Raw genomic sequence first — 51,621 nt, 5'->3', positions numbered from 1 at the left:
CGGTTACTCCGGTTACACCAGTTGAGCCCGTGACCCCAGTCGGGCCAGTAACTCCTGTTGATCCGGTTTCTCCTGTTGACCCGCTTTCTCCAGTTGGACCAGTTACACCACTCGCCCCAGTTGGGCCAGTCACACCAGTTGGGCCTGTTGCTCCTGTTACTCCCGTTGGCCCGGTTGCTCCGGTTATTCCTGTGGCCCCAATCACTCCCGTTGATCCGGTTATTCCTGTCGACCCGGTTACTCCTGTTGGGCCAGTTACTCCTGCTGGGCCGGTTTCTCCCGTTGCCCCAGTTACTCCAGTTGCACCTGTTTCTCCGGTTGAGCCTGTTACTCCTGTTGAGCCCGTGACTCCGGTTGGGCCAGTTGCTCCGGTTGAACCAGTTACACCAGTTGAGCCTGTTACTCCAGTCGCCCCTGTTGCACCGGTTGAGCCGGTTTCTCCAGTTGTTCCTGTTGAACCGGTTTCTCCTGTCGACCCCGTTGCTCCGGTTATTCCTGTTACACCGGTCTCTCCTATTGCGCCGGTTGGGCCGGTTACACCAGTTGCGCCTGTTTCTCCGGTTGCTCCAGTTACCCCCGTTGATCCTGTTGAGCCCGTTGCACCAGTCATTCCGGTTACTCCGGTTCCACCTGTTGCGCCTGTTGAGCCGGTTATTCCAGTTATACCAGTTGATCCCGTTGGACCTGTTTCCCCAGTTACACCTGTTGGGCCGGTTGTGCCGGTTTCTCCAGTTATACCTGTTGCGCCTGTTATTCCTGTCGCCCCAGTTTCCCCTGTTATTCCGGTTGTGCCTGTCACTCCCGTTGGTCCAGTCTCCCCCGTTGGACCGGTCGAGCCTGTTATTCCGGTCGCTCCTGTTGTTCCCGTTCTCCCGGTTACACCCGTGACCCCAGTCGATCCTGTCGATCCCGTTACTCCTGCTGGGCCAGTTACTCCAGTTGGGCCAGTTACTCCAGTTGGACCGGTATCCCCGGTTGAGCCAGTTACTCCGGTTGAGCCAGTTACTCCGGTTGAGCCAGTTGGGCCGGTTTCTCCTGTTGCTCCTGTTGATCCAGTTAGGCCAGTCGAGCCTGTCGCTCCTGTTGTGCCGATCGGGCCAGTCACACCAGTTGCGCCGGTGAACCCCGTTACTCCGATTGGACCTGCTACCCCAGTTGCTCCGGTTATGCCAGTGGCACCCGTTGCGCCGGTTGATCCAGTTGCACCGGTCGCTCCTGTTACTCCCGTTGGGCCTGTTACTCCGGTGAACCCCGTTGGCCCAGTCAGCCCCGTTGCTCCTGTTTCACCTATTGCTCCAGTCACTCCGGTTGAACCTGTTACCCCGGTTGTCCCCGTTACACCAGTCGCTCCTGTATCCCCGGTCGGGCCTGTTATTCCGATCGCTCCTGTTATTCCGGTTGCCCCGATTGGTCCCGTTATACCAGTTGATCCCGTTGCTCCGGTAATTCCTGTTGGGCCTGTCGATCCAGTTGGGCCTGTCGATCCAGTTGGGCCAGTTTCTCCCGTTGCCCCTGTTACTCCCGTTGCACCAGTTGCTCCTGTCGAGCCTGTTACTCCCGTTGCACCAGTTTCTCCGGTTTCTCCTGTTGGACCAGTCTCCCCAGTTGACCCCGTTGCACCAGTTGTTCCAGTTATTCCAGTTATTCCAGTGGCGCCCGTTGATCCGGTTGGTCCCGTTCTCCCGGTTACACCCGTGACCCCAGTCGAACCTGTCGATCCTGTTGGACCGGTTTCTCCCGTTGGGCCTGTTACTCCAGTTGATCCTGTTACTCCAGTTGATCCTGTTGCTCCGGTTATACCTGTTGAGCCAGTTGCGCCTGTCGAGCCGGTTGAACCGGTTTTTCCGGTGGCGCCTGTTGGGCCGGTTGATCCTGTCGCTCCGGTTGAGCCGGTTACACCAGTTGCGCCTGTTGCTCCGGTTGCTCCAGTTACCCCCGTTGCACCAGTTGGACCGGTTGGGCCTGTTGATCCTGTCGCTCCAGTTGAACCGGTTTCTCCTGTTGAGCCAGTAACCCCTGTTGGTCCAGTCACACCGGTTGGGCCCGTCGCGCCTGTTATTCCAGTTAGCCCGGTTACACCAGTTGCGCCTGTTGCTCCGGTTGATCCCGTTATTCCGGTCGCTCCTGTTGCACCGGTTGAGCCAGTTACACCGGTCGCTCCGGTTTCTCCTGTTGAACCAGTTACACCAGTTGGGCCTGTTACTCCCGTTGCACCAGTTGGGCCTGTTACTCCCGTTGCACCGGTTGGGCCTGTTGATCCTGTTGGGCCTGTTGATCCCGTTGCGCCGGTTGCACCTGTTACACCAGTCACTCCAGTTGAACCGGTTGAACCAGTTGGTCCTGTCGATCCGGTTGGGCCTGTTGCACCAGTTGAGCCGGTCGTTCCTGTTGAGCCTGTTATTCCGGTTCGGCCGGTTACACCAGTTGAGCCAGTCACTCCCGTTGGACCTGTTTCTCCGGTTGCACCTGTTACACCAGTCACTCCAGTTGAACCGGTTTCTCCTGTTACACCAGTCACTCCAGTTGAACCGGTTTCTCCTGTTACACCCGTTGGACCTGTTCCCCCGGTTGCGCCTGTTTCTCCAGTTAATCCCGTCGCACCAGTTAAGCCGGTTGCGCCTGTCGGTCCGGTTGTTCCCGTTCCCCCGGTTACACCCGTTACCCCAGTCGCTCCTGTCGATCCAGTTGCACCGGTTTCTCCTGTCGCCCCTGTTTCTCCAGTTGGACCCGTTACTCCGGTGGGGCCGGTTGGGCCTGTTGATCCTGTTATCCCCGTTGCCCCAGTCACTCCAGTTGGACCAGTTACACCCGTTAGGCCTGTTGTACCTGTCGCTCCAGTTGAGCCGGTTGCCCCTGTTATTCCGGTTGAGCCTGTCGCGCCAGTTTCTCCGGTTGCTCCTGTTGAACCAGTTGGGCCTGTTGCACCAGTCAAGCCAGTTGTTCCTGTTACTCCAGTCACTCCGGTTGAGCCAGTAGTTCCGGTTGCTCCCGTTGCACCAGTTACTCCGGTCGCTCCTCTTGCTCCAGTCACTCCGGTTGAGCCAGTAGTTCCGGTTGCTCCTCTTGCTCCTGTTACACCAGTCGAGCCGGTAGCTCCAGTTACTCCCGTCGCCCCTGTTACTCCTGTCGGACCAGTCACTCCGGTTTGGCCGGTTACACCCGTTGATCCTGTCGACCCCGTCGCTCCTCTTGCTCCGGTCACTCCTGTAGGGCCCGTCACTCCTGTGGGACCTGTAATTCCCGTTACGCCAGGTTCACCCCCGGTTTGCGCCAATGAAACGTCGTCTATTAAAACCGTGCCGGAAGAAACTTTACTTAATACAATGACGGCAGAGGCCGCGCCAGAAGGCACACTGCTTGTTTTATAGATTTCAGACCATGTGTGAAAGAGCACGTTCGGCAAATTTCCGGGTGTAATATTTTCTTGAATGGAACTGATTTGTTCACCTGCTGCGCTGACATAGATGATCTGGAGAGTTACTTGGGGACTTGGCTCATTTCCGAGCGTTGCGAGTGATACGAATAGAGTCACTGACTTGGCTGAAATTGGAACGATTTGACTGAGGTAAGCATATGGCTGAGCTCCAATAAATTGCGCAGAATATCTCCCTGAATGTGCAAACAAACTGTTAATCTGGGTATTTGCCGAACTCCACCCCGCTAATGTACCGGTTTCAAAGCTTCCGTTTATAATCGGATTATTCATTCAATCTTTTTCCCTCTCCTTCCCGTTGTTGACCGTCTTACTTATTAAGACAGCTTATTAATACGGGCTGTGTTTTGACAATCTAAATAAAAAAGGTGATTTCTTTTCATCACCTTAATCCGATCCTTGAATGGGGAATCCCGTCGCAATGAGGGAGCGGTTTGCCGCTGCGACTTGTGTTACGTAATTCGAAGAAAGGACGGATAAATAGAGCTGGTACGCGGCTGTTTCATCCGCCTTCATTTCGTCGATGTACGTAAAAGGAATTCCTATGATTTGTCCGCCTGAAGAAAAGAGGTTCCACTCTTGTCTCTGTGTTTGTATCGATACGCCATTTCTTTGCAGATCGACAGCTAAGACCAATGAGAAATGAGACGCGAGCGGATCTAATTCCACATTTACTTGTATGACGGCATCCGTTTTCACCAATTGATCTGTCGGCGCGGCTATCACTGCGCTTAACACGTTTATCGGTGTTCCTTCTAACGGAATCATCATCTGGTCTGCTGTATTTTGAAAAGCTACCGCAGGAACCGCTCCCGGCGGCCCCTCAGGCCCCGGGGGACCGGGCGGACCCGCCTCCCCTTGCGGACCGCGGGAGCCGGCGGGTCCTCTTTTGCCTTCGGGACCTCGCAGCCCGGGTACGCACAAGGCAGATCGATTTTCATCTGAAGACGGAAACCGTTTTTCTGTCCCTGTTTCCGGCCTTTCATGTTCACATGGTAATTGTTCATACCGGCGTTTCATATGTCTGCTCATATATTTGTAAGGTTTCTGTTTCAATATCATGTATTGATTACGGCCGCTGCTCATATTATCACCCCGTCCATATTCTATTCGCACTGGAGTCATCATGTGCAGGCCCTTCCCCTTCCTTACAGAAATAAAAAAAAGGCAGACCTGAGTCTGCCTTTTTTTCTTCTACCATAACCCTAATACTTTCCACCATAATCCGCCGATCACAAGCCATGTCACAATATGGACGATTGACAGGATAAAGCCGATGGACCACCATTTGCTTTGCGATATATAACCCGCTCCGAAAAAGACCGGAGCCGCTCCTGAGCCGTAATGCGTTGTCGAACCGAAAAGGTTGCTGAAAAACGCCAGGCTGAGCGCCGCCAACAGCGGCGGAGCGCCTGCAGCCACGATGACGGCGAGAAATGCCGCATACATGGCGCTGATATGCGCGGTTGCGCTCGCAAAGAAGTAATGCGTGTAATAATACACGACAATCAGAATCATAAATGCCACAATCCATGAAAAACCGGAAACAGAAGATTTCATCATATTGCTGAACCAAGACACCATGCCGAGCTCATTCAGGAAATTCGCCAGCATCACAAGCGCCGCGAACCAAGTCAGCGTATCCCATGCACCTTGTTCCTTTTTGATGTCCTCCCATGTTAATACCTGTGACAAAAGCAAAACGGATAATCCGATCAGGGCCGTCGTCGTTGCGTCAATATTTAAGCTTCCTCCGAAAATCCACAGCGCAAGCACCAATAAAAAGACGATGACCATGGAGAGTTCGGATTTTTTAAACGGACCCATTTCTTTCAATTTTTCCGTTGCGATTTTAGCCGCATCCGGTGTTTCTTTAATTTCCGGCGGATACAGCTTATAAATGACGAGCGGCGTAATGATTAAGCTCGCCAATCCCGGTACAATGGCCGCGATTGCCCAGCTTGTCCATGTGATGTCCACCCCTGCGACATCGTGGGCCAGCTTGGCGATCAGCGGGTTCGCCGCCATTGCCGTCAAAAACATCGCAGACGTAATCAAGTTTCCTTGAAAACCGGTTTTTAATAAGAAAGCGCCGATTTTCCGCTCTGTTCCGTCTGCCGGCGTTGATCCGAAAGTTTCGGATAATGATCTGATAATAGGAAAAATAATGCCGCCCGCCCGTGCCGTGTTGCTCGGAATGGCAGGTGATAAAATTAAATCACTGAAAAGCAGTGAATAAGAAAGGCCGAGTGTTTTCTTCCCGAACCGTTGTACGAATACGTAAGAAATCCTGGCGCCGAGCCCGGTTTTGATGAAACCCCGGGAAATAAAAAAGGCGATGACAATCAGCCAGATTGTCTTGTTTCCAAATCCGCTTAACGTATTTTCAATAGATAGCGTTCCCGTTAACGCGGTGACTGCCAATGCAAAAATTGCAATTGCGCCCATTGGCAAGGGCTTGGAGATAAAGCCGATAATTGTTGCGACAAAAATAGCGAACAAATGCCATGCTTTAGGTTCAAGTCCGGACGGCGCGGGAATAAACCAAATGATTAATCCCACAGCAACAGTAATAAGCAAAGGAATGATTTTTACTGCCTGCTGTTTTTTTGCGTCTTTTTCTGAAGCCATTACAGGTCTCCTCCTATTTTGTTGTCTTCCATCCCCTATCCCATTTTACTACTTAACTAAGTTAATAAACGTTTTTGTTAATTAAAAAACACAAAGGAATATTTTCCTTTGTGCTTCTTGTTTATTATTTTAATATGCCCGACCCGGCTTTAGATATAACATCTGATTTTACATTTGATGATGAGCCGATGGAACCGTGCAATGACGGTGTCCAGCCGACGGACTGACTTAATCCGTTGGCGGCCGACGCGTTAATGGCGGCGCCGTTTAAAAGAGTGCCGTCTTCATGAAGCGCTTTTCCGCCGCTGAAGACGCTGATGACTTTATCAGCAGCCAGTCCCGGCACTTCAAAAACATTATTCTGGGCATATATTTTCGACGCGTGGCCCGCGCCCCACGCATAGCTGAACGGGTATGCGGCGCTTTTAGAGCCTGCGTAAAAATTATTATAAATATGAACCTGCCCGTACCGGACCCGCGGTGCGCGCTGGACGATGTTCTGGTAATAGTTATGGTGAAGGGTCACCTTCAGTTTTCCTTCATCCGACGTCTTGCTGTCGCTGTTTCCGATGACGGAGCCTTTGTCATGGTCATGATATTTATTATAGGACAATGTAATATAATTCGCCCCGTTGGCTATATCCGTCTGGCCGTCATGGTGCTGATATTTTCTCCCGTAATAGTAGGGAAAACCGCTGTCGGGATTCGATCCGTCATTAAAGGTGCAATGATCGATCCAGATGTGCGTCGCGCCGTTAATGGTGATATTGTCATATTCAGAGTTCCAGTTGCCGCTGCTGCCGTCCGTCGGGTCCCATTGCGGAAAATAGTCGTAAGCGTCTTGAAATTCAATGTTGCGGATGATGACATTGTCGACGCCGTTCTTTATATTAAAACTTCCGCCTGTCACTTTGGCATTTGAACCCGAGCCGATGATCGTCGTATTTGAAGGGATGTCAATCACGACCCGTGCCTTCTGGTTTTTTTGCGATCGCTGTCTGGCGTCTTCCTGGGTGCCTGACGGCGCTTTTTTCCCCCATTTGTCCGGGTCGTACGCCTTCAGATAGGCGTTCGGATCATATGCCGGATCTTTATAATCATTAAAGCCGAGTGTTTTATTGCGGTCGTCCGTATTCATATTGATTGTGCCTTGTATGTAAATAATCTTCGGCGTGCTGTTGGCGCTTCCCCCTAATGCGGAAACGAGCTGCTGTCTGTTTGATACGGTGTATACATTCGATGAAGAGGCTTTCGCGCCGCCGGTTGTCCCGCCGGAAGCGGCTCCCCAGCCGTCATTTGTTCCTAACGTCTGCCGTCCCAGATCAGCGGCATAGACGTCCGCAGGGATCATACATAAACAAACCGCCAGCATAAATAACATTTTTTTCATGAATTGTGCTCCTCCTGATTCTTTGTTCCAATTTATTACAATCGAATTGTATCAAATCAGTTGAGAAACAGCACCGAAAATGTACAGAATGTGCCTTTCGGTTTTATTGCGGAAACCGCAAAAAAATCCCAAGGGACCGAAAACCCCTTGGGATCTGTTCAGCTTACGCCCATGATTTTACTTTTTCGTTATCCGTGACAAACAGAAGAACTTTTCCTTCATCTAAGCGCTTTTCAAATTGCGATGCTTCCTCTTCCGAAAAGCCGATTTCGTGAATTTTGTTGCGGAGCTCGTCGCCTTTTTTATTAAACATATTGCCGACCGCGTGTTTAATGCCCGTTTCTTTCGCTCCGATGGTATTGACATCAGTATTATCGGCCAGGCGGTCCGTTCTGTCGTCATCATGAGAAAGCACATATACGTCTTCTTTTGCGACACCCAATTGCTGAAGCTCTTTTACGTCCTGCATCAGTTTTTGATCATTTGTATATTCTCTTACTACCGGTTTCATTGATAAGTCCTCCCTTTTGTTTTGTATATTGGATGTTTACCCGATCAATCAAGGATCAAACAAAAGAAAGAGAGTTCAGTGGGAAAACGGGCAGATTGTCGGTGGATATTTTCTGGCGGGACATGTTACAGTAGAAAAAGCAACTTTTATCAGAAAAATAAAAATCTTCATGAGCCGATTAAGCAGGGAGGTGGTTCCTATTCATTACTTTTCACCGGAACAGCGATTTAACGCTTGGGTTGTCAGTGATTTAGTGAAGCAGGTATTCCGCCGGCATACCCGCTGCCCGGATGGAATAAAAGAGCTTACGGCCTTTGCTGAAGATACTTTTCATATTAATATCGATTTCGTTTTCTCTATCATTATCAATATCGGTGATATCGAATCCGTTCTGCCGAAAGAAATTGAAAATAGGCTGGGTTCTTATCTGACCGCGCTTCAGCCCGTCGTTACCGCTGACATGCTTCATTCTTCAAAAACGAATGCCTATGAATATTTGGAACATGAGAAAAACACCGATGTGTACCGGTTATTCTATTAAATATGCATATAAGGAAAGAAGGGCCCTGGGCCCTTCTTTTTTTATGACCGCTGACGGTTTGATTTTGTAATCGGGAAATGGTTCGTGTTACATTTGGAACAACCACTTATCTTGAAGGAGGATTCAGTATGCCGAATCATCAGCAGCAAATTCAATTGGCAAGACGCCCCAAAGGCGTTCCCGCCCATGACGATTTCCGCTTTGAAACGATTGCCGTGCCCGAACCGAAAGACGGCGAAGTGCTTGTGAAAACGAGTTATGTGTCCGTTGATCCGTACATGCGCGGACGGATGCAGGATACAAAATCATATGTAGAGCCGTTCGCTTTAGATGAAGCCATAACAGGCGGAGTGATTGCCGAGGTTCTGACAGACGGCGATAAGCTGAAAAAAGGAGATGTTGTGATCGGAAATCTCGCGTGGCAGGAATATTCAGCCGTCAATGAGTCCGCCCTCCGCAAGTTGGATACGGATATCGCACCCGCCCAGGCGTATCTCGGCATTTTAGGGATGACCGGACTGACCGCTTACTTCGGGCTGCTCGATATCGGCCGTCCGAAAAAAGGCGAAACCGTCGTCGTTTCAGGCGCGGCGGGCGCCGTCGGCTCAACAGTCGGACAGATTGCCAAAATCAAAGGCGCGCGGGTTGTCGGCATCGCCGGATCTGATGAAAAAATCGCGTATTTGACAGAGGAGCTTCAATTTGATGAAGCCATTAATTACAAAACGGCGGATGATATTCAAAAAGCGCTGGAACAGGCATGTCCTGACGGCGTCGATGTCTATTTTGACAATGTCGGCGGACCGATTTCAGATGCGGTGATAAACCTGCTGAATGAATTCGCCCGCATTCCGGTATGCGGAGCGATCTCATCGTACAATACCGAAAGTGAAGAAGAAGACATGGGCCCCCGCGTCCAGCCGAAGCTGATCAAAACAAAAGCGCTGATGCAGGGATTCATCGTCAGTGATTATGCTGACCGCTTTTCCGAAGGTGCGAAACAATTGGCCGAATGGCTTAAGGACGGAAAGCTTCATTATGAAGAAACGATTACGGAAGGATTCAACAATATTCCTGACGCGTTCCTCGGCCTGTTTAAAGGAGAAAACAAAGGCAAACAGATCATCAAAGTGAGTGATCTAAGTTAACATGATGATGAAAAAAAGGAGGGCTTTGTCCCCTCCTTTTCTTTTTTTCGCATCAGCCGCGAAGAATCAAAGTAAGAAAGCCGTCTTCATCCGGCTCCATATCTTCCAAAGTGAATCCCGCTGCTTGAAAGCAGGCTAAACTGATTTGATTGTCTTTTTCGATGCTTGCCGCCCATTCCCGCACGCCGGTAAACCCAGGATCAGTCAGCAGTTTTTGCAAGATCTGTTTTCCGTACCCTTGAAGCTGGTACAAAGGATTGACGATCAATCCGATATACGCCCGCTCCTCCACAAACTCTATAGAGACCATGCCTGCCGGACACTCCCCGTCATATGCCATAATGACAGTATCGTCTTCATCTTTATTCAATCGTGCATACCACGCGTCTAATGGCAGCATCGCATCCATTCTCCGTCTGATATTATCGTTCTTAAACCAGTGTTCAAGTATTTTCAGCTCACGTTCCTTCAATATTTGAAATCTGTCTATTGAAACCATCTTCCCGCCCCCGCCTGAACCTTTTCTATTATTTTACAACAAAAAAAAACGAAGGGCTTCCCGCCCTCCGTTTCTTATTTCTCAGATAATTTTCCGCCTGAATAAACGGCCTCTTTCAGCTCGATTCCGAGTGATTTGGCCATTTTTTTCAATTTGGATTCTTCCATCGGCGTGACAAGGCTGAGTACGGTTCCTTCTTTACCGGCCCGCCCCGTCCGGCCTGATCTGTGAATGTACCCGTCTTCATTCGGGATGTCCGCGTGAATGACGTACGGAAGATCATCGATATCGAGTCCGCGCGCCGCAATGTCAGTGGCCAGAAGCAGCGGAAATTCTCCCCGTTCAAACGCTGATAATATCTTTGCCCGCTCCATTTTTTTCGCTTCTCCATGCAGAATGCCGAGATCCACGTGGTGATAGGCGAGTTTTTCCGCATAGACGCTTAAATTTCCGATATCTCTGACGAACACGAGCGCCTGCATGCCGTTCAGCCGTGACAGCTTTTGCAATAGCTTTACTTTATCCCGCTGATCGCAGACGAGATATTGATGTGTGACGCGCGCTTTTTCCGCCGTATTCCGCTCCACTTTCAAAACAGCCGGTTCATGTGCGATGGTATTCAGCACCTGTTCTGTTTCCGGCTGCAGCGTAGCGGAAAAGCTTAAAAGCTGTCGGTCTTTCAGCGTCGTTTTAATGATTTTTTTCATCGTTTCGCGGTGTTCCTGTGTCACGAGCTGATCCGCTTCATCAAGAACGATCGTCTTGACTTCATGCATTTTCAGCTTTTTCGCCTGAATCAATTCGAGCACCCTGCCCGGTGTGCCCGCAATGATATGCGGTTTATTTTTGAGCTTCTCCACCTGCTTTTTCACGTTTGCCCCGCCGATCAAAGACAAAGCGCGAAGATCGGAGCCTTTTTTCCAATCCTGAATCACTTGAAAAATCTGCATCACAAGCTCGCGGGACGGCGCTAAAATGATCACTTGCGGATGTTTCTGTTCCGGGTTGATCCGCTCCAGAACCGGAAGCGTGTACGCCAATGTTTTTCCCGTTCCCGTCGGGGATTCGGCGATGACGTCTTTCCCTTCCATAATCACCTGAGCGGCTTTTTCCTGAATGACGGTCGGCTCCTGAAAGCCTGAGGCCTCCCAGTTTTCGGCGATAAATGGTTGTGTATGCTGTAAAAATGGCCATGTTTGGGTCATGTCGTTCTCCTCAATTCTTAAAATCTACTCCATAGTATCTCAAATGCACGCGCCAAACGCAATTTTCTTTTTCCTTCCAAGCCTTTTAACAAACGGTCTCCTCCTTTATAATCATAAATGAGAAAGACACATGATAAAAAAAGCGTGTCTGATAACGATAGAGGTGTAATGATGAGTATTTTATCCGTAAAAGATTTAAGCCACGGCTTTGGTGACCGTGCGCTTTTTAACAATGTATCGTTCCGTCTTTTAAAAGGGGAGCACGTCGGCTTAATCGGAGCAAACGGCGAAGGTAAATCAACGTTTATGAATATTATTACCGGAAAGCTTGAGCCTGATGAGGGTAAGGTTGAATGGGCGAAAAACGTGCGTGTCGGCTACCTCGATCAGCATACCGTGCTTGAAAAAGGAAAAACGATCCGCGACGTGCTGAAGGATGCGTTCCATTACTTATTTGCAATGGAAGAGGAAATGAATGAGATTTACAACAAAATGGGCGAAGCGGACCCTGATGAGCTTGAGCAGCTGCTTGAAGATGTCGGTGTCATTCAGGACGCCCTGACTAATAATGATTTCTATGTGATTGACAGCAAAGTTGAAGAAATCGCCCGCGGCCTCGGCCTGCAGGATGTCGGACTTGACCGCGACGTCACTGATTTAAGCGGCGGACAGCGGACGAAAGTGCTGCTCGCCAAACTGCTTTTAGAAAAACCGGAAATCCTTCTGTTGGACGAACCGACCAACTACCTTGATGAGCAGCATATTGAATGGCTGAAACGCTATTTGCAGGAATATGAAAATGCGTTCATCTTAATTTCTCACGACATTCCGTTTTTAAACAGCGTGATCAATTTGATTTATCATGTGGAAAATCAGGAGCTGACGCGTTATGTCGGCGACTACCATCAATTCATGGAAGTCTACGAAGTGAAAAAACAGCAGCTCGAAGCCGCCTATAAAAAACAGCAGCAGGAAGTGGCTGAGCTGAAAGATTTCGTCGCCCGCAACAAAGCGCGGGTCAGCACGAGAAATATGGCGATGTCCCGCCAGAAAAAGCTTGATAAGATGGATATGATCGAACTGGCGGCCGAAAAACCGAAACCGGAATTCCATTTCAAGCCTGCGAGAACGTCAGGCAAGCTCATTTTTGAAACGAAGGACTTAGTCATCGGCTACGATACTCCGCTGTCACGCCCGCTCAATCTCAGAATGGAGCGCGGACAGAAAGTCGCCCTGTACGGCGCAAACGGCATCGGGAAGACGACGCTGTTAAAGAGCCTGCTCGGTGAAATCCAGCCGCTGGAAGGCACGGTGGAACGGGGCGAGCATCAATACACGGGCTATTTCGAGCAGGAAGTGAAAGAAACCAATAACAATACGTGCATCGAAGAAGTGTGGAGCGAATTTCCTTCCTTTACCCAGTACGAAATCCGCGCCGCCCTCGCCAAATGCGGCCTGACGACCAAACACATTGAAAGCCGCGTCTCCGTTCTCAGCGGAGGAGAAAAAGCGAAGGTCAGACTGTGCAAGCTGATTAATTCAGAAACAAACCTGCTCGTGCTTGACGAACCGACAAACCACCTGGATGTCGATGCGAAAGAAGAGCTGAAACGCGCGCTGAAAGAATACAAAGGCTCCATTCTGCTGATTTCCCACGAACCCGAGTTTTACATGGATATCGCGACGGAAACATGGAATTGTGAATCTTGGACGACGAAAGTGCTGTAAACACAAAAAGGAACTCCCGCCTGTGCGGAAGTTCCTTTTTTTCTTAATGTCCGGCTTTTATTCCGGCGAGATGTTTGCGTCCCATGAGAAGGACAAGCATGCCGACAAAAACGACGATCCCGCCTACTGTATATGGAGTGCTTGCGGTGAAGTGTTCTGACAGCATCCCCGCAATCCACGGAGCGAGCGCACCGCCGATAAAACGGACTGAGCTGTAGGCTGAAGACGCGATTGAACGTTCAACCGGCGCAGAACCCATCACAGCGGTTGTCATGATCGTATTCACCATACCGAGAACAGCACCGGCGACAACGATACACGTAATGATCAACGTCTGATGGTCAGTCCAGATCCCCATGACGATGAGAATGACCGCAAAGGCGATAAAGAGAACGACGAGCGAACCCACTGTTCCCAGCGCTTTGTGCACGAGCGGCGCCGTAAAGACTGACGTAATTGCCAGCAATAAACCCCAGCCGAAGAAGACGTATCCAAGGCCGTGTTCATCTAAATCCAGCACGAACGGAGAATAAGCAAGCAAAATAAAAAATCCAAAGTTGTATAAGAATGCAGATACTGCCATTGTCAAAAGGCCTTTATATTTGAGCGCCTTCATCGCATCAAACACACCGACGCGTTTCGCCGGTTTCGGCAGCTTCGGCAGCATGAGTGAAATCGCGCAAAGCGCTATGAACATGAGGACAGACACTCCGAAGAACGGAGCGCGCCATGAGATGCTGCCAAGCTCTCCGCCTGCAAGCGGCCCGACGGAAATCCCCAAGCCGAGTGCAGCCTCATACAGAATAATGGCTTTGGCGCTGCCGCCGACAGATACCCCGACAATGACGGCAAGCGCGGTTGAAATAAAGAGAGCATTCCCAAGCCCCCAGCCGCCGCGATAGCCGACAAGCTGAGCGATTGAACTTGAGCTTCCGCCGAGGGCGGCAAACACGATGATAAAAATAAGTCCGAGAAGCAGCGTCCATTTTGCGCCGATCCGGCTTGAAATCGCGCCGGAGAAAAACATCATAAAACCGGTAACGAGCAAATAACTTGTAAATAACAGAGATACTTCACTAGGTGAAGCATGTAATTGTGCGGCGATCGCCGGAAGAATCGGATCGACAAGACCGATTCCCATAAAGGAAATAACACAGGCAAACGCAACCGCCCAAACGGCTTTCGGCTGGCTGAATAAGCCTGTTTTCTGTTGTGATGATGTATCCATTTGACCAGACCTCCTGTTTCATCCATTAAAAGAAACGCTATATCCATAGCGTTTACAGCAAAATCATTCGATTGATTGAATGGCGCGGTCAGCTTTTTCTTTCATTCCGTTAAGGCGCGTTTTAAAATGCTGAAATGTGCTGATCTTCTCATCAATCATCTCAAGCTGGTGGTTCAAAGCCTGCTGAATCTCTTCCAGCTTTTCTTTCCGTTCCTTCGGATCCAGTGACAACAAGTACCCCTCTTTGTTTAATTCCAGCTGACGGCTCATCTCCATAAACTGCTGAAGCTCCTGAAGGGAAAAACCGAGCACTTCTTTTGTGCTGGTGACTTTTTCGAGCTCCTCCATATCATCTTCAGAGTATAGCCGGACGCCGCCTTCTGTCCGTTTAGGAGCAGGAATCAAACCAATCTCCTCGTAAAAACGAATGGTTCGTTTTGTCAATCCGCTTCGCTTGGCAACTTGATCAATCTTCATCCATTCCAAGGTGAATCCCCCTCTTGTCGTATCTGTTTCTATTATACACCATTTGAACCTTAACGTAAACGTTAACTTTTTATGCCTGATAAACTTTGCTTGGACAAAACGTTTGTCTTTAAAGCGCCGGGAGACATCTGTGTAAGATAAAAAAAGCCGGTATGACCCGCCATCTTTCTCGGGGGCCGTACCGGCTTTTCTTAATTCTCAAGTTCTTCAATCATCAGTGACAATTCGGTCCAGCGCTCCATCGCCGCTTCAAGCTCTTCAGCCGTTTTTGCCTGTTCGGCCATCAGTTCTTGAATCTTTCCGAAATCACTTCCCGCTTCAGCGATTTCCGCTTCCAGACGCTGATGCTTTCCTTCAAGGCCGGCGATTTTGTCTTCGATGCCGTCCCATTCGATCTGATCCTTATATGAAAGCTTTTTGCGCTTTTTCTTCGGCTCTTCCTCCGCCTCTTTCTCTTCGGCCGGCTGTTTTACCGCCGTCTTCTTCGCTTTTGCGTGTTCCATGTATTCACTGTACGAACCTTGGAAACGGGAAATGACACCTTGTCCTTCAAATACGATCAGGCGGTCAATGACGCGGTCAAGAAAATAGCGGTCATGGGATACGGTGATGACGACGCCTGGGAACTGTTCGATATAATCTTCGAGCACGCTTAATGTTTCCGTGTCCAGATCATTGGTCGGCTCATCTAAAAACAGCACATTCGGTTCCTGCATCAGTACATTCAGCAAGTACAGACGGCGCTTTTCCCCGCCCGACAGCTTTCTGATATATGTCTGCTGCATCGGACGCGGGAACAGAAAACGCTCAAGCATTTGTTCCGCGGTGATGACATCGCCTTCCGCCGTTTTGACGATTTCAGCCGTCTCTTTTATATATTCAATGACTTTCATATCACCGTTCATTTCGCTGTGGTCCTGGGTGTAGTAGCCGATCCGGACCGTCTGCCCGATGGTGATATTGCCGCTGTCAGGCTGAATTCTGCCGGCGAGGCTGTTTAAAAGTGTCGTTTTCCCGATTCCGTTCGGCCCGATGATGCCGATTCGTTCCCCCGGGATGACAAGCTCATTAAACTGGCTGATCAGCGCTTGGCCGTTATAGGTAATGGTGACGTTATCGGCTTCGATCACCTGTTTTCCGAGACGGTGGGAGCCGATCGCGAAATCGAGTGATCCGGAGACTGCCGGCCCTTTTTGCTCTTTGAGCGCCTCCGCTCTGTCCACTCTCGCTTTTTGTTTCGTCGAGCGCGCTTTCGCCCCTCTTCTGAGCCACGCCAATTCGCGGCGCAGGAGGTTTTGACGTTTTGTTTCTTTCTGCTCCGCCAGCGCTTCCCGTTCGGCCCGTTTTTCCAGGAATACTTCATAGTTTCCTTTATACGTATAAAGGCTGCCTCTCTCAAGCTCGTAAATTCTGTTCGTCACCCTGTTCAGAAAATATCTGTCGTGCGTGACAAGCATAACGGCGCCCGGATATTGCGATAAGTAGCCTTCCAGCCATTCAATCGTTTCATTGTCCAAGTGGTTTGTCGGTTCATCCAAAATCAGCAGGTCGGCCGGCTGGATGACGTTTTTCGCAATCGCGACGCGCTTTCTCTGGCCGCCGGACAGCTCGCTGACATCCTTCATCAGATCGGTGACGCCAAGTTTGGTTAAAACCGTTTTGGCTAACGTATTCGCCTCCCACGCATCATTCGCGTCCATTCGGGCCTGCGCATCAAGCAGCTGTTTCTGGCGCTGGTCATTTTCCGGTTCTTCATTCAGCGCCTGAAGCGCTTTTTCGTATTCTCTCATCGTTCTCATGACGGCTGATCCGCCGGAATAAATATGCTCAAGAACGGTTTGTCCGGCCGGAAGATCAGGGTCCTGATGCAAAAACTCAATATGCACGTTTCCTGAAGCCGTAATCTCGCCTTCCTCCGTTGATTCAAGGCCGGCAATGGTTTTCAGAAGCGTAGACTTCCCCGTTCCGTTCGGGCCGATTAAACCGATTCTTTCATTCTCTTCAATATGAAAGGAGATATGGTCGAATAATGTCTTATCTCCGTATGTTTTATAAAGGTTTTCCGCTTTTATGATGCTCATGGTCCCTATCAATCCTCACGTAAGTTCATGTGTTCATTTTAAATCAGGCGCTGGAATAAAACTAGTAAAAGGACAGACAAATTTCTTGGAAGAGATCATTTTGTCCGAAGAATGTTTCCGCCTCTCCTTTTATACACTGGAGGTGAAGAGGTGATGACATGATCAGCGTCAGTTTGTGCGTTATCGTGAAAAATGAAGAGGAAGTGCTTGCGGGCTGTCTTGATTCCGTCAAAGACATTGCGGATGAAATTGTGATTGCTGATACGGGCTCGACCGACCGGACGAAAGAAATCGCGGCCCGTTATACGGATAAGATTTATGATTTTGAATGGATCGATCACTTTGCGGCCGCTCGTAACTTTGTGTTTTCGAAAGCGGAAATGGATTATATTCTGTGGCTGGACGCCGACGATATATTGACGGAAAAGGACCGTGAAAAGCTGATTGAACTGAAGGCGTCGCTTTCAAAAGAGGTGGACGCGGTATCCATGTATTATCACGTCGGCTTTGATGCTCGGGGAGAGGTCAGCTTCAGATACCGCCGCAACCGTCTCGTTAAGCGTGAAAAAGGATTCCGCTGGATCGGAGCCGTGCATGAGTATCTTGAAGTATACGGAAACATCATAGAAACCGATATTGCCGTCACACACCGGAAATCCGCGAAAAAGCACTCGCCTCCCTCAGACCGCAACTTGAAGATTTATGAGAAAATGGCGGAAAACAGTGAAACGATGACACCGCGCGATTTGTTTTACTTCGCGAATGAATTAAAGGATCACGGCCAGTATCAGCGCGCCATCACGTATTATCACCATTTTCTTTCCACAAAACAGTGCTGGATCGAAGACGAGATCAGAACATGCCAATATCTATCCGATTGCTACAGGGCGGTCGGCCATGAAGAGGCCGCCATGACGTCTCTCTTAAAATCATTTCTGATCGATTGTCCGCGGCCGGAGTTCTGCTGCAGGCTCGGCGACTATTTTGCGGAGAAACGGCAATACCGGCAGGGCGTGTTTTGGTATGAGCTCGCCCTATCCGCCAAAAGCAGTGATGCAGGCTTTACCCAGCTCGAATATTCCACCTGGTATCCCCATCTGCAGCTCTGCGTCTGCCACTGGCAGCTCGGCGACAGAGAAAAAGCGAAGATTCATAACGACAAAGCCGCCTCCTATCATCCGTCACATCCGAGTGTCCTGTATAATCAAAACGTGCTCGGCACATAACATCAAAAAAAAGAGCTGCCCCCGTATGAAGGGCAGCTCCTTATTGATTACGCTGTCGGAATTCCTCCGCTTACACTGTAAATTTGGGATGTCACATAGCTCGATTCTTCTGAGGCCAAAAAGACATAAATTCCTGCTAGCTCCGCCGGCTGTCCGGCACGCTTTAATGGAACGGCCGGTGTTTCCTTGCCGAATTTCGGAATGTTTTCACCGGGCTGTCCTCCCGAAATCTGCAGAGGCGTCCAGATCGGCCCCGGCGCTACCGAGTTGACTCTGATTCCTTTATTCGCCAGCTGTTTTCCTAAGCCGACGGTAAAACCGATAATGGCATGTTTCGTCGCGGCATAATCCAACAGCATCGGGCTTGGATTATACCCTTCTACGGACGTTGTCGTGATAATAGACGCGCCTTCCGGCAGATAAGGAAGCGCGGCTTTGACGAGCCAATACAGCGAGAATACGTTGACTTCAAATGTTTGATAGATTTGTTCTGTGGCAAGATCGCTGATATCATCCACTGCCTGCTGTTTGCCGGCGACAAGAGCGAGCGTGTCAAGACCGCCAAGCTCTTGATACGCTTTTTCCGCCAATTCTCCGCAAAACGCTTCATCGCTTAAATCTCCCGGCAGCAGAACGGCTTTTCTTCCCTCTTTTTCAATTAACGCTTTCACTTCTTCAGCATCCGGCTGTTCCTCAGGCAGATAGTTAATCGCCACATCCGCCCCTTCCCGGGCATAAGCAATCGCGGCGGCCCGGCCGATACCTGAATCGCCGCCGGTGACGAGGGCTTTTCTTCCCTTCAGCTTGCCGGCTCCTTTATAGCTCGTTTCACCGCAGTCCGGCACAGGCTTCATCTCTTTCTGCAAACCGGGCGGTTCTTGATATTGTTTTGGAAATTCATCATGATCATATTTCGTCAGCGGGTTGTGCAGATTTGCATCAGACATACAAGACTCTCCTTTATCATTGGTGATGTATTCGTATGTGTACCCCTGAGCATGACGGATCAAACGTGTAAGTGCAGTTTCCGATTGGTAAAGGGAAAACAAAAAAGGAGCCCGTAAGCTCCCTTTTTTTATGACTCTCCGAGTACGTTTTCAGCCATTTTCGCTAAATGCTGGGCGCTTCCCGAAATTTCCTGCATCGTGGCAGAAATTTGTTCAACCGCCGCCGCTTGGCCGTTTGTGTTCTGGTTGATGGATTCAATAGAGTCCTCCAGCCCTTTCAGCAGGCTGTGGATTTTTTTCGTAATCTGGTCAATTTGGCCGACGTTGTCTTTTGAATGAGTGGCAAGCTTGCGGATCTCATCCGCCACCACGGAAAAGCCCTTGCCGGATTCTCCTGCTCTCGCGGCTTCAATGGCCGCATTCAAACCGAGCAGATTGCTTTGATCCGAGATGCCCTTGACAGTGACGGAAATGTCGGCGATTTCTCCCGCGCTTTCACTGACTTGTTTCGCCTGAGTGGAAATCCCGGTCATCTGTGCTGAGAAACCGCTGATGGATTCTGAGATATCCGCGATGGCCGAAGCGGTCTGTTCCACGACGGCGGACAGGCTTTCAGCGACATCGTGAAGCTTGGCTGATTTTTCAAGGCTGGTGCCGAGACCGACGCCGCCGATGACTTTTCCGTTTTCATCGTGAAGCGGAATCGCTCTGGCGATCAGCGGAAATCCGAACAGCTCTTTCGGCACCATGCTTGTCTTCTTCTGATTCATGCGGATCGCGTCTGTAATGATGTCCCCTTTTTGCAGCGGGTCTCCCGGCTTTACATTAAGAGAAAACGTTTTAGCCGGAATATTCACGATTAATTTTTCTGTATCATAAATTCCGATGGTGATGTCATCTTGGATCAGGCTGTTTAAAAAAGGCGCAACTTTGACAAAAGCGTCAAGCAGGCTGTGCGTTTGCTGCTCCGTCTGTATACTCATTTCTTTCACTCCTTCTTAATATGGGAATTGCCGTTTTTCATGCTGAACCGAAATCCATTTCAGCGTGGTGAATTCTTCAAGGCTCCATTCGCCGTTCAGCCTGCCGAGACCTGATTGTTTCTCGCCGCCGAACGCGACGTTCGGTTCATCATTAATGGTCGTATCGTTGACGTGAATCATGCCGGTTTCGATCCGCTTAGCAAACTCAACGCCGCGCTCAACGTTTGCCGTATGCACGGCTCCGCTTAAACCGAACGGTGTCGCGTTTGCGATGCTTACCGCTTCCTCCTCCGTTTCAAACGGCATGATGCAGACGGCCGGTCCGAACAGCTCCTCCTTCGCAATGCTCATCTCAGGTTTCACATCTTTTAAAATGACGGGCTCAGCGACCGTTCCGCTGAATCGGCCGGACAGCACCGGAACCGCTCCCTCTTCTATCGCTTTTTCGACAGACCGTCTCAAACCTTCCGCCTGTCTCTCATTGATTAAAGGGCCGATAACCGTATCAGGGTCCATCGGATCGCCGACTTTCAGCGATGACACTTTCGCTTCGTAAAGCTCTGTAAATTTGTCATATACAGATGTGTGAACGAGCACGCGGTTCGCCGACATACAGATCTGGCCTTGATGCGTAAACCGGCTGAATACAGCCGCATTGACGGCGTATTCAAGATCAGCATCCTCAAGCACGATCAGCGCGCTGTTTCCGCCAAGCTCCAACAGCGGTTTTTTAAAGTGTTTGACCGCAAGCTGTCCGATATAGCTGCCCACTCCGGTTGAGCCTGTAAATGAGATTATCCGCGGCACGGGATGCTCAACAAAGCTGTCGCCGATCTCCCCGATATCCGTCACGATAACATTCAGCAGCCCGTCCGGTACGCCGGCCGCTTCAAAAATTTTCGCGATAAGCGTTCCGCCGCAGATCGGTGTTTCTTCATGAGGCTTCAGCACGACGCCGTTCCCCGCGCCCAGTGCCGGCGCAACAGATTTCATCGAAAGGAAAAACGGGAAATTAAACGGGCTGATCACCCCCACGACTCCGGCGGGTATTCTGTACAGCCTGTTTTCTTTTCCGTCAATCGTGGACGGGAGAATTTTCCCTTCCATCCGCACCGGAAATGTTGCGGCTTCTTTTATCATATTTTTGACAAGTCCGATTTCAAACTCAGCCTTCAGCCGTGTTCCGCCAAGCTCCTCCATGATTAAGTAAATAATCGCTTCTTCGTGCTCTTCAATGAAAGAAACGGCTTTTTCCAAAATGGCCCGCTTTTTAAAAGGGTTTACTTTGTCCCATTCTTGTTTCGCAAGAGCCGCGGCGCGATATGCCGCATCCACGTCATCAGACGTCGCTTTTTGGAATGAGGTGATGACTTTTTGAGTATAAGGATTTCTGTTTTCCAATACGTTCCGGCTGCTTCCATCCCTCCATCGGCCGCCGATAAACTGCTTATTTAGTTCTTCATATTGAAACATGTAAAACATCTCCCTTTCACCGAAACTTGAAATTAGTTGATGAGTCATCTTTTGTATCGGTCTTAAGGTGAGAAAATTGAACTATTTCACAATAAAATTCCCGTTCCTTCCGTGCATCGACGCTTTTTAGCTTTGTCCTTTTAAAGTGGAAAATTCTTTAATTGACTGCGAGAAATTTCGACAATATAATACAAACGTCAGTGTATATAATGATAAGAATATTATGAATTTTCAGGAGGACCCATATGTCTTTACTATTTCGGAAAAAGCCGCTGGCCGACTTAAAGGCTCAGAGCAAACAGACCAGCCTGTCCCGCTCGTTAAGCGCTTTTGACTTGGTTTTGCTCGGAATCGGCTGTGTTGTCGGCACGGGGATTTTTGTGATTACCGGGACTGTGGCCGCGACAGGCGCAGGACCGGCTTTGATTCTGTCGTTTGTGCTCGCGGGCCTTGCCTGCGCGCTCGCCGCGTTTTGTTATGCGGAATTTTCTTCATCCATTCCGATTTCAGGCAGCGTATATACGTATTCATATGTCACTCTCGGGGAGTGTCTCGCGTTTTTAATCGGATGGGACTTAATGCTTGAATATGTCATCGCGCTCGCCGCCGTCGCAACCGGCTGGTCTTCCTATTTCCAGTCGCTTCTTGCGGGCTTCGGGCTGCATCTTCCGGAGGCGCTGACCGCCGCACCCGGCAGCAAAACGGGTGCCGTGTTCAACCTGCCGGCCGTTATCATTATTTTGGTCATTACCGCGATTGTTTCAAGGGGCGTGAAAGAAAGCACCCGCTTTAACAATGTCATTGTATTGATGAAAATTGCGATCATTCTGCTGTTTATCATCGTCGGTTTCGGCTACGTGAAACCGGAAAACTGGTCGCCGTTTATGCCGTTCGGAATGAAAGGCGTCATCACGAGCGCCGCGACCGTTTTCTTCGCGTATCTCGGATTTGATGCCGTGTCAAACGCGTCGGAAGAAGTGAAAAACCCGCAGAAATCAATGCCGTTCGGAATCATCGGTGCGCTTGCCATCTGCACCATCCTTTACATTACGGTATCGCTCGTCCTGACGGGAATGCTTTCGTATACTAAGCTGAATGTCGGAGATCCGGTATCTTTCGCGCTCCAATTTGTCGGCCAGAACAAGATAGCAGGCATTATTTCCGTCGGCGCGATTATCGGGATTACAACGGTCATGCTCGCTCTGCTTTACGCTCAGGTGCGCCTTACATTTGCGATGAGCAGAGACGGCCTTTTGCCCCGCATGTTTTCCAAGGTTCACCCGCGTTTTAAAACACCGTTTCAAAACACATGGGTGACGGGGATCGTTGCCGCCGGGATCGCGGGTTTTATTGATTTGGGAACCTTGGCGCATCTCGTCAACATGGGAACCTTGGCGGCCTTTACGGTCATTGCGATCGCCGTCATCGTTTTAAGAAAGAAACATCCGGAGATCAAATCTTCCTTCCGTGTTCCTTTCGTGCCTTTTGTGCCGATCATCAGCGCATGCTTATGCCTGTATCTCGCAAGCAGCCTGCCGGGTGTGACATGGCTCGCCTTTGTCATCTGGATCGCCGCCGGGATCGTCGTTTATATGATGTATTCGAGAAAACACAGTTTGTTAAATAAATAAAAAAGGAAGGCTCTTTTTTCTGTTTGAGAAAGAAGAGCCTTTTTTGCACTTGATAATTCATTCACCTTATGAATAATATGGTGTATGCTTCGTTTACATAAAAAGGAGGAGAATCACTTTGGCAATTGCCGCCCCGCTTAAAGAAAAACCTGTCCATCGTCCCGAGACAACCATGTATTCTATTTTGTTCATTATCGGGATCTGTCATTTGCTGAACGATTCACTGCAAGCGGTGATTCCGGCGATGTTTCCGATATTGGAACGTTCCATGAATCTTACATTTACGCAGCTCGGAATTATCGCCTTTACGCTGAATATGGTGTCTTCCGTGATGCAGCCCGTCATCGGCTGGTATACGGATAAACGCCCGATGCCGTATGCTTTGCCGCTCGGACTCACCGCAAGCATGCTCGGCATTTTAGGTCTCGCGTTCGCCCCGTCTTTTCTGACGATTTTATGCTGTGTCTTTTTTATCGGCCTTGGCTCCGCCGTCTTTCATCCTGAAGGATCGCGTGTCGCCTACATGGCCGCCGGCGAAAAGCGCGGGTTGGCGCAATCGATTTACCAAGTCGGAGGGAATACCGGCCAGGCGATGGCGCCCTTGATTACCGCGCTGATTCTCGTTCCGCTTGGTCAATTCGGCTCTGTCTGGTTTACGCTAGTCGCCGCAATCGCTGTGCTGTTTCTCATCTATATCGCCAAATGGTATAAAGGCCGCCTTATTCATTTGCGCGCCGTAAGTAAAAAATCACCGGCCTCCGCTGTGCAGACCGTGATTACAAAACCGATTATTCTCGCCCTTATCATGATTATCTTCTTAATTTTCGCGCGCTCCTGGTATGTGAGCGCGATCGGCAACTTTTATACGTTCTATGCGATGAATGCCTATCATGTCAGCATTCAGCAGGCACAGAGCTACATCTTCGTCTTTTTATTTTTCGGAGCTGTCGGAACGTTTCTCGGCGGGCCGCTTGCAGACCGTTTCGGAAAGCGGAACGTCATCATTGTTTCGATGATAGCATCGGCTCCATTGACGATTTTCCTTCCGTTTGCGGGGCCTGTCATCGCCTATGGCGTACTGGCGCTGATCGGTGTTGTTCTGATGTCCAGCTTCTCCGTGACGGTTGTCTACGCGCAGGAGCTTGTTCCAGGCAAAATCGGAACGATGTCAGGGCTTACGGTCGGGCTCGCCTTCGGAATGGGCGCGATCGGAGCCGTTGCGCTCGGAGCTCTTATTGATTCAGCGGGATTGACGCCGACCATGACTGCCGTCGCCTTTCTGCCCGTTTTAGGTCTGCTCGCCTTTGTCCTGCCGAGCGACAAAACATTAAAAGAATGGCATTCATAAAAATAATCCCTGCCTTTTCGGCAGGGATTTTATGTTTCAACCGTATAAAAATGAGTATCAGGAACCGCATATTTCGGAATAAACCCGTCTCTGAAATCAGGAAACGCTTTTTGAATTTCATCAATCCATTTTTTTACGTTTTTGATGTACGGCACGTAAATCATATTGACTGTCGCCTCGTCATCAATGTGATAGTACCAGCACAGATTGAATTCGTTCTCCGTGACGAGCGTAAAGCCTGAAAAATGATAAAAAATCAGCGGGGTGTCATTGACATATACAGCCCCGCCGCGCAGGCTGACGTCATATTGCTCAATATTCCACAGCGCCGCATTCGCGCCGATCGACTCCGTGACATGAACGTCTTCAAACTGCGCGGGCCACTTTTCAACATACCTTTGATCACCGTATGTCTTTTTTTCTTCATTCATCTCCACCGTACAATAAGAGATGCAATCCTGCCTCCACTGCCAGACCGCCCGATACGCTTCCCCGGTATTCCGCGCGCCGACAAACCCGGTGTTGTACTGCCCTGTCAGCTTGTAATAAGACGCAAACCGTTCTGAATTGCGGTGGTCCGTCAGAAAAAGGGAAGCATCCGGCTTTTCCGCAAACAGCTCGCCCGCATCTGAGAAGAAAAAGAGATCGGTGTCCAAGTGGGCAAAATATTCAGCTTCATCATACTCCGTCATCACATGGAACAGAAATGCCGGTTTCAGCGTCCAGCAATACTCATGAAACGTCCGGCCGCCCTTTGCTTCAAGCAGCTCCGGGTCCTCCATTTCATGGAGCTGAACCGCCGTGATATGTTCCCACGGCACCTGCTGAAGCAGTTCGTACGCTTTCGGATCGACACACAGCACATACAGATGAAAATCCCGGCAATGCTCATGGAGAGAATGAATCATCGGCATCAGTTTAAAGATATGCGTTCTGGAAACAATGGTTGAAAAATGATATTTACTCACCATATCACATCCAATTTATTTAAGATCCACATGCAGTAAATCAGCAGCCAGCGCTTTGAACGCCCTTGCAAAGTGCGTGACGCCCAGCTTTTTTTCCGCTTTTGCCAAAAGCTTTCCGACCTCCGGCAGATTGAAGCTGTTCGCCGTGATCCGCGGGCTTTTCGTCTTCCAGTCCGGGTCAAGGTTGCGGTCTTTAACCGCGTGCAGCAGCTCGAGAAAAATGTGCAGCAGGCTTTCATATTTCTCATAATTAAGCAGCACTTCGATGTCTGCCATCATGCTGTTGGTTAACTCCGCGTCAAACGGGCCGTTAAACGCGAGGTGCACGTCAAGCGAATGAATGTCATTATACTTGTCGCACATGTACGCGATATTCGCCCTGATGTCATCAACGGAAGCGCAGTTGCTCGGATGCTCCTGATGGACGCTCATGATATCGCGCCGCAGCTGAAATCTCATTCCCGACTGATGAAGCCTGATGCCGAGATCATAATCTTCAAAGCCGTATCTGACAATGCCTTCATCAAACAGGCCGAGATCTGCCACGTGCTGTCGCTTGACTGACGAATTGTTCGTAATGAAAAAACGCCACGGCAGACGGTAGCCGTTCAAATCATCTCCGTATTTTTCCAAAATGCTTTTCAGCACACGGATAAAGTCGGTATCTAAATCAAAGCATTGGTCAAGAAAACTTCCGTCTCTGATATCACTTTCATGAAGGAGCGGCTCTTTATCGCCCGGCAGCTCTTCATACAGTTCGGCGAGTTTCTCTTTATGCTCTTTTTCAAAACGGTCATAATAAAAGCTGTAAATCCGCTTCCAGAACATACCGCATACGACAAGATCGTCCCGGTTCTCATGAGCCTTGATATGCTTCGCCACCAAATCCTTTTCGGCAAGCATATCGCTGTCATGGAAGATCAAAATATCGCCTCTGGCATTGCGGACCGCCTGATTCCGGCCGTAAGCGATCCCTCTGTTTTCTTTAATTCTCACAAAAATCAGCGGAAAATTCGCGCTGAATGATTCAAGCATGGATAAGGTTCCGTCTTCCGAACCGTTGTCAGCCACAATCACTTCGAACGGCTCTGTGCATTCCTGTTCATTCAGGGACAGCAGGCTGTTATAGAGCCGCTCCTTGGAATTATATGCGGGAACAATGACGCTTGCCTTCACTTTTCGTTCACTTCCTGTATATGATCATTTATTTGTTATCATCCTCAGATGCAAAGCCGCTGAACTCCGGGCAGACGGCGCTGACCGTCCCGATCACCCGCTTCAGAATGTCCTGATAAAGCTGATGGACAAACGGCAGGTCGGTCCGGTCCGTCTCATGAATCTGCCGAATGTCGCCGGCTGTAACGATCCGGTATCCGCTGAAATGATAGAAAATCAGCGGACTTCCGTCTTCGAGCACAAGACGCCCGTCCTTCCATGAAAACGTGTGGCGGCCGTAATTCCAATGGCCGATATTCACGCCGGGCGTGGTGATGTCACACACATTCGGGAACAGGCCGGACATGTAATCCAAGTAGCCTTGATCTCCGAATTTTCCTTCGCCCGGCGCATTTTTGCATTCTTCCAGGCAGCGTTCTTTCCACCATCTGAGACAATCTGTGCCGGCACTGTCGGTTTTGAAGCTGAGAAAACCGGAATTATACCGGCCTAAAAGACGCTGCAGCATGTCGATTTCCTGTTTTTCAAATGAGGGAATGACGATATCGCCCCGTGACAGAAGCACCGAACAATCCGGCTGATTGTCAAAAATCGCGCGCGGATCAGCGAAGAAAAACAAATCGGCATCAATGTACGTGACACGCTCTAATTCCGGATGTCCGTCCAGCACGAATTCGAGAAATACCGGCTTCACCGTCCAGCAGTATTCGCTCTGATCCCTCGTCCGCTTCAGTTCAAGGAGCTCCTCATTTTCCAGTGCGGACACCTGAATCAAGGTGACATTATCCTGCCGCATTGCCTGAAGCACGTCATAGGTGTCTTGATCCATACACAAAGTAAAAATGGGGGCGTCCGCCTGAACCGCTTTCAATGAGCCGAACAAAGCGATAGCCTGATACAGCCTTCCTTTTGATAAAACTGTGCAATATGCGCTTGTCACGTCTTTCTCTCACCTCTGTTTCTGTTACTTTTGAAAAAAGGCTTTATACCATTCGATCGTTTTTTCCAATCCTTCATCAATGGTATGCGCGGGTGTCCAATTCAGAAGCTTCCTCGCCTTTTCCGCCGATAAATATTGGTGCTTGATTTCATGGCTTCCCTGGTTGAGCACTTTCGGCTTGAGGTCACTGTCCATGGCCTTAAGAATTTTTTCTACAAGCTCCAGCACCGTCAGCTGAATCTCATTGCTGAAGTTGAACGCTTCTCCCGCAAGATTGAGCTCCTCCATCTTTTCCGCCAGCAAAAGGTATGCCTCGACCGCATCCTCGATGTAAAAATAATCACGGATAAATGTGCCGTCGCTGCGGATTTCCGGCGCTTCACCGTTCAGCACGAGCTGAATCGTCTGCGGAATAATCCGGTTGAAGTTCAAATCTCCGCCGCCGTACAAGTTGCCGCAGCGCGTAATACAGACCGGAAGTCCGTACGTATTAAAATATGTGTGGCTTAATAAATCGGCACAGCTTTTTGATACGTCATAAGGATGTTTGCCTTGAAGAGGCATGTTTTCATCGTACGGCAGTGTCGGCTGGTCGCCGTACGCTTTATCACTGGACGCGACGATCACCCGCTTGATGAGCGGATGCCTGCGGCACGCTTCAAGGATGTTCCATGTGCCGAGAATATTGGCTTCAAATGTGGAAATCGGATTGCGGTTTGCGACGCCGACGATCGCCTGAGCGGCTAAATGAAAGACCGTGTCAATTTCATATTCGCCCAGCGCCCGCTCAATCACATCCAGATCTTCAAGCGCGCCCTGCACGATATTCATTTGCTTCACTTGTTCTCCCTGATACAGGTTCGACTTGGGCACAGTGTCACGGACAAGTCCCGTCACATTGGCCCCCTGATCGATCAGTTCCTTCACCAAGCAGCTTCCTAAAAGACCTGTACATCCCGTCACAAACACATTTTTATTTTTCCAGAAACTCAAACTTGATCACCATACCTTCCATACATGTTGTCCCCGGTCCCACATCTTGTTGATTTCCAGCAGGTTTTTATACGTATCGATCGCCGTCCAGAAACCGTAATGCCGGTATACCGCCAATTCGCCGTCTTTCGCCAGCTCCTTCAGCGGTTCTTCTTCAAACATGACATCCCTGTCTTTCGGCAGATAATCAAATACCTTCGGGCTGAGCACGAAAAATCCGCCGTTGATGATGCCGTCACTTGAGGTTTTTTCAGAAAAGCTTTTCGCCATACCGTCTTCAACCGTCAGCGTTCCGAATTGCGAGGTCTTTTCTATACCGGTGACGGTCGCCGCAGCCCCTTTTGATTGATGATAGCTGATCAGATGAAACAGGTTGATGTTCGCCAGTCCGTCCCCGTACGTCATAAGAAAGGTTTCATCACCGATGATGTCCTTCGCCTGTAAAAGCCGCCCCGCTGTCTGCGTGTGTTCCCCCGTGTCTAAAAAAGTGATTTTCCACGGCTCGGATTTTCCCAATATCCGCACTTCTCCGGTAGAGCTGTCCAGCGTCATGCTGTGATTCTTCCAGTCATAATCTAAGAAATATTCCTTAATCATCTCTCCTTTGAAACCAAGAAGCAGGATAAATTCGTTCACGCCATAGTATTGATAGAGTTTCATAATATGCCATAGAATCGGTTTGCCGCCTATCATGGCGAGCGGTTTGGGACGTTCATTGGTGATTTCGCTCATTCTCGTTCCTTTTCCGCCGCAGAGAATGACTGCTTTCATCTCTACCCCTCTTCTCTGTGAATATTGGATTCGAAACCGCCCGTATAAGAGAAACCAACCCGATAATTTGTCCGATTCTCTATCACCGGTTTCAAAATCTACTGTAAGATATGAGAGATTGGCGCCCTTTGTGACCAAAAGCTCTCTCTTTTTTCAGATTGGTGAAGATACACACAAAAAAAGAGCCTCACGGAAATTCCGTAAGGCTCTTTCTATTATTTATTATCCTGATTCAGCTTTTCTTTGCCGTAATGATATTTAGACGGATCAACCGGCGTAAAGTCGCTCAATTTGTGGAATCTGAGCAAGTCTTTGTACATCACGCTGTCAGACAGCTTCAGCTGCTCTGTGACTCTGGCTTTCAGGTTTTTCGTTTCCTGATTGCCTTTCAGTTCTTTTCCTGTCTTCGTATCGTATACGACATTGGAGATGGAAGTATATTTCGGCGTGACGTAATCTCCGTTACGGAACGTCACCGTATCATCATGGTCTTTCGAGAAGAGATCGGTGCCGAAATTAATATATTTCTTAGAATCGATGCCTTCCAAGTGAAGGATCGTCGGCACAACGTCCATTTCACCGCCGTACGTATGGTTCACCCCGCCTTTTTTGCCGGGGATGCGAAGCATAAGCGGCACACGCTGATTCTGCGCGTTTTGATAAGGCGTAATTTCTTTGCCGAGAATTTCTTTCATCGCGCGGTTATGGTTTTCAGAGATTCCGTAATGGTCTCCGTAAAGCATAATCACCGAGTTGTCATATAAACCGGATGACTTCAGGTCTTTAAAGAACTGTTCAAGCGCCTCGTCGAGATAACGCGCCGTCTGGAAATAGTCATCCACAGTCGCGTCGCCCGTTTTCGCTTTTTCGATCGTTGCGTCTTTTTCATCAAGCGTAAACGGATAATGGTTCGTCAGCGTGAGCAAATGCGCGTAGAACGGCTGTTTCAGCGATTGAAGCTTCGGAATGGATTCTTTGAAGAATGGTTTATCCTTCAGTCCCATATTGACAAGGTTGTCATCAGACATATCGTATGTGCTGGCGTCAAAGAATTTATCGTAGCCGATATGTTTGTAAATCTGGTCACGGTTCCAGAATGATTTGTAGTCACCGTGTAAAACGGCGCTTGTATAGCCCTCACTTTGGTCAAGGATGGCAGGAAGCGATTGATACGTGTTTTCCCCTTTTGTCACGAAGGCTGATCCTTCAGGCAGTCCGAACAGGCTGTTATCCATCATCAGCTCGGCGTCAGATGTTTTACCTTGGCCCGTTTGGTGGAAAAAGTTATCAAAGTACGTCATGTCCTCTCCGCCGCGGGCGAGTTTATTCAGGAACGGCGTGACTTCTTTTCCGTCAAGTTTGTAGTTGATCAAAAACGATTGGAAGCTCTCCAGGTGAATCTTAATGATGTTTTTGCCTTTGGCCTTGCCGAAATACTCGGCGTTCGGCTTCGCATAATGCGACGATGTGTAGTTTTCAACGCTCGTCAGGTCATCGCTGCTGGCATATGCCCGCTGTGATTCCGTCTGCGCCGTCTGTACGCCGTCATAAATTGTGTAATTATAAAGGCCTAAGTATTTTACAATGTAATTGCGGTCAAACGTTCTTGTCAGCAGCTCCGGGCGGTCCTCTTCGGCAATCGCCAGGTTCACGAAGAACAAAACAATACCCGTCACGATAATTAATGACGTATACCGTTTTTTCAGCTTGAATTCCTTCAGCTCACGTCTCCACACCAGAAGCGCGATTAAAATAATAATATCAACAAAGTATAAAATATCATGGCCGGACATAATGCTGAAGATGCCGTCTCCCATATTTCCCACATTACCGGATTGCTTTAAGTTCGGGAATGTCAAGAAATCATCGAAGAATCGATAGAATAGGATATTTGCATACAAAATAAACGTCATGATGAAATCAATAATCACCATGATAATCGCTGATTTGCGGCCTTTCGCAAACAATGCCAGTCCTAAAAAGAAAATGGCGCTTGAGAACGGATTGATCACAAGCAGAAACTGCTGCGTCGGACCCTTCACCCCAAGGTTGAATTCAGCATGATAGGCTAAATACGTTTTGGCCCAAAACAAAATAATAGCCAGTACAAAAAAACTAAGTCTGTAAGAAAATAATTTCTTCATGGCAACCTCTACTTTCCTAAACACTTTAAATCTGTATTCTTACTTTTTGCTTCAATTCCTGCTTTCCGAGCAAAACGAAAGCATCACACAGCCCCATAAACACACCATTTAAAAAAACGATATATTTATCATTCGTGTCATGCCCATTGAACATCTTATCCCGCCAGCCATTAGACGCAGGATATCCGTTCTTCGTTTCACATTTTTTTCTGGCATTAAAAGGTACCGTATCAGACCCGGTCTGAAAATAGGAGATACCAAATATAAGAATAACACAAACTTCTAAAAACGAAAAATGAATATCAAAGACAGCCGCCCAACAGGCGGGCTGAAGTTATTGTATGCAAAGGGGTTAAAAAACTTGAAGGTTTTTTTGGCTGATGTAAAAAAAGGACTGGAGTCATCCAGTCCTTTACCTGTCAAATTATCGCTTAGACCCTAAAGATATACAAAAATGCTTTCTTCACGTTTACCTTTTGTTTTTTATAATCCAACCATGCAGCAGAGCTGGCATTTGTGACTGCTTTAACTGTTCTCCAACACTGGTCCTTAACGCGTCTTGCAAATTTCTGTTTCTCATTAGCGAAAAAAATTGTGAATTGGTTTCATCAAACCCGCCAATAAAGGAATTAGCTCCGTTTTTTTCTACTCAGTAACGAATTTCTTTCGTACTTTTTAAATAGACCCTCGACATACAGTTTTAGTTTTTCACTTATCATTTCCCGCTCTCCTTTTAGTCCCAGCTGCGTTTTAATGACCCATTCTTCAGCGGTCTAGTTTCTTGCCATTTTAATGTAATGCCGGTATCCAATTAGAGAAACTATAAATCCCAGTATTGTATAGCTCAGTACAACAAGGGTTACCCATATTAGACTTTCTCCTCCCGATATCGTCGAGACCGATTGAATTAACCCTTGATGCGCCCAGTACTGCGGAAAGAGCATTCCAATAGTTTGAAGATAGCTTGGTAATTGATCATAAGGGGTCCATAAACCACATACAACAGCGGTACCTAATGCAATCACATTTGTCATGACCAAACCGGTATTTTCAGTCTTTGCAAAGACTGAAATGGCAACTCCCCAGGATGTAACCAGTAAAGATATCAACACAACAACCCACAGATACGCCGGAAAATTATTAATTTCAATATCATACAGAAATATTCCTAAAACAGAAAGGAGAAGCATTTGCATAAAAGTTATGACTAAAAAAGGGATACTTTTTCCTAAGAAGAAGTTATAAGGCTTTAAAGGGGTACTTGCCAGTCTTGATACAATTCCTTTTTCCCGATCCTTTACAAAACTTATAACGATGGAGATAATAATGAATGTAGAAAAGAATACGCTCATACCGGTTACGGATTGTGAAGCTACTAAAGTTTTGTTTGTACTGTCTGTCGTAAATAGCTCAATCAGCAATATGATGGACACAATAGGTAATATAATCGTCCAAAAAAACAGAGACTTATCCTTTAACTGTTTTAGCGTTTCAATTTGAGCGAGCGGTAACATGATAAATTCCCCCTTTATTCTTCATCACGCAAATCAGTGCCGGTAAGTTTAAAGAATACATCTTCTAATTTTGGCTTATATAAAAACAACTGATGAGGCACAATATTGTTTTCCTTACTGACGCTAATTAAGCGCTCCATGGTTTCTAAAGGTTTTTTGGTTTTTATTATCAGCCCTGAATTAACGACTGAAAACTCAAAACCATGGCTCTTTATTAATTCATGAGACAATGAGGAGTTAAACATAATAGATGATTCTTCATGTCGTTTAAGCAGTTCATTTATTTCTCCTTCATCGATAATCTGCCCTCTGTCGATAAAAGCTACATAGTCACAAAGAGTTTCAATCTCTTCCATGTAATGGCTCACATAAATAATGGTTTTACCGGCTTTTTTGAGTCGATTTACGATGTTAAAAATGTAGCGGCGTGATTGCGGATCCACGCCTACCGTCGGCTCATCTAGAATAATTAAGTCTGGATCGTGCATTAATGCACACCCGATATTTAAACGGCGCTTCATTCCTCCGGAAAAGTTCTCCACAACGTCGTTTGTCCTTTCTGACAACCCGATATCTTCTAACAGTTTTTTTGTTGTTTGCTTTAGTTTTAAGCCATTCAGTCCATGTACCTTTCCGAAAAATTCCATATTGGTCTTTGCGGTTAATTTTTCTTCAAGGCTGATATCCTGTGGAACATAACCCAATCTGCCATTTTCATTACCGACAAATTCAACCTTACCGTCATATTCCCGGATGATGCGTGAGATGATCTTAATTAAGGTAGATTTGCCGGATCCGTTCGGTCCAACAAGTCCATAGCAGACTCCTTTCGGAATTGTTAAAGCCACATTGTCCAAAGCCAGAGTCGTGCCATAGCGCTTACTTATATGTTCAACTTGCAGCATTTACACCATTCCCCCACTGTTATTTATTTTAAATATGGATTCAATTGTATTAATGTACTCCTTGTAGGCTGCTTTCCCTTCTTTCGTAATCTGAACAATAGTCTTCGGCTTTTTGGATACGAACTTCTTGGTTAGTTCTATATAAGCTGCATCTTCTAACTTTTTCAGATGCGAACCTAAATTCCCATCTGTGATGTCTAATGACTTTTTCAGGAAAGTAAAATCACATTGATCATAAGTCATCAGTAAACTCATAATTCCCAACCGTACTTTGGCATGTATTAAATCATTGATATTGTTAACATTACTCATTTCCTTGCCCTTTTCTTTTCAAAATCATTCCTGTAAGTAATAGGCTGCCTCCGCCAATAAATGCAAAAACAATATTCATTGCATTAGGAAGTAAGCAGAATGTAAGCATACCGAGTATGCTCAGCCAAAATCCCATAACAAAAATCTCTTTTGTTAACACGATGCCTAAGAATATGTACATAATAGACACCATTAACACAATCAAAAACGATAGAAATTCTCCTGTTCGCGGCAATAATCCCATTAAAATCAGGAAAACAAAAATGCATACCATTAATATGAATCCAATCCATGCATATTTTAATTGATTCTTTAAGAAAGTGGGCATGGGATCAAATTGTTTCTGCTTAAGATATGTCTTCAAAGTCAGTATCCACCCTAATACTGCCAGTATTAACCAGACACAAGCAAGGACTACAGAAGGTACCTTACATAAAGAAACGGAGTACGCAATAATCCATATACAGCCCCAAATAATGAAATATGGACTGGTTTGCCTTGAGTACTCAGTCTTGTAGTTCGTTAAGACTTTGATATGAGATAAGTTTTCAGCTATCTCTGATTCACGAAAATTCTGATTTGACATAAAACAGGCTCCTCTTTTTACAAAGTACTTTGTGAAACAGAGTATATTCTAATTCCATATATTTGTAAAGAGGTTTTATCCAAAATAGGCGCAACTATTTAGTCTTGGAAACAGCAGATGGGACTCTTGGCGCTGATATCCTTCCACCACTGTGAGCCATCCTTATCTTGTTATAAGATCTCCCAACAAAGCCTTCAGATTGCTGACAAACCGAATGTATATCGATTGGAAAGCAATTCATTTTCTTGAAGGAAAAAGGACTGGAGTCATCCAGTCCTTTACATCAAATCGGTCAAATCCCCGCCCAAACATCTTTTGCGTAAATGCCTTTTGTCTGGAGGTCCAAAAGCCATTCTTGCGCTTGCCGTTCGTCTGTTTCGTGGACCGACTGATACGCTTTTTGCAGCGTTGCCTCTACATCGGGCGCCATTTTGCTGCCGTCGCCGCATACGTAGAGGTGCCCTCCCCGGCCGAGGATGGAAATTAAAGCGCCGGCGTCTTTCGCCATTAAGTGCTGCACATACGTTTTCGGTACGCCTTCTTTGCGGGAGAAAGCCGTATGAAGCGTCACGATTCCGTCTTTTTCATAAGCTTCAAGCTCGTCACGGTAAATAAAATCATGATCGTTTCTGCATCCGAAATACAGATGAGCCTCCCCCAGCTCTTTTCCTTCTTTTTTTAACGCCGCCCGGGCCTGCAGAAACCCGCGGAACGGGGCGACTCCTGTGCCGGGACCGACCATAATAATCGGTTTTTCCGGATCTTCCGGCAGCCGGAATCGTGTTTCCGGAGTGCGGACAAACATCACGATACCATCCTCAGGGCCGCGGTCCGCTAAATAATTCGAAGCGACTCCGCGATACTCACCCAAACCGCTCCGGGCGGGGCCGCGAACGACGCCGACGGTAATTGAAGCCTGCCCGGGATGTTTCCGGGGCGAACTTGAAATCGAATAATACCGCGGCTTCAACGGGCGCAAAAGCTCCAGAAATCGCTCAAACGGAAGTTCACACGCTTCATATTTTTCAAGGAGATCGAGCATCGAGACGCGCGATGTTAAGATTTGCTCCTGATAGACGCCCTCCTCAAGAAAATCTTCCAATTCCCGTTTGTGCGGCGGGCAGACCGTATAAGCGGCCATTTCCCGGATTTGAGCCCTTGATGCCGCTTCCTGCAATTCGACACAGCTGCTCAGAAGATCATGCAGCCTGACCGGCCGATCGAGCGGGAGATGAGCCGCGCTCTGTCCGCTGGCTGTCAGCAGCACTTGATCATTCCCGTTCAGATTGAACCGGCGGAGAACACGGCTGACCTGCTCTTTGCTGTTTACCGGCAGCACGCCGAGATGATCCCCTTCATGATAGGCAGCCTCTTTCGGCAGAGTGATTTCGATATGCCTTGTGCTCCGGCCGCTTTCCGGCGCCTGAAGTTCCCTGTTTTCCGCAACGGATGCGTAAACCGCTTCATACGTCTGTGCCAAAGGAGACCCGCCAAGCCCGCTGACAAATTGAAGGCCCAGCGCACTCCGCTCTTTTTCGGCATTTTCATTCAGCTTGAGACCGAATGCCTTCATGGCGTCCGTCCACATGCTTTTTTTCCATTCATCAAGCTTTCCTTCAAAATCGCCGCTGACGTCCCCTTCACCTCGGGAGGAAAAGCGTTCCGCCCCTTTTTCGGCAAGCTTCTCATCAATCAGTCTCGGCACAGCCTGATATGTCGCCGCCCAGTTATGATCACCGCAGCCGAAGACGGCATATCGGACGCCTTCCAATTCCCCGGGTTTGACTTCTTCAAGCCATTGAACGAATTGTCCCGCGTTGCTCGGAGGCTTTCCGTTATAAGAGGACGTAATGATCAAGAGAGCTCCTTCTTTCGGCAGTTTTCCGATCCGGTCATTCAAAGGCGCCGTTTCAGTCCGGACGCCGTGCATCCCGGCAGTATCGGCAAGCTCCCGCGCCACGCCTTCTGCGGTTCCCGTATCTGAGCCGTACAGAATCAGAAGCGGTCGGTTATCAAGCCCGATAATGGATGCGCCTTTTGTTTCCCGTTTTTCTTTTTCGACGTCTCCCGCCGTTTTTTCAGCCGCCGGGAGAGCTGCCGCAACGGCTCCTTTGTTTCTCGGCCGCACCCGGATATGAAAGTCGCCGGGCTTGATCGTCAGTGTCTGTTTAATATCGAGCTCATAATCGGTGTGATCGATAAAGGTAAAATGCTGCAGAATCATCCCCAGAACAAGAGTTGCTTCATGCAGGGCGAACTGCATACCGATACACGCCCTCTGACCGTTTCCGAACGGCTTATACGCATGGTGAGGCACTTGATCAGGATGTTCAAACCGCTCCGGATAAAATTCCTCCGCATTGTCTCCCCACGCGTCTTTATCACGGTGAAGCTGGGGAATTAAGACGGAAATTCTGTCTTTCGGCGTGATCGGATATTTCCCGCCGATCACCGTATCCTCTTTCGCATAAAGGCTGAACGCAGGCGCGGTCGGCCATAAACGCAATGACTCCTGCAAAATCATTCGGATATAAGTCAGATCCAGCACTTGTTTATATGAAGGAACGGGATCGGTCAAAACCCGATCGGCTTCTTCATAGGCTTTTTCCAAAACACGGGGATGTTTCAGCAGAAAGTAGATGGCAAAGGAAAGCAGGCCGCTTGTCGTTTCATGGCCGGCAATTAAAAACGTGATGATTTGAAACCGGATATTTTCATCATCAAGTTTTTCGCCCGTTTCCGGGTCTTCCACATTCAGCATTCTGGCCAGCAGATCCTTTTCATCCCGGCCGCCTGACCGGCGCTCTGCGATAATACTGTCTACTAACGAAAACATCGCCTGAATGTCATGATGAAATTGGCGCTTCGTCCTGATCATAAGCTTATCCTGAACATCAAGGCGCTGCATTTGGTGCATCGCTTCATCAAGGGCGCGCACCATGCTGTTGATAAACGGATGAGGCGTTTCCCTGTAATAGCTGTTAAACCGATAGTTAAAGCCGCAAAGCCCGATCGTATCGAGCGTCAGGCGGGTCATATCAGCAGGCACATCAACGGCCTCATCCGGGTTGAGCCTAGCCCATTTTTGAATCAGCTGCACCGCGATATCAGTCATCATCGAATGATAATCTTTCATCGCGCGCTGGCTGAAGGTCGGCATCAGAATATTATGCGCCTTTCGCCAGTTAGGCTCATGCGTCCAGCTTGTAAACAGCCCGTCACCGGAAAACGCCCGGACTTTCTCCAAAGCTCCTTCAATGCTTTTATCGAACCGTTCTTCATCACAAACCTCTTTCACCAGTTCATGGCCGGACACGACGATAATGGCGCCCGCCGGGGTATGCAGCTGAAAAATAGGCCCCTGCTCGTTTGCCAGTTTGATCAGCGACATTGTAGGCTTGTCTTTATCAAGCAAAGGAAGATTGCCGAGCGGGCCGAATGTCTTCGGCTGCGGAATCGGACCTGTTTCCTTCATGAATAACACCCTTTCTAACACATTGATGCGTTCCTTCCAACTACATTGCCCTTTTCACCGGCCGATTATCCGCCGTCACGGATCAATCATCGGATTGACGATCGATAACGGTTTTTTCTATACTGGAGAGGCTTGTCAAATACAGAAATAAGGTGAGTTCACATATGGATTTTGAAATCAAGTTTTTATCGTTTTATGTCATTCAAGTGGAAGGAAAAGATGAACAGGCAAACAAACAGTTCAAACATTTCCAGACCCTTGACACGGAAGAATTTGAAGAAAGCGAGCTGAAGGATTTTCTTGACGGGGAATTGAAGAAAATCGTCAAACGGAAAGCCGAACGGCATCCGCAATCCGAGCAAGTCCCAACAAAAATCGGCCATTTTATCACGGAGCCGGGCCATGAGCTTGATTCAAATCCGAATTACAACCTTTTCAACCGCGCCAGACTTGCGGATACGAAGGAAGCATTTATCGAAGCAAGCGAGCAGTTCGTCCGCACTTACCTTGACACGAGCGCTGTGCGCGGCGGTGTTTTTATCGTGGCATCGGCCGTTCCGCGCAAGTATTTTGAAGACAAATTCGTCTTTATGATGAAATGCGATTTCGAGCCGAAGGTCGCCCGCATCTCAGACGCCTCGTCTCTCATTAAAAAGGTCGAAATGGCCATCACGACAAAAAACATGAAAAGCATTCAATATCCGTATATGCCGGAAGAAGGCATGACGGAAGAGCATGAGCTGAAAATCCACCAGGCCTCGCACGCCCGTTATTTCGAAGATTTTCTCAAATTTGTCGAATACGGCGAATCGATGCCGGAAATCATGAAAAGCCAAGTCATGAACATGGTGCAGGAACACGTGTATGAAACGTTTGAAGAAAACAGCGAAGAGCTTCAGCAGTTTGAGCACGACATTGAAATTTGGGAAGCGAGTGAAAAGCGGGAAATTCAGGAGCGCCTCGACACTCATCAAGTCATCGAGGCATCCGCGCAGATCATTGAACACACGCCGGAAGCCGAGCTGAAAATGAAAGTCGGAGAAACAGAGATTAAAGGATTACTGGCTGATTTCGGCGAATCCATCCATCTCGCAAAAGTGAACGGGCGCTATGTCGCGCTCATTGAGGCGGAGACGATCTCGTTTGAAAAAGGCAGTTCGCCGGTGGAGTTTCACAAGCCTGAGGGGCTGCATGAGGTAATTGAACGGATACGGAATAAATCTGAACAAGACTGACAAAAGTCCAGACGCCATGTTCTGGACTTTCTTTATTTAATAAGGCTCTTTGAGCAATCGATAGCATTCCCTCATGATGTCCTGGACGCCGGGCGTTCCCTTTATCTCGCGGCGGACGATTTCAGATGAGAGATTCTGCACCTGTAATGCCCGCTCCGCCCGTCTTTCGAAGTATGCTTGACATGCAGTTTCATGGTTTTCGTGTTTTTGCAGTTCTTCACTAAGCACAATCGCGTCTTCAATCGCCATCGCCGCTCCCTGGGCCAATGTCGGCGCTCCTGCATGGACGGCATCCCCGCCCAGAACGACGCGGCCTCTGTGCCACGGTTCTTTGACCGCCATCTGCTCAATCTTATGAAACAAAACGGGATATTCCTTTGACATATTCTCTGTCACAAACTTTACTCCCGGAATTCCGCGCAGCAAGTCTTTCACCCGTTCAAAACGCGTGTCCTCGTCATCCCTGAAGTCAGCGTCATACGGCCGGATGATAAATACGTATCCTGTTTTTTCAGAGAGCGGCACGACTCCGACCTGCGTCTGCCCTTTTTTATACATCAGTGTCGAATCATGAAATATCGGCTCGGGAAAAGAAATGTAAAATCTGTGCGCTCCCATGCCGAGATACTCTGTTTTCACTTCTCTTTGCAGCATTTGATCGCGGACAGCGGAGCGAATGCCGTCAAAGCCGGCGAGGATGTCAGCCGTCATCGCGGTTCCGTCTGCACAATGCACCGTTATTTCATCTGCTGTTTCTTCGTAAGACACGACTTTTTTACCGGGCAGAATCGTGACCCCCGCCGCTTCAGCATGTTTTTTGAGGATATCGTTTAACGTTTGCCGCAATATATTATTCCGCCCCGGCAATGAATCATCTAAAAACGCCTCACTCACTTTAAACTGCAGCGTTCCGTTTTCATCATGCTGCTTCAGCCATTCCGTTTGAAAGCCGTGTTGACAGCATTCATCATACACACCGATTTCCCGCAGCACCCGCAGCGCATTTTGGGGCTGGAGAATGCCCGCTCCGCTTTTTCGCATGTCGGACGCCGCCTCGCAAAGGGTCACTTCAAAACCCGCTCTGCCGAGAGAAATCGCTGCGGACAGGCCGCCGATCCCTCCGCCCGCTATGATGATCTTTTTCACTTCATGGTTCATCACGATACCGCCTTCTCTATTTATTTATCATTCATTAACTATTAGCCACCTTACTATATAAGCTGAAAAACTGTCAATCTTTATAGGTTGCCTTTTGAATCCGGCAAGCTTATACTTTGAATCACTAAAATGGTACGGAGGCTTACAAAATGGAGTTGAGACATTTGCCGGATTACTCGCAGATTGCCGGACACGCTGAGATTTACGCCGATATGGATGCTGAATCATTGAAAACATTTTTGACGTTATTTGATATGTCTAAAAAAATGAATCAGGTCATGGAGCATTATTTCTCAAGTCACGGATTGTCCGAAGGGAAATTCAAAATTTTGATGTTTCTGTTTGACGCACCCGGACACAGCCTGAGTCCGACGGAGCTGGCGAAAAATTCCAATGTCACCAAAGCGACCATCACCGGATTGATCGACGGACTCGCACGGGACGGCTTTGTAAACCGCAGCCGGCATACCGGCGACAGACGAAAAATCAGCATCGAACTCACAAAAGAAGGAAAAGAAAAGCTGATGCTGTTTCTTCCCGGCCACTTCTCCAATATTTCAGGAGTCATGGAAAGCTTCACCGCTGAACAAAAAGCGGAATTGACAAAAATGCTTGAAGTATTATTTGATAAGCTTCTGCTGTTTTCCGGCGGCAGAACATAAAAAGGCGCCCCTCTCAACAGGGCGCCTTTTTCGCGCGGTTAATCATCACTGTTTAAAATTCCGAAAAACCGTAGCAGGTTGATAAACAGGTTAATAAAGTCGATATAAAGCGTCAATGCCATCAAAGGAATCAGGTCAGCCGTGATGTCCCGGTGCTTGATCTGGTTCAGATCGTATAAGATGTACATTGAAAACACAATCGTCCCGATGACGGAATACGCCATCATGGCGGCGGAATTCAGCGGGCTGAAAATATTAAAGATCCCCACTGCGAGAAGCGCGATGACAGCGACAAGCAAGAAGGACCATAAAAACGACAAGTCCTTTTTCGTCTTAACGCCGATCGTGCCGAGCACCGCAAAAATCACAAACGATGAACCGAATGCCTCCAATACGACATAGGCCCCCGCTGCGGACGCATAATGGCTGATAATCGGAAACAGCGTCATTCCGGAAATGAAAGCGAATGAAAAGACAAACACATATCCGACGGCTTTTTTTCGGCGCAGCCAAAATGCGGCGATGATCATGACGACCTCTAAGACCGACAGCGGCAGCATCAATGCCGGCGGAATGAACTGGCCCGTATACAGGCCGATTGTCGCAACTAAAAGTGTAAACACAAATACCGTTATAATGCGCTGCATAATAGATTGTTTGCTCTCATAAGCAGCAGTTTGCATGTCAAAAGTCCTCCCAAAAAAATGATCTTGATAGGTCTATTATAAATAAAATGGGAGAAATTCGCATGATTTTAAGAAGATTTTAAGGATGTCAGGCCTGACGTTTTGCTGCGCACTCCTGCCTATCCATGAAATCATGCAGTTTTTTCGTCAATCCGCCGTGCCCGAATCGGATATTCCCCTTCTGCCCCGGCGTTTTCGCAAAATCGAGGAATGCCAGCACATAAAGACGCCTGACGGGAATCGGAATGACGCCCGCATCATAAAACCAGCCGTCAATTGTATTGAGCACGCCTTTGTTAATGCCGTATTGCTTCGTGCACCAATGCAGAAAGCGCACTTCGGGCAGGTGTAGATACCGGCTCTCCCGGAAAGGAACAGTTGAATGCTTCATATGTACCGCCTCCTGTCATTGGCTGTTTTTTAAGATTGTTTTACTTCTTTGCTCTTCAGGGAAAATCGATATTTCTCCACCTTATCAATTTGTGTCACTTGGGAATTATGAACCGTAATCTGAACTGTCCCGAAATCGAGCGTTTCCAGCGCGCTGATAATCTTTTCGATCACATGCGGATCTACGTTTCCTTTGGACGTCATCATGCTCCCCCTTTATGTCTGGCCGTTCGTCTTTTGACAATGAGTGTTTTAATTCATACTATTCTGATAAGAAATATATAATTATACTATTATGTTTTCATTCAGAAATCAATAACATTTACACAATTTTTGGATATGTTTTCTTTGCGAAAACTTTCACTTCCTTCGCTTTGATATAAACCGTGTCATCCCGAAATCGACTCCCAAGGCGTCATATAGCTGTTTTTAAGAACGCAATCTTCCGTTCCGACATATTTACATTGTTTTCCGCTGACAAAAAAAAGCGCTCCGCCTCTGGCCGGAGCACCTTTTTTCTATGCTTTTGCTTCCTCGATCACACATGTGACACCCATGCTGGCGAGCGCCTGCTCCAGGGAGCCGTAAGTTTGATACTCTGAAAAATCAAGCCCCAATTGGATAGAAGTCTGTGCCACATCAGGCCGAATGCCGGAAAACACGGTTCTGATGCCGAGGAGAAATAACGTTTTCGACAGCATATACAATTGCTGCGCCACCATCGTATCGACAATGGGCACACCGGACAGATCAATCACAAGATTTGTGATCCGTTTGGCGACACAGTTTTCCGGCACCGACTCCAAAATCACGCGCGCCCGTCTCGTATCAATCGATCCGATGAGCGGCAGAGTGCCGATCGTATCCGCGATCAAAATAACCGGACAGCTCAATTCGGAAATAAGCTCCTGCTGAGATGACAGCCTCGCGATCATTAATTTCTGAAACTGTTCAGTAAAATCCGTCATCAGCTGATCAAACGAGCCGTTGACAAGGTGATTCCAGCGGCGGGCATCCTCGTTTGTTACGATGTCCTGATGCTCATCCATAAAACGGGTGACCGCCTCCCAAAAGACGGTTCTTGAATTGCCGATCGCCTCAACGACCTCATGAACCTCCGCGTCTTGCTCCACTCTGCTTTTCGCTACCTGTGCGGCCCATTTTTCTTTGTTATGCTGAAAAACGGCCGGATCTTCCAAAAAAGCGCTTGCGATGACCGTGTTTGTAAAGGTATGCTGCTCGATCAGCAGCCGTTTCATTTCCTCACTTAATTGATCCGCAGAATAAAAACGCCCTCTCAGCTTCCGTCTCAGCTTGAGCCATTTTTCCGTCAGCTCTGCCGAATGTGTAATAATATAATCATGAAGTAATTGGTCTTTGTTCACTGCCGTCTCCTCTTTCAAGAATATGTACTTTTGTCTAAATTATAAATCGGAATCGCCGATCGTACTAGAGAAATTAAAAAAAGCCTGCACATTAAAGCTTTTGATTGCTTTTTTCGGCAGGAGGATACACTATAAAAGAAATGAAACAGGAGGTCAGTATGATGATCAAAAAAATCGCGACAGTCGCCGTATACACTGATGATCAGCAAAAAGCGAAAACATTCTGGACGGAAAAAGCGGGGTTTGAAACCGTCGCCGAGCATCCGATGGGCCCGGGCGCCTTCTGGCTTGAGGTTGCGCCCAAAGGAGCTGCCACTCATTTGGTTATTTATCCGAAATCGATGATGAAAGGGGCCGAGCATATGAAGGCTTCTATCGTATTTGAGTGTGAAGATGTCTTTGCCGCATACGAACAGATGAAAAAGAACGGCATCACCTTTTTAGATGAACCGAAACAAATGGAATGGGGCAGCTTCGTGCAATTTAAAGATGAGGATGGTCATGTCTTTCTCCTGAAATCGTAATCCGTCATGCACCTTAATTGACTTTGAGAATTATTTTCATTTAAAATGTTGGATAAAGCGTGAAAAGGATTGGAGAGCTGCCAGATGTTTGTGCAAATCAGAAAAATGACCGTAAAAGAAGGACATGCCGACAAAGTAATCGAACGCTTCAGTTCAGAAGGCGTGATTGAAAAGCAGGAAGGTTTGATAGACGTAACGGTCCTGGAAAAAAAAGTCCGCCGCGGTGATGAAGAAGTCGTCGTGTTAATCCGCTGGGAGTCTGAAGACCATTGGAAACAATGGGAAAAAAGCGAAGACCACATCGCGGCCCACAAAGCAAACCAAGGCAAGCCGAAACCTGATTATATGCTTGGGACGGATGTCGGTATGTATCATGTCAGAGCCGTTAAAACAGGCGTACACGAAAAATAATAAAGAGCATTTGCCCCAGGGCAATGCTCTTTTTATTTTTTCTCCTCATACGGCAGGACAAACAGCGGTTTATCGGGCTTCCATTCCGCATACAACACGTCCTCCGTTTTTTTGATGTTCAGCTTTTTCAGCTCCTGATTCAGCTGCTTTTCTTCCAGCCCGGCTTCTTTCAGATTTTCATACAGCACTTCGCCGTCAATAATCAGCGTGACCGGCAAAGAGACCTGCTTCGGCTTTATTTGCATGTCGCCGTTTTTCGTCGTGTCATATTGAAATTTCGGCAGGACGCTGACCATCCCGTTTGTTTCTAAAATCGCGTACTCCGCTTCCTGTATGGAAAAGCAATTCGCCTGTCTGAGAAGGCTTTGCAATTGATTAATGTCCAGCTTATTCTTTTTCAGCACATCATATTTCAGTTTTCCTTTATGTATGATAATACTCGGCTCGCCTTCCAACAGCTTTCTGGAGCTTTTTACTTTCTGCGTAATCAGTTCGATGAGATAAATTAAAATCCCCCATAACAGAGAGGCAAAAATGATTTCAAAAATCCTGACGCCTTTATCATACACCGCATTTCCGACCAGTTCGCCGAGGATGAGCGCGGAAATAAAATCAAACGGCGTAATTTGCGAGAATTGAGTTTTTCCAAGCAATTTTAAAATCACAAATAAAATACCCAAACCGCATACTAACTCCCAAGCCACTGTAAGTAAATGTCCCATATTCGCACCTTCTTCTTAAAAGTCATTACCATTATGGACATTCGCCTGTTTTCTATACAGCGGCCGGCAACACACAAAAAAAACGCAGCCGAGGCCGCGTTTTTTCACTTCTGCTTACTGTTTTCGATTCGATCTGACGACCCGTAAGCACACCTCAGCGGCATAACCGGCGGCCGCTCCGGAACCCGCAAACATCGCGGCAAGCCCCAAGCCCATTCCTTCCCAGCCGCCGACACCGAAAATGCTGTAAACAACCGTACCGAAAGCAGTCAGGCCCAGCACCGCCAAAAGGCACTCAGGCCACATCTTTTTCGGCCATTTCTTGCGGAGCACAGCCGATACGGCAAAGTTAAGACAAAATGCGGCCAGACAGATCAGATAAAAAAACCCCATGTCTTTTACCTCCGTCATGAGAAGCTTTTTATTTACTCACCTTTTTTTCAAACAAATGATAACCCGGCGCGGATCCTTTTGGTTCGTACCCCATTCCGCTGTAAAACGACTGAAGCGCCTTGTTTTCGGACACGCAATCGAGCCGGATTTTCGTTTTTCCCGGACAAGACACACCCGTCTCCGCCCAAGTCATGATTGTCCGGCCGAGCCCCGCCCCTGCAAACCGCCTGTCAATCGCCAGCCGGTGGAGATATACGGACTCCTCATGTCCTTCATCGCCCCAAAGACGTCTGTCCCACCCGCTTGCTTCGGGAAGCAGCATGACGACGCCGGCCAGCTCTTCATTCTGCCTGAATAAAAAAACACACCCTTGGGCGATCGCCTCCCGCATATTGTGGGTATCTTCCCCTTGCAGAAGGCCGCTCCACTGGTTCGATCCTTTATCGCGAAGCCATTCTGCCGCTTGCACGAGCAGATCCATGACCTCTTTTGCATCATCTTTCCGGGCGGGGGTGACCCGGAATGCCCCCGCCTTCTCCTCCGTGATCGTAAAAGGTGTCATAAAATCCTCCTGTAATCAGAATATTCGACACCTTTATTATAGACCAAACGCAGAAAGGAAAAAAACAGCCGTCGTGTTTGAGGGCCGTTTAAAAAATTTTCTTCTTATCACGTTCTTCTTTTAAAATCTCAACCGCTTCCCTGAAACGCATAGAGTGGACGATTTCACGCTCACGCAGAAAACGGAGTGAATCATTCAGGTCAGGATCATCGGAAATATCAATAATCCATTGATACGTCGCTCTCGCCTTTTCTTCAGCCGCAATATCCTCATATAAATCAGCGATCGGATCTCCCTTCGCCTGTATGTAAGACGCTGTGAACGGAACTCCGGCCGCATTGTGATAAAACAGCGCGCTGTCATGGTTGACGTAATGATCACTGAGCCCTGCATCACGCAGCTGCTCCGGGGTCGCATCTTTTGTCAGCTTATAAATCATCGTCGCAATCATTTCTAAATGCGCAAACTCCTCCGTGCCGATATCCGTCAGCAGGCCGATCACCTTGTCAGGAATCGTGTAGCGCTGGTTTAAGTACCGGAGCGCTGCGGCCAATTCGCCGTCCGCCCCGCCGTATTGTTCAATGAGAAACTTAGCCAGCATCGGGTTGCATGTACTGACTTTAACCGGATACTGCAGCTTTTTTTCATATACCCACATTTACAGATCCCTCCTTATACTTGCCATGGCCAAGGACCGCGGCCCCAGTCCCATTGAGCGCCGACCTGACTCACGCCGAATTGCAGAAGCGGTCCGTACTCAGGCTCAAACCGCTTTCTCAGCTGTCTTGAGTACCGGGAATATTCATGAAACTGCTGAAGCGCGAGACGGTCATGGGGATGCGTATCCAGATAAAGCGTCAGCTCCACCAAGACAAAGTCCGCCGCCTGAATTTGCTCCAGCAGCCGATAATATTCATCATCAATCTTTTTCGCCATATTCGATTCCCCCCCGATAAGGATTATCATAGAAATCGTAAAGATCCTTCCAAAGGGTCCCTTTTCTCAATGCCTCCATCGGAGAAAACTGCTCCAAGTGATACGGCTGAAACCGCATATAAAGATGCGGCGGCGTTCTGAAGTATTTTCTTCCGATCGGCGGGCAGGGATCAAACCGGCTGTGGAAGGGTTTATAGGATTTGACCGGTGTAAACGGCTGATTTTCTTTCATTACGATCCTCCTTTCCTAAACACATGACCTTAATAGGTATGAATCCGTATCGGCATTTATGCCCTGTAAGAAAATAAGAAAAGCCAGCGCTTAGAAACGGTCACAAAAAAACACTCTTGCTGTTCCAAGAGTGCTTTTTCCCGAATGGTCAGATATATTGGCTTTCCCGATGATGATGATGATGGAACGGGTAGCCGCCGTAGCCTCCGCCATAGCCGCCAAAACCGTACCCCGGATATCCCCCGAAGCCTCCGTAGCCGCCGTAGCCGCCAAAACCGCCGTAACCGCCAAAACCGTATCCCGGGTATCCGTAGCCTCCGCCGAAACCGTATCCTGGATATCCTCCGTAGCCGCCGTAGCCGCCAAAACCGTACCCCGGGTAGCCTCCGAAGCCTCCATAGCCGCCGCCAAAGCCTCCGCCGTAAATCGGTCTTCTTTCATTCATGATTTATCGCTCCTTCACATAGGTTACAGTCCAGTTTATGACATCCGGAAGGAAACGTATGGGCATCCGCCCAGTTTTGGCGAAATAATCAATAATTGCTTACGGAGAAAAATACGATACAGGCCGACCGCTTAAGCAAAATAAAAAGGCCGGAACTTATGCCGCCCCGGCCTTTTTGTCTTTATTCGCCTAAATCTACATTGTGATAAACCTGCTGTACGTCTTCGAGGTCTTCCAGCACATCGATCAGCTTTTCAAATTGAGCTTTCGCATCTTCCGGAAGCTCGACTTCATTTTGCGCAAGCATCGTCAGCTCCGCAACGGTGAACTCTTCAACGCCGGCATTTTTGAATGCCTCCTGCACGGCATGGAATTGGTCAGGCTCGGCATACACGATCACACTGTCATCCTCTTCTAAAATATCGCGAACGTCCACATCAGCTTCCATCAGCAATTCCAGCGCTTCATCCGCCGTCTTGCCTTCAACGCCGATAACGGCAGTCGCATCGAACATGTAAGCGACAGACCCGCTCACACCCATATTTCCGCCGTTTTTCCCGAATGCGGCGCGCACTTCAGGCGCCGTGCGGTTTACATTATTCGTTAACGCATCAACGATGATCATTGAACCGTTCGGCCCGAAACCTTCGTAACGCAGCTCGTCAAAGTTCTCCTCCGCGCCGCCTTTCGCCTTTTCAATCGCACGCTCAATAATATTTTTCGGCACGCTGTACGTCTTCGCACGCTCAAGCACCACTTTTAACGCCTGGTTCGATTCCGGATCTGGCTCGCCTTGTTTTGCCGCCACATAAATCTCACGGCCGAACTTCGCGTAAATCCGGCTCGTATTTGCGTCCTTTGATGCTTTCTTTTCTTTAATATTGTTCCACTTACGGCCCATTTTGTTCCACTCTCTTTCACGAATTGAATCTGTATGATAAATACTCTGCTTCTATTATACCTCAGCGGTTGGGTTGTTTCGAGTGTAAGACATTAGAAAAAACAGGCACGCTTAAAATCACCGGAGCGCAGTAAGCCGAATGTGAGGGTTATTATACAAAACATAAAAAGCCTCCCTTCATACAGGAAGGAAGTCGCAAGCCAAAAGATTCATTTTATTCTTATTACCTATTTCCTACACTGTATATCCTGACTCACGTGGTAAAATTTTGATATCGAACAAAAGAAAGGATATGGTCATGAAAGTTTTCGAAGCAACCACCCTCCTCGCCGCCGCCAAACAGCGCGCGGGTGAATATAAAAAACTGCGCGGTCAGATGGTCAATCTAAAAAAAGCGTTTCAAGGTATGGCTGACCTCGGTGACAGCGACTTTTCAGGCCGGGGCGCTGACAACATCAAAGCTTTTTTTAAGGATCACGCCGGCGTCACAGACAGCTGGCTTGATCTGATCGACATGAAAATCGCATTTCTCACAAGCCTTCCCGGCAAGGTCGAAGACGCCGGACTTTTCAATTCGCATGTGGAGGAATCATTTCTGGAGCATGAGCTCACCCACGCCCTCAGTAAATCAAAGGCAATTATGGAAGGGCAAAAAAAGGACATGGGGTCCATCCTCAGAGAGATCGAAGACATCATCTCGCTTGATCTGTTTTCAACCGAAAGCACAGATCAGAAGCTTTCTTCAGCTGACAAAAAAAGAAGCGAAACCATACATAAGCTCGGGAAGCTTGATCACGATCTAACGAAGGAATACACAGAAACCGAAGCGAACGAACATTTCATCCAAGCCGACTTTCAGCAGCTTCAAAACGCCACAGGCAAAGGAAAAAGCGCCACGCCGCTTCACTACAACGCCAAAGCGTACCGTGAAAGTGATATTCATAAGAAAAAAGGCGATATCGCAAGGCACTCGGATGCTTATTTGACGATTAAAAAGGAAGAAGCGAAAGAGCGTGAAATCAAGGATCTGAAGAAAAAGCTGGCTGATGGTGTAACCGACCCGGATGAATACTTAGAAATCGCGAAGAAAATCGGCTATGAAAACCTTGAACCCGCTCAGGTGGGATATGTGATGCAGCTTGAACAAGCAAAACAGCTAGAAGAAGTCGGAGAAACGGCTTGGGATATCGTTAAAGGAATAGGCGTCGGCCTTTATGATGTCGGGAAAGACACCATAACCGGCGTCAAAGATCTCGCTGTCGGCGCATGGGATTTTTACCATCTCTCTGATGAACAAAAAGTCGCTAAAACCATATCAGCTGTATTGAACACGCCCTCCTACGCAAAAATCATATGGACAAACCTGGCGGATTCGTGGAATGATAAAATGGTTAACGGGGATGCGTATTCAAGATCACATTACATCACCTACGCCATCGGGAGCATTGTGGGACTCAAAGGTTCCGGTTCAGCTGTAAAAGTAACAAGCAAGCTCGCAAAAACAGGCGCCGCCAAAGTGGATAACGTCTTGGAAGCTGGAGAAAAAGCAGCTGCAAAACATGTGAAGACAGGTATCCAGAAAACTAAAGATTTCACCAATTCATTATCAAAAGGAAATCAACCAGCTTTTGCAGGAATTGTCCAGGATATTGAGAATACGCATAATGTGAAAAATACACCGCTTTTGAAGAAAGAGATTGAAGGACAGAAGTCGAAAGCTTTACAAGAAACTGAGATAATAAAAACCCAGAATGTAAAGAAACCTAGAAAAACAATAGTTCCTACAGTAAAAAGTGGTGAATTTAATAATTGGTTCAACTCATTAACCACAAAACAACTTGATGAACTTTGGGCAGATAAAAGAGTTAGAAGAGCAATTGAAAGACAACTAAGAGCACCCGGTGGAATGCACGAATGGCATTTAGTTTCCCGAGCTCCTACCTTTAAACATTGGAATATTACAGCGGAACAAATAAGAGATTTAAGAACTGCCATAAACGAAGTTGAGTTCGTAAATCCTGTTGGTAAACACGGGGGATTGGGCTCTACAGCTGCCCATAATGAATTGCTGGGAATTATTGATTCATCTCTAAACTATAATATATTTGTCCGAAGGTTGAATAATTGGGCAAACTATAGACTTAAAGGTGGAGTGGAAGCCCTGCCAAAAGGATTGAGGATTAAATAATAGGAGGTTTATATGGAACGTCAAAATTACGTATCATTGTGGATCGGAAGTATAAAGGATAATGAATCATTAGGTAAATATGTTGAATTAGTTTACAATGAAGATGAGGGTGATTTTCTTCCTTCCCAATTTTTAATTGACTTTGATATAGATATCGATGATTTAGATGAAGATTTTATAGAAAAAGTTGCACATGAAAATAATCGTAACAATTTACCTGCACTAATTGACGGCTGTTCATACGATAGTGTCATCTTACCTCGTTTCGAAGACATAGTAGGTACCACACTCCCTGATCAAATCAATGCTGCTGTTCTTTTATATAATTTTGAATATGACGGCAGGGAGAAAGAAATAACTGCAAAAAACTATTCATTTAAATTTATTGGTGCAGTTTCCTATGTTTAAAAGAAAAAATCATAATAAAGTATAATTCAGAATTACGTTTTCATAATGTAGTGATTATATGAGATGGTTATTTATACTACTTGGAAGAAGATAAAAAGTAGGATGACTAG

49 protein-coding genes are annotated in these 51,621 nt (G+C 47.8%); 12 read left to right on the top strand and 37 right to left on the bottom strand.

Annotated features, from left to right (window positions below):
• The 5 genes from V7728_RS20565 to V7728_RS20010 all read right to left on the bottom strand — a co-directional run.
• Positions 1-3,706: NTTRR-F1 domain (locus V7728_RS20565; RefSeq protein WP_442893529.1), on the bottom strand; the 3,706-nt coding region annotated here is incomplete at its 3' end.
• A gap of 114 nt (positions 3,707-3,820) precedes the next feature.
• A complete protein-coding gene (locus V7728_RS20025; protein WP_099566483.1) occupies positions 3,821-4,519 on the bottom strand; it encodes a hypothetical protein in 699 nt (232 codons plus the stop codon).
• A 108-nt stretch (positions 4,520-4,627) separates the two neighbouring features.
• Positions 4,628-6,064 (bottom strand): anion permease, encoded by a 1,437-nt coding sequence (locus V7728_RS20020; RefSeq protein ID WP_007408966.1) that lies wholly within the window; start codon positions 6,062-6,064, stop codon positions 4,628-4,630.
• A 124-nt stretch (positions 6,065-6,188) separates the two neighbouring features.
• Complete coding sequence (locus tag V7728_RS20015; protein WP_012117054.1) at positions 6,189-7,454, bottom strand: pectate lyase family protein; 1,266 nt, start codon at positions 7,452-7,454, stop codon at positions 6,189-6,191.
• A gap of 163 nt (positions 7,455-7,617) precedes the next feature.
• Entirely contained in the window at positions 7,618-7,965 is a 348-nt protein-coding gene (locus V7728_RS20010) for a general stress protein (RefSeq protein ID WP_003155650.1), read from the bottom strand.
• Between the two features lie 190 nt (positions 7,966-8,155).
• Between V7728_RS20010 and V7728_RS20005 the strand changes: the two genes are divergently transcribed.
• Together V7728_RS20005 and V7728_RS20000 are read left to right on the top strand one after the other, a co-directional pair.
• Positions 8,156-8,506, top strand: coding sequence for a DUF3212 family protein (locus tag V7728_RS20005; protein WP_007610002.1), 351 nt, complete (start codon positions 8,156-8,158; stop codon positions 8,504-8,506).
• Between the two features lie 128 nt (positions 8,507-8,634).
• Entirely contained in the window at positions 8,635-9,654 is a 1,020-nt protein-coding gene (locus V7728_RS20000) for an NADP-dependent oxidoreductase (RefSeq protein ID WP_052827167.1), read from the top strand.
• A 52-nt stretch (positions 9,655-9,706) separates the two neighbouring features.
• On the opposite strand, the gene V7728_RS19995 is transcribed toward V7728_RS20000, so the two are convergent.
• On the bottom strand, positions 9,707-10,153 hold the full coding sequence (locus tag V7728_RS19995) for a GNAT family N-acetyltransferase (RefSeq protein WP_099566482.1): 447 nt from the start codon (positions 10,151-10,153) through the stop codon (positions 9,707-9,709).
• 74 nt (positions 10,154-10,227) lie between these two features.
• Positions 10,228-11,358, bottom strand: coding sequence for a DEAD/DEAH box helicase (locus V7728_RS19990; protein WP_099566481.1), 1,131 nt, complete (start codon positions 11,356-11,358; stop codon positions 10,228-10,230).
• A 171-nt stretch (positions 11,359-11,529) separates the two neighbouring features.
• On the opposite strand from V7728_RS19990, the gene V7728_RS19985 reads away from it, so the two are divergent.
• Positions 11,530-13,086, top strand: a complete 1,557-nt coding sequence (locus tag V7728_RS19985) for an ABC-F family ATP-binding cassette domain-containing protein (RefSeq protein ID WP_012117051.1) — start codon at positions 11,530-11,532, stop codon at positions 13,084-13,086.
• A 43-nt stretch (positions 13,087-13,129) separates the two neighbouring features.
• Here V7728_RS19985 and V7728_RS19980 read toward each other — a convergent pair whose 3' ends face one another.
• The 3 genes from V7728_RS19980 to V7728_RS19970 form a co-directional block, all read right to left on the bottom strand.
• On the bottom strand, positions 13,130-14,314 hold the full coding sequence (locus V7728_RS19980) for an MFS transporter (RefSeq protein WP_007408959.1): 1,185 nt from the start codon (positions 14,312-14,314) through the stop codon (positions 13,130-13,132).
• 63 nt (positions 14,315-14,377) lie between these two features.
• Positions 14,378-14,800 (bottom strand): MerR family transcriptional regulator, encoded by a 423-nt coding sequence (locus V7728_RS19975; protein ID WP_012117050.1) that lies wholly within the window; start codon positions 14,798-14,800, stop codon positions 14,378-14,380.
• A gap of 191 nt (positions 14,801-14,991) precedes the next feature.
• Positions 14,992-16,881, bottom strand: a complete 1,890-nt coding sequence (locus V7728_RS19970) for an ABC-F family ATP-binding cassette domain-containing protein (protein WP_025284399.1) — start codon at positions 16,879-16,881, stop codon at positions 14,992-14,994.
• 158 nt (positions 16,882-17,039) lie between these two features.
• Here V7728_RS19970 and V7728_RS19965 point away from each other — a divergent pair, with 158 nt between their 5' ends.
• Positions 17,040-18,107: a tetratricopeptide repeat-containing glycosyltransferase family 2 protein gene (locus V7728_RS19965; RefSeq protein WP_020953937.1), complete on the top strand. Its 1,068-nt coding sequence runs from the start codon at positions 17,040-17,042 to the stop codon at positions 18,105-18,107.
• A gap of 47 nt (positions 18,108-18,154) precedes the next feature.
• Here V7728_RS19965 and V7728_RS19960 read toward each other — a convergent pair whose 3' ends face one another.
• From V7728_RS19960 to V7728_RS19950, 3 genes are all read right to left on the bottom strand, one after another.
• Positions 18,155-19,054, bottom strand: a complete 900-nt coding sequence (locus V7728_RS19960; protein WP_007408956.1) for an SDR family oxidoreductase — start codon at positions 19,052-19,054, stop codon at positions 18,155-18,157.
• Between the two features lie 128 nt (positions 19,055-19,182).
• A complete protein-coding gene (locus V7728_RS20560; protein WP_370466150.1) occupies positions 19,183-19,587 on the bottom strand; it encodes a methyl-accepting chemotaxis protein in 405 nt (134 codons plus the stop codon).
• Between the two features lie 465 nt (positions 19,588-20,052).
• The gene (locus V7728_RS19950) at positions 20,053-21,510 is read right to left on the bottom strand and encodes an aldehyde dehydrogenase family protein (RefSeq protein WP_063095932.1); all 1,458 of its coding nucleotides are present in this window, start codon (positions 21,508-21,510) and stop codon (positions 20,053-20,055) included.
• 245 nt (positions 21,511-21,755) lie between these two features.
• On the opposite strand from V7728_RS19950, the gene V7728_RS19945 reads away from it, so the two are divergent.
• The gene (locus V7728_RS19945; RefSeq protein WP_080130718.1) at positions 21,756-23,141 is read left to right on the top strand and encodes an amino acid permease; all 1,386 of its coding nucleotides are present in this window, start codon (positions 21,756-21,758) and stop codon (positions 23,139-23,141) included.
• Between the two features lie 118 nt (positions 23,142-23,259).
• Positions 23,260-24,489, top strand: coding sequence for an MFS transporter (locus V7728_RS19940; protein ID WP_007408952.1), 1,230 nt, complete (start codon positions 23,260-23,262; stop codon positions 24,487-24,489).
• Between the two features lie 29 nt (positions 24,490-24,518).
• Here V7728_RS19940 and V7728_RS19935 read toward each other — a convergent pair whose 3' ends face one another.
• From V7728_RS19935 to V7728_RS19885, 11 genes are all read right to left on the bottom strand, one after another.
• Positions 24,519-25,457 carry a hypothetical protein gene (locus V7728_RS19935; RefSeq protein WP_099567260.1) on the bottom strand — a complete coding sequence of 313 codons (939 nt, stop codon included), beginning with the start codon at positions 25,455-25,457 and terminating at the stop codon, positions 24,519-24,521.
• A 15-nt stretch (positions 25,458-25,472) separates the two neighbouring features.
• A complete protein-coding gene (locus V7728_RS19930) occupies positions 25,473-26,633 on the bottom strand; it encodes a glycosyltransferase family 2 protein (protein ID WP_059366706.1) in 1,161 nt (386 codons plus the stop codon).
• A 28-nt stretch (positions 26,634-26,661) separates the two neighbouring features.
• Positions 26,662-27,573, bottom strand: coding sequence for a putative nucleotide-diphospho-sugar transferase (locus tag V7728_RS19925; protein WP_015239358.1), 912 nt, complete (start codon positions 27,571-27,573; stop codon positions 26,662-26,664).
• Between the two features lie 24 nt (positions 27,574-27,597).
• Positions 27,598-28,566 carry a GDP-mannose 4,6-dehydratase gene (locus V7728_RS19920; protein ID WP_012117042.1) on the bottom strand — a complete coding sequence of 323 codons (969 nt, stop codon included), beginning with the start codon at positions 28,564-28,566 and terminating at the stop codon, positions 27,598-27,600.
• A gap of 6 nt (positions 28,567-28,572) precedes the next feature.
• A complete protein-coding gene (gene rfbF / locus V7728_RS19915; protein ID WP_052827163.1) occupies positions 28,573-29,337 on the bottom strand; it encodes a glucose-1-phosphate cytidylyltransferase in 765 nt (254 codons plus the stop codon).
• Positions 29,338-29,552: 215 nt separating this feature from the next.
• Positions 29,553-31,481 (bottom strand): LTA synthase family protein, encoded by a 1,929-nt coding sequence (locus tag V7728_RS19910; RefSeq protein ID WP_003155677.1) that lies wholly within the window; start codon positions 31,479-31,481, stop codon positions 29,553-29,555.
• Positions 31,482-32,254: 773 nt separating this feature from the next.
• Complete coding sequence (locus V7728_RS19905; RefSeq protein WP_099566480.1) at positions 32,255-32,995, bottom strand: ABC transporter permease; 741 nt, start codon at positions 32,993-32,995, stop codon at positions 32,255-32,257.
• Positions 32,996-33,009: 14 nt separating this feature from the next.
• Entirely contained in the window at positions 33,010-33,900 is an 891-nt protein-coding gene (locus V7728_RS19900) for an ABC transporter ATP-binding protein (protein WP_015239351.1), read from the bottom strand.
• Complete coding sequence (locus V7728_RS19895) at positions 33,901-34,212, bottom strand: winged helix-turn-helix domain-containing protein (protein ID WP_007609957.1); 312 nt, start codon at positions 34,210-34,212, stop codon at positions 33,901-33,903.
• Entirely contained in the window at positions 34,205-34,798 is a 594-nt protein-coding gene (locus tag V7728_RS19890) for a hypothetical protein (RefSeq protein ID WP_015239350.1), read from the bottom strand. The genes V7728_RS19895 and V7728_RS19890 overlap by 8 nt, the downstream gene beginning before the upstream one ends.
• Positions 34,799-35,090: 292 nt before the next feature.
• Positions 35,091-38,273, bottom strand: coding sequence for a bifunctional cytochrome P450/NADPH--P450 reductase (locus V7728_RS19885; RefSeq protein WP_099566479.1), 3,183 nt, complete (start codon positions 38,271-38,273; stop codon positions 35,091-35,093).
• 164 nt (positions 38,274-38,437) lie between these two features.
• Between V7728_RS19885 and V7728_RS19880 the strand changes: the two genes are divergently transcribed.
• A complete protein-coding gene (locus V7728_RS19880) occupies positions 38,438-39,508 on the top strand; it encodes a DUF3900 domain-containing protein (protein ID WP_007609950.1) in 1,071 nt (356 codons plus the stop codon).
• A 36-nt stretch (positions 39,509-39,544) separates the two neighbouring features.
• Here the strand turns inward: V7728_RS19880 and V7728_RS19875 are convergent, their stop codons facing one another.
• Positions 39,545-40,666 (bottom strand): FAD-dependent oxidoreductase, encoded by a 1,122-nt coding sequence (locus V7728_RS19875; RefSeq protein WP_099566478.1) that lies wholly within the window; start codon positions 40,664-40,666, stop codon positions 39,545-39,547.
• 149 nt (positions 40,667-40,815) lie between these two features.
• Here V7728_RS19875 and V7728_RS19870 point away from each other — a divergent pair, with 149 nt between their 5' ends.
• Complete coding sequence (locus V7728_RS19870; RefSeq protein WP_098081141.1) at positions 40,816-41,328, top strand: MarR family winged helix-turn-helix transcriptional regulator; 513 nt, start codon at positions 40,816-40,818, stop codon at positions 41,326-41,328.
• 38 nt (positions 41,329-41,366) lie between these two features.
• On the opposite strand, the gene V7728_RS19865 is transcribed toward V7728_RS19870, so the two are convergent.
• The 4 genes from V7728_RS19865 to V7728_RS19850 all read right to left on the bottom strand — a co-directional run bounded on the left by V7728_RS19865 (position 41,367) and on the right by V7728_RS19850 (position 43,789).
• Complete coding sequence (locus V7728_RS19865) at positions 41,367-42,011, bottom strand: Bax inhibitor-1/YccA family protein (RefSeq protein ID WP_098081139.1); 645 nt, start codon at positions 42,009-42,011, stop codon at positions 41,367-41,369.
• Between the two features lie 91 nt (positions 42,012-42,102).
• A complete protein-coding gene (locus tag V7728_RS19860; RefSeq protein WP_043021004.1) occupies positions 42,103-42,405 on the bottom strand; it encodes a hypothetical protein in 303 nt (100 codons plus the stop codon).
• Positions 42,406-42,434: 29 nt separating this feature from the next.
• The gene (locus V7728_RS19855; RefSeq protein WP_003155693.1) at positions 42,435-42,608 is read right to left on the bottom strand and encodes a YezD family protein; all 174 of its coding nucleotides are present in this window, start codon (positions 42,606-42,608) and stop codon (positions 42,435-42,437) included.
• Positions 42,609-42,922: 314 nt separating this feature from the next.
• The gene (locus V7728_RS19850; RefSeq protein WP_007408939.1) at positions 42,923-43,789 is read right to left on the bottom strand and encodes an STAS domain-containing protein; all 867 of its coding nucleotides are present in this window, start codon (positions 43,787-43,789) and stop codon (positions 42,923-42,925) included.
• Positions 43,790-43,950: 161 nt separating this feature from the next.
• Between V7728_RS19850 and V7728_RS19845 the strand changes: the two genes are divergently transcribed.
• Together V7728_RS19845 and hmoA are read left to right on the top strand one after the other, a co-directional pair.
• Entirely contained in the window at positions 43,951-44,313 is a 363-nt protein-coding gene (locus tag V7728_RS19845; protein ID WP_007408938.1) for a VOC family protein, read from the top strand.
• Between the two features lie 84 nt (positions 44,314-44,397).
• Entirely contained in the window at positions 44,398-44,724 is a 327-nt protein-coding gene (hmoA, locus tag V7728_RS19840) for a heme-degrading oxygenase HmoA (protein ID WP_003155696.1), read from the top strand.
• A 32-nt stretch (positions 44,725-44,756) separates the two neighbouring features.
• On the opposite strand, the gene V7728_RS19835 is transcribed toward hmoA, so the two are convergent.
• From V7728_RS19835 to V7728_RS19795, 8 genes are all read right to left on the bottom strand, one after another.
• Entirely contained in the window at positions 44,757-45,446 is a 690-nt protein-coding gene (locus V7728_RS19835; protein WP_012117024.1) for a YetF domain-containing protein, read from the bottom strand.
• Positions 45,447-45,560: 114 nt separating this feature from the next.
• Entirely contained in the window at positions 45,561-45,839 is a 279-nt protein-coding gene (locus tag V7728_RS19830; protein WP_012117023.1) for a YesK-like family protein, read from the bottom strand.
• Between the two features lie 28 nt (positions 45,840-45,867).
• The gene (locus V7728_RS19825) at positions 45,868-46,401 is read right to left on the bottom strand and encodes a GNAT family N-acetyltransferase (protein WP_032867554.1); all 534 of its coding nucleotides are present in this window, start codon (positions 46,399-46,401) and stop codon (positions 45,868-45,870) included.
• An 88-nt stretch (positions 46,402-46,489) separates the two neighbouring features.
• On the bottom strand, positions 46,490-47,059 hold the full coding sequence (cotJC, locus tag V7728_RS19820) for a spore coat protein CotJC (RefSeq protein ID WP_003155700.1): 570 nt from the start codon (positions 47,057-47,059) through the stop codon (positions 46,490-46,492).
• 14 nt (positions 47,060-47,073) lie between these two features.
• Positions 47,074-47,337 (bottom strand): spore coat protein CotJB, encoded by a 264-nt coding sequence (gene cotJB / locus V7728_RS19815; RefSeq protein WP_007408934.1) that lies wholly within the window; start codon positions 47,335-47,337, stop codon positions 47,074-47,076.
• A complete protein-coding gene (gene cotJA / locus V7728_RS19810; RefSeq protein WP_007408933.1) occupies positions 47,321-47,569 on the bottom strand; it encodes a spore coat-associated protein CotJA in 249 nt (82 codons plus the stop codon). The genes cotJB and cotJA overlap by 17 nt, the downstream gene beginning before the upstream one ends.
• A 148-nt stretch (positions 47,570-47,717) precedes the next feature.
• Complete coding sequence (locus tag V7728_RS20555; protein ID WP_025284388.1) at positions 47,718-48,014, bottom strand: hypothetical protein; 297 nt, start codon at positions 48,012-48,014, stop codon at positions 47,718-47,720.
• 181 nt (positions 48,015-48,195) lie between these two features.
• Positions 48,196-48,915: a YebC/PmpR family DNA-binding transcriptional regulator gene (locus V7728_RS19795; RefSeq protein WP_003155709.1), complete on the bottom strand. Its 720-nt coding sequence runs from the start codon at positions 48,913-48,915 to the stop codon at positions 48,196-48,198.
• Between the two features lie 298 nt (positions 48,916-49,213).
• Between V7728_RS19795 and V7728_RS19790 the strand changes: the two genes are divergently transcribed.
• Both V7728_RS19790 and V7728_RS19785 read left to right on the top strand, forming a co-directional pair.
• Complete coding sequence (locus V7728_RS19790; RefSeq protein ID WP_099566477.1) at positions 49,214-51,103, top strand: ribonuclease YeeF family protein; 1,890 nt, start codon at positions 49,214-49,216, stop codon at positions 51,101-51,103.
• A 12-nt stretch (positions 51,104-51,115) separates the two neighbouring features.
• The gene (locus V7728_RS19785) at positions 51,116-51,511 is read left to right on the top strand and encodes an immunity 22 family protein (protein ID WP_099566476.1); all 396 of its coding nucleotides are present in this window, start codon (positions 51,116-51,118) and stop codon (positions 51,509-51,511) included.
• The last annotated feature ends 110 nt before the right edge of the window (positions 51,512-51,621 follow it).

The sequence above is a fragment of the Bacillus sp. JHAA genome, assembly GCF_036961585.1.
Taxonomy (GTDB): domain Bacteria; phylum Bacillota; class Bacilli; order Bacillales; family Bacillaceae; genus Bacillus; species Bacillus velezensis.
The sequence above is the reverse complement of the archived record's forward strand: the minus strand, read 5'-3'. Positions and strand labels throughout refer to the sequence as shown.

Coding starts and splice junctions, on each gene's coding strand:
- V7728_RS19960 (WP_007408956.1), bottom strand. CDS start 19,054: ATGTCTGATGCAAATCTGCACAACCCGCTGACGAAATATGATCATGAT.
- V7728_RS19985 (WP_012117051.1), top strand. CDS start 11,530: ATGAGTATTTTATCCGTAAAAGATTTAAGCCACGGCTTTGGTGACCGT.
- V7728_RS19965 (WP_020953937.1), top strand. CDS start 17,040: ATGATCAGCGTCAGTTTGTGCGTTATCGTGAAAAATGAAGAGGAAGTG.
- V7728_RS19785 (WP_099566476.1), top strand. CDS start 51,116: ATGGAACGTCAAAATTACGTATCATTGTGGATCGGAAGTATAAAGGAT.
- V7728_RS19875 (WP_099566478.1), bottom strand. CDS start 40,666: ATGAACCATGAAGTGAAAAAGATCATCATAGCGGGCGGAGGGATCGGC.
- V7728_RS19945 (WP_080130718.1), top strand. CDS start 21,756: ATGTCTTTACTATTTCGGAAAAAGCCGCTGGCCGACTTAAAGGCTCAG.
- V7728_RS19980 (WP_007408959.1), bottom strand. CDS start 14,314: ATGGATACATCATCACAACAGAAAACAGGCTTATTCAGCCAGCCGAAA.
- V7728_RS19910 (WP_003155677.1), bottom strand. CDS start 31,481: ATGAAGAAATTATTTTCTTACAGACTTAGTTTTTTTGTACTGGCTATT.
- V7728_RS20555 (WP_025284388.1), bottom strand. CDS start 48,014: ATGAATGAAAGAAGACCGATTTACGGCGGAGGCTTTGGCGGCGGCTAT.
- V7728_RS19835 (WP_012117024.1), bottom strand. CDS start 45,446: ATGGGACATTTACTTACAGTGGCTTGGGAGTTAGTATGCGGTTTGGGT.
- V7728_RS19880 (WP_007609950.1), top strand. CDS start 38,438: ATGGATTTTGAAATCAAGTTTTTATCGTTTTATGTCATTCAAGTGGAA.
- V7728_RS19950 (WP_063095932.1), bottom strand. CDS start 21,510: ATGTTTCAATATGAAGAACTAAATAAGCAGTTTATCGGCGGCCGATGG.
- cotJA (WP_007408933.1), bottom strand. CDS start 47,569: ATGAAAGAAAATCAGCCGTTTACACCGGTCAAATCCTATAAACCCTTC.
- V7728_RS20025 (WP_099566483.1), bottom strand. CDS start 4,519: ATGAGCAGCGGCCGTAATCAATACATGATATTGAAACAGAAACCTTAC.
- V7728_RS19890 (WP_015239350.1), bottom strand. CDS start 34,798: ATGTCAAATCAGAATTTTCGTGAATCAGAGATAGCTGAAAACTTATCT.
- V7728_RS19905 (WP_099566480.1), bottom strand. CDS start 32,995: ATGTTACCGCTCGCTCAAATTGAAACGCTAAAACAGTTAAAGGATAAG.
- hmoA (WP_003155696.1), top strand. CDS start 44,398: ATGTTTGTGCAAATCAGAAAAATGACCGTAAAAGAAGGACATGCCGAC.
- V7728_RS20015 (WP_012117054.1), bottom strand. CDS start 7,454: ATGAAAAAAATGTTATTTATGCTGGCGGTTTGTTTATGTATGATCCCT.
- V7728_RS20020 (WP_007408966.1), bottom strand. CDS start 6,064: ATGGCTTCAGAAAAAGACGCAAAAAAACAGCAGGCAGTAAAAATCATT.
- V7728_RS20560 (WP_370466150.1), bottom strand. CDS start 19,587: ATGACCGGGATTTCCACTCAGGCGAAACAAGTCAGTGAAAGCGCGGGA.
- rfbF (WP_052827163.1), bottom strand. CDS start 29,337: ATGAAAGCAGTCATTCTCTGCGGCGGAAAAGGAACGAGAATGAGCGAA.
- V7728_RS19795 (WP_003155709.1), bottom strand. CDS start 48,915: ATGGGCCGTAAGTGGAACAATATTAAAGAAAAGAAAGCATCAAAGGAC.
- V7728_RS19990 (WP_099566481.1), bottom strand. CDS start 11,358: ATGACCCAAACATGGCCATTTTTACAGCATACACAACCATTTATCGCC.
- V7728_RS19860 (WP_043021004.1), bottom strand. CDS start 42,405: ATGAAGCATTCAACTGTTCCTTTCCGGGAGAGCCGGTATCTACACCTG.
- V7728_RS19825 (WP_032867554.1), bottom strand. CDS start 46,401: ATGACACCTTTTACGATCACGGAGGAGAAGGCGGGGGCATTCCGGGTC.
- V7728_RS20010 (WP_003155650.1), bottom strand. CDS start 7,965: ATGAAACCGGTAGTAAGAGAATATACAAATGATCAAAAACTGATGCAG.
- V7728_RS19790 (WP_099566477.1), top strand. CDS start 49,214: ATGAAAGTTTTCGAAGCAACCACCCTCCTCGCCGCCGCCAAACAGCGC.
- V7728_RS19900 (WP_015239351.1), bottom strand. CDS start 33,900: ATGCTGCAAGTTGAACATATAAGTAAGCGCTATGGCACGACTCTGGCT.
- V7728_RS19845 (WP_007408938.1), top strand. CDS start 43,951: ATGATCAAAAAAATCGCGACAGTCGCCGTATACACTGATGATCAGCAA.
- V7728_RS19885 (WP_099566479.1), bottom strand. CDS start 38,273: ATGAAGGAAACAGGTCCGATTCCGCAGCCGAAGACATTCGGCCCGCTC.
- V7728_RS19895 (WP_007609957.1), bottom strand. CDS start 34,212: ATGAGTAATGTTAACAATATCAATGATTTAATACATGCCAAAGTACGG.
- V7728_RS19870 (WP_098081141.1), top strand. CDS start 40,816: ATGGAGTTGAGACATTTGCCGGATTACTCGCAGATTGCCGGACACGCT.
- V7728_RS19970 (WP_025284399.1), bottom strand. CDS start 16,881: ATGAGCATCATAAAAGCGGAAAACCTTTATAAAACATACGGAGATAAG.
- V7728_RS20000 (WP_052827167.1), top strand. CDS start 8,635: ATGCCGAATCATCAGCAGCAAATTCAATTGGCAAGACGCCCCAAAGGC.
- V7728_RS19855 (WP_003155693.1), bottom strand. CDS start 42,608: ATGACGTCCAAAGGAAACGTAGATCCGCATGTGATCGAAAAGATTATC.
- V7728_RS19865 (WP_098081139.1), bottom strand. CDS start 42,011: ATGCAAACTGCTGCTTATGAGAGCAAACAATCTATTATGCAGCGCATT.
- V7728_RS19830 (WP_012117023.1), bottom strand. CDS start 45,839: ATGGGGTTTTTTTATCTGATCTGTCTGGCCGCATTTTGTCTTAACTTT.
- cotJB (WP_007408934.1), bottom strand. CDS start 47,337: ATGGCGAAAAAGATTGATGATGAATATTATCGGCTGCTGGAGCAAATT.
- V7728_RS19995 (WP_099566482.1), bottom strand. CDS start 10,153: ATGGTTTCAATAGACAGATTTCAAATATTGAAGGAACGTGAGCTGAAA.
- cotJC (WP_003155700.1), bottom strand. CDS start 47,059: ATGTGGGTATATGAAAAAAAGCTGCAGTATCCGGTTAAAGTCAGTACA.